Origin of the sequence: Pseudomonas sp. NPDC090233 (assembly GCF_044772285.1) — a bacterium.
In the GTDB taxonomy this organism is placed as follows: Bacteria; Pseudomonadota; Gammaproteobacteria; order Pseudomonadales; family Pseudomonadaceae; genus Aquipseudomonas.
Map to the genome: position 1 here is coordinate 112167 of NZ_JBIVYQ010000007.1, position 55939 is coordinate 168105.

Annotated in this window: 54 protein-coding genes, 1 other RNA gene and 1 pseudogene (2 of these 56 only partly in view); 34 read left to right on the plus strand and 22 right to left on the minus strand. The window is 61.6% G+C overall.

Annotated elements, in window-relative coordinates; genetic code table 11:
* The 6 genes from ACIQUF_RS20275 to yaaA form a co-directional block, all read right to left on the minus strand.
* Positions 1 to 649, minus strand: the 5' portion of a protein-coding gene (locus ACIQUF_RS20275) for an alginate export family protein (protein ID WP_403134742.1). It extends 830 nt beyond the left edge of the window; only the first 649 of its 1479 coding nucleotides appear in the window; the start codon lies at positions 647 to 649; its stop codon lies off the left edge, out of view.
* Positions 646 to 2073, minus strand: coding sequence for an alginate biosynthesis TPR repeat lipoprotein AlgK (gene algK, locus ACIQUF_RS20280; protein WP_403134744.1), 1428 nt, complete (start codon positions 2071 to 2073; stop codon positions 646 to 648). The genes ACIQUF_RS20275 and algK overlap by 4 nt, the downstream gene beginning before the upstream one ends.
* Before the next feature lie 12 nt (positions 2074 to 2085).
* Entirely contained in the window at positions 2086 to 3252 is a 1167-nt protein-coding gene (locus tag ACIQUF_RS20285) for a PilZ domain-containing protein (protein WP_403134746.1), read from the minus strand.
* 36 nt (positions 3253 to 3288) lie between these two features.
* Positions 3289 to 4770, minus strand: coding sequence for a glycosyltransferase family 2 protein (locus ACIQUF_RS20290; protein ID WP_403134748.1), 1482 nt, complete (start codon positions 4768 to 4770; stop codon positions 3289 to 3291).
* Positions 4771 to 4843: 73 nt separating this feature from the next.
* The gene (locus ACIQUF_RS20295) at positions 4844 to 6160 is read right to left on the minus strand and encodes a nucleotide sugar dehydrogenase (protein ID WP_403134750.1); all 1317 of its coding nucleotides are present in this window, start codon (positions 6158 to 6160) and stop codon (positions 4844 to 4846) included.
* A gap of 825 nt (positions 6161 to 6985) precedes the next feature.
* On the minus strand, positions 6986 to 7765 hold the full coding sequence (gene yaaA / locus ACIQUF_RS20300; protein WP_403134751.1) for a peroxide stress protein YaaA: 780 nt from the start codon (positions 7763 to 7765) through the stop codon (positions 6986 to 6988).
* A 136-nt stretch (positions 7766 to 7901) separates the two neighbouring features.
* Here yaaA and ACIQUF_RS20305 point away from each other — a divergent pair, with 136 nt between their 5' ends.
* The 5 genes from ACIQUF_RS20305 (at position 7902) to moaE (ending at position 11966) form a co-directional block, all read left to right on the plus strand.
* Complete coding sequence (locus tag ACIQUF_RS20305) at positions 7902 to 9029, plus strand: polysaccharide deacetylase family protein (protein ID WP_403134754.1); 1128 nt, start codon at positions 7902 to 7904, stop codon at positions 9027 to 9029.
* A 281-nt stretch (positions 9030 to 9310) separates the two neighbouring features.
* On the plus strand, positions 9311 to 10705 hold the full coding sequence (locus ACIQUF_RS20310; RefSeq protein WP_400799885.1) for a PhoH family protein: 1395 nt from the start codon (positions 9311 to 9313) through the stop codon (positions 10703 to 10705).
* A 96-nt stretch (positions 10706 to 10801) separates the two neighbouring features.
* Complete coding sequence (gene moaC / locus ACIQUF_RS20315; protein WP_403134757.1) at positions 10802 to 11272, plus strand: cyclic pyranopterin monophosphate synthase MoaC; 471 nt, start codon at positions 10802 to 10804, stop codon at positions 11270 to 11272.
* Positions 11272 to 11517, plus strand: a complete 246-nt coding sequence (gene moaD / locus ACIQUF_RS20320) for a molybdopterin converting factor subunit 1 (RefSeq protein ID WP_403134759.1) — start codon at positions 11272 to 11274, stop codon at positions 11515 to 11517. The genes moaC and moaD overlap by 1 nt, the downstream gene beginning before the upstream one ends.
* Positions 11518 to 11519: 2 nt before the next feature.
* Positions 11520 to 11966, plus strand: coding sequence for a molybdopterin synthase catalytic subunit MoaE (moaE, locus tag ACIQUF_RS20325; protein WP_403134762.1), 447 nt, complete (start codon positions 11520 to 11522; stop codon positions 11964 to 11966).
* 111 nt (positions 11967 to 12077) lie between these two features.
* Here the strand turns inward: moaE and rhlB are convergent, their stop codons facing one another.
* Together rhlB and ACIQUF_RS20335 are read right to left on the minus strand one after the other, a co-directional pair.
* Complete coding sequence (gene rhlB, locus ACIQUF_RS20330) at positions 12078 to 13538, minus strand: ATP-dependent RNA helicase RhlB (RefSeq protein ID WP_403134765.1); 1461 nt, start codon at positions 13536 to 13538, stop codon at positions 12078 to 12080.
* Positions 13539 to 13638: 100 nt separating this feature from the next.
* Positions 13639 to 14295, minus strand: coding sequence for an alpha/beta hydrolase (locus ACIQUF_RS20335; protein ID WP_403134768.1), 657 nt, complete (start codon positions 14293 to 14295; stop codon positions 13639 to 13641).
* Between the two features lie 331 nt (positions 14296 to 14626).
* Here ACIQUF_RS20335 and ACIQUF_RS20340 point away from each other — a divergent pair, with 331 nt between their 5' ends.
* The 4 genes from ACIQUF_RS20340 (at position 14627) to ACIQUF_RS20355 (ending at position 18783) form a co-directional block, all read left to right on the plus strand.
* Positions 14627 to 15655, plus strand: coding sequence for an amino acid ABC transporter substrate-binding protein (locus ACIQUF_RS20340; RefSeq protein WP_403134771.1), 1029 nt, complete (start codon positions 14627 to 14629; stop codon positions 15653 to 15655).
* 66 nt (positions 15656 to 15721) lie between these two features.
* Positions 15722 to 16900: an amino acid ABC transporter permease gene (locus ACIQUF_RS20345; protein WP_403134773.1), complete on the plus strand. Its 1179-nt coding sequence runs from the start codon at positions 15722 to 15724 to the stop codon at positions 16898 to 16900.
* A gap of 10 nt (positions 16901 to 16910) precedes the next feature.
* Positions 16911 to 18008: an amino acid ABC transporter permease gene (locus ACIQUF_RS20350; RefSeq protein WP_400799905.1), complete on the plus strand. Its 1098-nt coding sequence runs from the start codon at positions 16911 to 16913 to the stop codon at positions 18006 to 18008.
* 10 nt (positions 18009 to 18018) lie between these two features.
* Positions 18019 to 18783 carry an amino acid ABC transporter ATP-binding protein gene (locus tag ACIQUF_RS20355; protein ID WP_054899237.1) on the plus strand — a complete coding sequence of 255 codons (765 nt, stop codon included), beginning with the start codon at positions 18019 to 18021 and terminating at the stop codon, positions 18781 to 18783.
* A gap of 33 nt (positions 18784 to 18816) precedes the next feature.
* Here the strand turns inward: ACIQUF_RS20355 and algW are convergent, their stop codons facing one another.
* Entirely contained in the window at positions 18817 to 19980 is a 1164-nt protein-coding gene (gene algW / locus ACIQUF_RS20360) for a Do family serine endopeptidase AlgW (RefSeq protein ID WP_403134776.1), read from the minus strand.
* A 158-nt stretch (positions 19981 to 20138) separates the two neighbouring features.
* On the opposite strand from algW, the gene ACIQUF_RS20365 reads away from it, so the two are divergent.
* From ACIQUF_RS20365 to cysN, 3 genes are all read left to right on the plus strand, one after another.
* Complete coding sequence (locus tag ACIQUF_RS20365; protein WP_403134777.1) at positions 20139 to 20897, plus strand: Nif3-like dinuclear metal center hexameric protein; 759 nt, start codon at positions 20139 to 20141, stop codon at positions 20895 to 20897.
* Between the two features lie 247 nt (positions 20898 to 21144).
* Positions 21145 to 22062 (plus strand): sulfate adenylyltransferase subunit CysD, encoded by a 918-nt coding sequence (gene cysD, locus ACIQUF_RS20370; RefSeq protein ID WP_060508578.1) that lies wholly within the window; start codon positions 21145 to 21147, stop codon positions 22060 to 22062.
* A 15-nt stretch (positions 22063 to 22077) separates the two neighbouring features.
* The gene (gene cysN, locus ACIQUF_RS20375; protein ID WP_403134781.1) at positions 22078 to 23979 is read left to right on the plus strand and encodes a sulfate adenylyltransferase subunit CysN; all 1902 of its coding nucleotides are present in this window, start codon (positions 22078 to 22080) and stop codon (positions 23977 to 23979) included.
* 186 nt (positions 23980 to 24165) lie between these two features.
* Here the strand turns inward: cysN and ACIQUF_RS20380 are convergent, their stop codons facing one another.
* From ACIQUF_RS20380 to ACIQUF_RS20400, 5 genes and pseudogenes are all read right to left on the minus strand, one after another.
* Complete coding sequence (locus ACIQUF_RS20380) at positions 24166 to 24429, minus strand: bacteriocin immunity protein (RefSeq protein WP_403134782.1); 264 nt, start codon at positions 24427 to 24429, stop codon at positions 24166 to 24168.
* A pseudogene (locus tag ACIQUF_RS20385) lies at positions 24426 to 25097 on the minus strand (S-type pyocin domain-containing protein); the annotation flags it as partial. The gene ACIQUF_RS20380 and the pseudogene ACIQUF_RS20385, both read right to left, overlap by 4 nt.
* A gap of 50 nt (positions 25098 to 25147) precedes the next feature.
* Entirely contained in the window at positions 25148 to 25405 is a 258-nt protein-coding gene (locus ACIQUF_RS20390) for a bacteriocin immunity protein (RefSeq protein WP_403134784.1), read from the minus strand.
* Complete coding sequence (locus tag ACIQUF_RS20395; RefSeq protein ID WP_403134786.1) at positions 25402 to 27723, minus strand: S-type pyocin domain-containing protein; 2322 nt, start codon at positions 27721 to 27723, stop codon at positions 25402 to 25404. Before ACIQUF_RS20395 ends, ACIQUF_RS20390 begins: the two co-directional genes overlap by 4 nt.
* A gap of 111 nt (positions 27724 to 27834) precedes the next feature.
* Positions 27835 to 28314 carry an Lrp/AsnC family transcriptional regulator gene (locus tag ACIQUF_RS20400; RefSeq protein ID WP_403134789.1) on the minus strand — a complete coding sequence of 160 codons (480 nt, stop codon included), beginning with the start codon at positions 28312 to 28314 and terminating at the stop codon, positions 27835 to 27837.
* Positions 28315 to 28441: 127 nt separating this feature from the next.
* Between ACIQUF_RS20400 and ACIQUF_RS20405 the strand changes: the two genes are divergently transcribed.
* On the plus strand, positions 28442 to 29635 hold the full coding sequence (locus ACIQUF_RS20405; RefSeq protein ID WP_403134790.1) for a methionine gamma-lyase: 1194 nt from the start codon (positions 28442 to 28444) through the stop codon (positions 29633 to 29635).
* A gap of 48 nt (positions 29636 to 29683) precedes the next feature.
* Here ACIQUF_RS20405 and ACIQUF_RS20410 read toward each other — a convergent pair whose 3' ends face one another.
* Positions 29684 to 30121: a YhcB family protein gene (locus tag ACIQUF_RS20410; RefSeq protein WP_400799940.1), complete on the minus strand. Its 438-nt coding sequence runs from the start codon at positions 30119 to 30121 to the stop codon at positions 29684 to 29686.
* Positions 30122 to 30257: 136 nt separating this feature from the next.
* Between ACIQUF_RS20410 and ACIQUF_RS20415 the strand changes: the two genes are divergently transcribed.
* The 3 genes from ACIQUF_RS20415 (at position 30258) to zapE (ending at position 33527) form a co-directional block, all read left to right on the plus strand.
* Entirely contained in the window at positions 30258 to 30893 is a 636-nt protein-coding gene (locus tag ACIQUF_RS20415; RefSeq protein ID WP_403134792.1) for an alpha/beta hydrolase, read from the plus strand.
* Positions 30894 to 30918: 25 nt separating this feature from the next.
* Complete coding sequence (locus tag ACIQUF_RS20420; protein WP_403134794.1) at positions 30919 to 32262, plus strand: tryptophan--tRNA ligase; 1344 nt, start codon at positions 30919 to 30921, stop codon at positions 32260 to 32262.
* A gap of 170 nt (positions 32263 to 32432) precedes the next feature.
* A complete protein-coding gene (zapE, locus tag ACIQUF_RS20425; RefSeq protein WP_403134796.1) occupies positions 32433 to 33527 on the plus strand; it encodes a cell division protein ZapE in 1095 nt (364 codons plus the stop codon).
* 38 nt (positions 33528 to 33565) lie between these two features.
* Here the strand turns inward: zapE and ACIQUF_RS20430 are convergent, their stop codons facing one another.
* Together ACIQUF_RS20430 and ACIQUF_RS20435 are read right to left on the minus strand one after the other, a co-directional pair.
* Entirely contained in the window at positions 33566 to 34486 is a 921-nt protein-coding gene (locus tag ACIQUF_RS20430) for a GlxA family transcriptional regulator (RefSeq protein ID WP_403135316.1), read from the minus strand.
* 178 nt (positions 34487 to 34664) lie between these two features.
* Positions 34665 to 35705: an NADP(H)-dependent aldo-keto reductase gene (locus ACIQUF_RS20435; protein WP_403134797.1), complete on the minus strand. Its 1041-nt coding sequence runs from the start codon at positions 35703 to 35705 to the stop codon at positions 34665 to 34667.
* A 258-nt stretch (positions 35706 to 35963) separates the two neighbouring features.
* Between ACIQUF_RS20435 and rplM the strand changes: the two genes are divergently transcribed.
* From rplM to ACIQUF_RS20470, 7 genes are all read left to right on the plus strand, one after another.
* Positions 35964 to 36392: a 50S ribosomal protein L13 gene (gene rplM / locus ACIQUF_RS20440; protein ID WP_008097538.1), complete on the plus strand. Its 429-nt coding sequence runs from the start codon at positions 35964 to 35966 to the stop codon at positions 36390 to 36392.
* Positions 36393 to 36406: 14 nt separating this feature from the next.
* Entirely contained in the window at positions 36407 to 36799 is a 393-nt protein-coding gene (gene rpsI, locus ACIQUF_RS20445) for a 30S ribosomal protein S9 (protein ID WP_264311679.1), read from the plus strand.
* A gap of 263 nt (positions 36800 to 37062) precedes the next feature.
* Complete coding sequence (petA, locus tag ACIQUF_RS20450; RefSeq protein ID WP_403134798.1) at positions 37063 to 37656, plus strand: ubiquinol-cytochrome c reductase iron-sulfur subunit; 594 nt, start codon at positions 37063 to 37065, stop codon at positions 37654 to 37656.
* Positions 37656 to 38867 (plus strand): cytochrome bc complex cytochrome b subunit, encoded by a 1212-nt coding sequence (locus ACIQUF_RS20455; RefSeq protein WP_016395499.1) that lies wholly within the window; start codon positions 37656 to 37658, stop codon positions 38865 to 38867. The genes petA and ACIQUF_RS20455 overlap by 1 nt, the downstream gene beginning before the upstream one ends.
* Positions 38867 to 39646 carry a cytochrome c1 gene (locus tag ACIQUF_RS20460; RefSeq protein ID WP_403134799.1) on the plus strand — a complete coding sequence of 260 codons (780 nt, stop codon included), beginning with the start codon at positions 38867 to 38869 and terminating at the stop codon, positions 39644 to 39646. The genes ACIQUF_RS20455 and ACIQUF_RS20460 overlap by 1 nt, the downstream gene beginning before the upstream one ends.
* A gap of 119 nt (positions 39647 to 39765) precedes the next feature.
* A complete protein-coding gene (locus tag ACIQUF_RS20465) occupies positions 39766 to 40389 on the plus strand; it encodes a glutathione S-transferase N-terminal domain-containing protein (protein WP_403134802.1) in 624 nt (207 codons plus the stop codon).
* Positions 40390 to 40399: 10 nt separating this feature from the next.
* A complete protein-coding gene (locus ACIQUF_RS20470; RefSeq protein ID WP_403134803.1) occupies positions 40400 to 40831 on the plus strand; it encodes a ClpXP protease specificity-enhancing factor in 432 nt (143 codons plus the stop codon).
* Between the two features lie 48 nt (positions 40832 to 40879).
* Here the strand turns inward: ACIQUF_RS20470 and ACIQUF_RS20475 are convergent, their stop codons facing one another.
* The 5 genes from ACIQUF_RS20475 to ACIQUF_RS20495 all read right to left on the minus strand — a co-directional run bounded on the left by ACIQUF_RS20475 (position 40880) and on the right by ACIQUF_RS20495 (position 44579).
* On the minus strand, positions 40880 to 41098 hold the full coding sequence (locus tag ACIQUF_RS20475; protein WP_403134806.1) for a YgdI/YgdR family lipoprotein: 219 nt from the start codon (positions 41096 to 41098) through the stop codon (positions 40880 to 40882).
* Positions 41099 to 41135: 37 nt separating this feature from the next.
* The gene (locus ACIQUF_RS20480) at positions 41136 to 41714 is read right to left on the minus strand and encodes a BON domain-containing protein (protein ID WP_403134807.1); all 579 of its coding nucleotides are present in this window, start codon (positions 41712 to 41714) and stop codon (positions 41136 to 41138) included.
* Complete coding sequence (locus tag ACIQUF_RS20485) at positions 41711 to 42304, minus strand: phosphoheptose isomerase (protein WP_400799971.1); 594 nt, start codon at positions 42302 to 42304, stop codon at positions 41711 to 41713. Before ACIQUF_RS20485 ends, ACIQUF_RS20480 begins: the two co-directional genes overlap by 4 nt.
* Positions 42305 to 42390: 86 nt before the next feature.
* A complete protein-coding gene (locus tag ACIQUF_RS20490) occupies positions 42391 to 42762 on the minus strand; it encodes a YraN family protein (protein WP_403134810.1) in 372 nt (123 codons plus the stop codon).
* Positions 42762 to 44579 carry a penicillin-binding protein activator gene (locus ACIQUF_RS20495; RefSeq protein ID WP_403134812.1) on the minus strand — a complete coding sequence of 606 codons (1818 nt, stop codon included), beginning with the start codon at positions 44577 to 44579 and terminating at the stop codon, positions 42762 to 42764. Before ACIQUF_RS20495 ends, ACIQUF_RS20490 begins: the two co-directional genes overlap by 1 nt.
* A 187-nt stretch (positions 44580 to 44766) precedes the next feature.
* On the opposite strand from ACIQUF_RS20495, the gene rsmI reads away from it, so the two are divergent.
* The 11 genes from rsmI to ftsW all read left to right on the plus strand — a co-directional run.
* Complete coding sequence (gene rsmI, locus ACIQUF_RS20500; RefSeq protein WP_403134814.1) at positions 44767 to 45642, plus strand: 16S rRNA (cytidine(1402)-2'-O)-methyltransferase; 876 nt, start codon at positions 44767 to 44769, stop codon at positions 45640 to 45642.
* 56 nt (positions 45643 to 45698) lie between these two features.
* Positions 45699 to 46058: RNase P RNA component class A (gene rnpB / locus ACIQUF_RS20505), an RNA gene on the plus strand.
* Positions 46059 to 46366: 308 nt separating this feature from the next.
* The gene (mraZ, locus tag ACIQUF_RS20510; RefSeq protein ID WP_011535546.1) at positions 46367 to 46822 is read left to right on the plus strand and encodes a division/cell wall cluster transcriptional repressor MraZ; all 456 of its coding nucleotides are present in this window, start codon (positions 46367 to 46369) and stop codon (positions 46820 to 46822) included.
* On the plus strand, positions 46819 to 47766 hold the full coding sequence (rsmH, locus tag ACIQUF_RS20515; protein WP_403134816.1) for a 16S rRNA (cytosine(1402)-N(4))-methyltransferase RsmH: 948 nt from the start codon (positions 46819 to 46821) through the stop codon (positions 47764 to 47766). The genes mraZ and rsmH overlap by 4 nt, the downstream gene beginning before the upstream one ends.
* Complete coding sequence (ftsL, locus tag ACIQUF_RS20520) at positions 47763 to 48056, plus strand: cell division protein FtsL (protein ID WP_403134818.1); 294 nt, start codon at positions 47763 to 47765, stop codon at positions 48054 to 48056. The genes rsmH and ftsL overlap by 4 nt, the downstream gene beginning before the upstream one ends.
* Positions 48056 to 49789 (plus strand): peptidoglycan D,D-transpeptidase FtsI family protein, encoded by a 1734-nt coding sequence (locus ACIQUF_RS20525; protein WP_403135319.1) that lies wholly within the window; start codon positions 48056 to 48058, stop codon positions 49787 to 49789. The genes ftsL and ACIQUF_RS20525 overlap by 1 nt, the downstream gene beginning before the upstream one ends.
* On the plus strand, positions 49786 to 51276 hold the full coding sequence (locus tag ACIQUF_RS20530; protein ID WP_403134820.1) for a UDP-N-acetylmuramoyl-L-alanyl-D-glutamate--2,6-diaminopimelate ligase: 1491 nt from the start codon (positions 49786 to 49788) through the stop codon (positions 51274 to 51276). The genes ACIQUF_RS20525 and ACIQUF_RS20530 overlap by 4 nt, the downstream gene beginning before the upstream one ends.
* A complete protein-coding gene (gene murF, locus ACIQUF_RS20535) occupies positions 51269 to 52636 on the plus strand; it encodes a UDP-N-acetylmuramoyl-tripeptide--D-alanyl-D-alanine ligase (RefSeq protein ID WP_403134822.1) in 1368 nt (455 codons plus the stop codon). Before ACIQUF_RS20530 ends, murF begins: the two co-directional genes overlap by 8 nt.
* Positions 52636 to 53718 carry a phospho-N-acetylmuramoyl-pentapeptide-transferase gene (gene mraY / locus ACIQUF_RS20540; RefSeq protein WP_403134824.1) on the plus strand — a complete coding sequence of 361 codons (1083 nt, stop codon included), beginning with the start codon at positions 52636 to 52638 and terminating at the stop codon, positions 53716 to 53718. Before murF ends, mraY begins: the two co-directional genes overlap by 1 nt.
* A 6-nt stretch (positions 53719 to 53724) precedes the next feature.
* On the plus strand, positions 53725 to 55071 hold the full coding sequence (gene murD / locus ACIQUF_RS20545; RefSeq protein WP_403134827.1) for a UDP-N-acetylmuramoyl-L-alanine--D-glutamate ligase: 1347 nt from the start codon (positions 53725 to 53727) through the stop codon (positions 55069 to 55071).
* Positions 55071 to 55939, plus strand: partial view of a putative lipid II flippase FtsW gene (gene ftsW / locus ACIQUF_RS20550; RefSeq protein ID WP_403135322.1) — the 5' portion only. The gene runs 343 nt beyond the window's last position; 869 of the gene's 1212 nt are visible here — the first part of the coding sequence; the start codon lies at positions 55071 to 55073; its stop codon lies off the right edge, out of view. The genes murD and ftsW overlap by 1 nt, the downstream gene beginning before the upstream one ends.

Here is a 55939-nt window from a genome sequence, read left to right on the forward strand (position 1 = left end):
CACGCACGCCGACCCAGTGGCCGGGGGTCCATTGCGTGGCGACGTTGCCGTAGATATGCGTGCGGTCCTTGTCTTCCGGGGCCAGCTCGGTGAGGTCGGTGCGGTATTCGCTGAAACGCTGGGCCACGCCCAGGTCGGCCTTGAGCAGGGTGGTGTCGAAGGTCCAGTTCAGCGCCTCGATGTTGGTGTCGCGCCACATACCGTCGTCGCTGCGCAGACGCTGGCGGCCCAGGCGCAGTTGCTCGCCGGGGTACTGAGTGAGGCCGCTGTAGCCGACCCAGAACTCGCGCATGGCCAGGTAACTTTTGTCCGGTTTGCGGCTGTCGTCACCGGTATCGGTGGTGGTGCCGTCGTCGTTCTGGCGCAGGGTATCGGTTTCGATGGTGTCGGTGGCGGCGACCGCCTGGCCCATGGCGTAGGCGCTCCAGTTGCCGCGCTCGCCGTACACCCAAGGGCGCAGGTCGAGGCCCAGGCCGTTGACGTCACCGCCGGGGCGGGTGCCGAGGTCGCGGTCGTCTTCCGACTGGCCGGTGATCTTCACGTCCATGCCGAAGTTCTTCTGCGCGGTGATGTCGGCCAGGGTCGGGCACGACCACAGCAGGGCGAAGGTCAGGCCAATGCCGGCTTTCACGAAGGGGTTGAGCGTCATAGCATGTCCTCACCGTCTACAGCAGAATCCTGGTCTTGCAGGGCATCGATGGTCAGGCTGCGGCGGCCCACCTGGGCCATGTTGCCGCGCGCCTGTTTCTCCTGCGCCAGCAGGCTCTGGGCCTGGCTGCGCTGTTCGGGCGTGAGTTGTTGGTCGAGTTGCTGCACCAGTTCGGTCGATTGCGGCGTCGGGTAGACCTGCGACAGTTGGGCGAACACCCAGGCGTTGGTCGGCTCGGGGCGGATGCCGTGGCCTTCGCTGAACAGCTGGGCGAGGGCATAGTCGGCGCTGTTCTGGCCACCACGGGCGGCCGTGAGCAGGTGGTCGACAGCCTTCTGCGGCTCGACATCGCCCAGGTAGCCACGGCGGTACAGCTGGCCGAGGTAATAGTCGGCGCTGATCTCGCCGGCATCGGCGGCGGCTTGCAGGTGCAGCTCGGCTTTCTCGGCATCAGCCGGGAGGGCGTTGCCTTCATAGTAGAGGCGGCCCAACAGCAGGTCGGCGCGTGGCTGTTCGGCTTCGCGGCCCTTGTCGATGTAGGCCAGCAGCTGGTCGGTGTCGCCCAGCTCGGGGAAGTCGTAGACCAGTTGCGCCAGGCTGACCCAGGAAGCCGGGTTGGCCGGAGCGATGTGTTCGAGCAGGTCCTTGGCGGTTTTCTCGTCGGTCTGGCCCAGGTTGCGGTCGGCCAATACGCGGGCGACGCTGTCGACCCGCGTGGCGGGCACGGTGCCGCGGGCATAGCCGGCCTTGAGCTGTTGCAGCAGGGCGGCCTGCTGGTCGGCCTGGCCACGCTTCTGGTAGACGGTGGCCAGTTCCGCGTAGCACACGTCCATTGTGTCGAGGGCTTGCTTGCAGAGCCTCTCGACGTTGTCCAGGTTCTGGTCGTAGGTGCCTTGGGTGCGGTAGAGCAGGATCTGCGCCAGGCCCGCTTCCGGGTGGCCGGCGGCCTGCCACTGGTCGATCTGCTGCTGGGCGTTGACCTTGGGGAAGCTCTGCGGGTACAGCAGGTAGAGCATCGCCAGGGGAATCAGGGTTTTCTGCTCGCCCTGCGCGGCGGCGAGCTTGAGCAAGGTCTCGGCCTCTTCGCGCTCGGCCTGGGTGCTGTCGGGCTTGGCCACCAGCAGGCGGCCAAGGCGCACCTGGGCGCGCGGCGAAGTAGCGGCGGCGGCGCGGTAGGTTTCCTCGGCTTGCTTGAACTGGTCCGGGTCACCGGTGGCGACCTTGATATCGGCCAGGCCCACTTGCGCGTCGCTGTAGCCCATGTCGGCCAGGGCCTTGTAGTTGCGCTCGGCCAGCGCGGTGTCACCGCGCTTGAGGGCTTCGTTGGCCAGGCGCTGGTCGGGCAGGCCCGCACAGCCGGCCAGGGCGATCGCCACAGCCAGGGCACAGAGGCCCAGGCTTGCGCTTTTCTTATGGGGAATCATCGCAGGATCCTCTTACAGACCACGGGCCACGGCTTTGTCGATCAGCCAGTTGAGCGAAGGGCCACGGTCGCTGTTGACCGAGGCCGGACGCCCGGCGAGTTCTGCTGGCAGGCCGCTGTCGGGTTTGATCTGCACGCGGATGTCCGAGGCCAGGTTGTCGCTGTCGAGGCTGGCGCTGCTGACGATCTGGCCGGTGCGCACTTCATCTTCGCCAGCGACCTGGAAGTTGACCCGGGTACCTGGCTTGACCTCGTCGAACTGGCGGTAGCTGAAGCGCGCCTCGACCATCGGGTTGGTGGTGCGTGGGATCAGTTGGAAGATCGGCTGGCCCTTGGCGGCGTACTGGCCGTCGTCCACCAGCTGGCGGGCTACCACGCAATCGCAAGGACTGGTGAGGGTGCCGGACAGTTGCTTGCCGAACAGTTCCTCGACCTTGGCCGGCTCCAGTTGCGAGTCGTCCAGGTGGCCTTTGAGCATGTCCAGCATGCTGGTGCTGAAGCTCGCCAGTGGCGCGCCCTTGACCACCAGGCCACCGCTCTCGACCAGGCTGTTGACGGTGCCGTCGCGCGGCATGGTGACGTTGGTGGTCGGTACCGCGACCACGCCGGCTTCGGCGTGGCTGACGAAGTACATGCCGTACAGCGACTTGGCGACGAAGCCGAAGGCGGCCACGCCGACTACGAACACGCCGAGGGTCATCGTCACGGCCTTGAAGCGGCCGAAGGCGGACAGACCGGAGCCGCCGTCCTTCTGCTTGCGCGCTTTGGTGAAGTTGTCGCGCTGCAGGGTGCTGAGCACATCGCCAATGCTGATCAGTTCACCGGACAGGTGGCTGGTGATGATATGGCGCAGGGTGGCGATGTCGCGCGGTTCGAGGTTCTGGAACTGGGCACCGGTCCGGCCGCTGTCGGTCTGGTAGGAGCGCACCTGGAATTCGATGTCCATCGACAGGCCGAGGTTGTCGACCACGAACTGCAGGCGCCCGCGCAGCACGTCGCCCACCGACAGTGGCTGCTTGGTGAAGAAGCTCAGGCCACCGGCGGAGAGGTCCTCGACTTTGACATCGTGGGTCTGGCGCTGGGCATCCAGGAAGCGCAGCTTGGCTGGGATACGCACCCGGGCGTGTTGGCGCTGGGCTTCGGACTCATGCACGACATTGACGTTCACGGCGGTATTCATGGTGGTTTGTTCCTGTTAATCCGATCCGGGTTGGGCTCACACGACCATGAACAGCACAGCGACGAAGATGCTGGCTGCCGAGAAGGTCATGGTCCGCGAGGACCAGGTGTTGAACCATTGTTGAAAACTGGCGAGGTCACGCTTGAGGGCAGTGGGCTGGCGGGTCCAGGACTGCTTGTCGAGGCGGAAGAACACGTAGATCTTCATCAGCGCGCCAACGATCTGGTTGTAATAGAGGATCAGCGGGTAGGCCGGGCCTACGTTGTGGCCCGAGCACAGCAGCATGATGGTCAGGATCAGGCGGGTGATGCCGATCCACAGCAGGTACACCAGCAAAAAACCGATGCCGAACTTGAGGCTGGCGATCACCGCCACGGTCAGGCCCAGCAGGCTGGTCCACATCGACACGCGCTGGTCGAACAGCACGATGCTGGTGAACAGCCCCAGGCGGCCCAGGCCAAGGCCCAGCGCGCGGGAGTTCTGCCGCAGGTTGTTGCCGTACCAGCGGTACATCAGCTTGCGGCTGGCTTTGAGGAAGCTCTTTTCCGGCGGGTGCTCGACCGTGTTAATGGCGGCGTCCGGCACGTAGAAGGTGTCGTAGCCCAGGCGCATCAGGCTGAACCAGCTGGACTTGTCGTCACCGGTGAGGAATTTGAAGCGGCCCAGGCGCCAGTGCATCAACGAGTCGCTTTCGACGTCGGCGATGAACTCGGGGTTGGTCACGACGCTGGCGCGGAACATCGACATGCGCCCGGTCATGGTCAGCACGCGCTTGCTCAGTGCCATCGAGCACATGTTGATGTGGCGCTGGGCGAAGCGCAGCTTGTGCCACTCGCTCATGATGTAGCCGCCGCGCACTTCGCAGAACTCGTTGGTGGTCAGGCCACCGACGTTGGGGTACAGCTTGAACCACGGTACGGTCTTGCGCACCACGCCTTCGGCCAGCACGGTGTCGCCGTCGATCACTGCAACCACCGCGTTTTCGTCCGGCAGCATCCGCGAGATGGCGCGGAAGCCATAGGCCAGGCCGTCGCGCTTGCCGGTACCGGCGATGCGCACGATGTCCAGCTTGACGTGGGCCGGCGGGTTGTACTTGGCCCACAGGCTTTTCACCAGCAGTTCATCGGACATCTCCACCAGCGAGCAGACCACGGTGGTGGGGAAGCCGCAGTCGATCGCCTCGCGGATCACCGAGCTGTACACCTGGGCGGTGGTCAGCGCTTCGATACGGAAACTGGTGACCATCAGGTAGACGTGCGACGGGTCGGCTGCCTTGCCCATCTTCTGCACCTTGCGGCGCAGGTACGGGTAGACGCCGTAGAGGAAGATCATCCCGCGAATGAAATGGGTGGCGCCCATGGAATAGCGCCAGATGCCGACTGCGCCGACCAGGAAGATGAAGTGCTTCGACTGCGAGTCGAAGATATCGGCCGGCAGAGCCAGGGCGATCAACATGAGCAGGCTCATGTAGAGCAGCCAACCGGCGCACTGCAACAGCACTGTCTGGAGCCTTTGCATGTTCAGCATCCGTCGAGAATTCGGGAAAGGAGGGCGACGCAAGTGGGGAGGCTTGCGTCGCCCGGCCGAGGGCTTACCAGCAGATGCCTTCGGTACGGCTGGTGGTGCAGGTTGCCTTGCTCATGAAGCCGACCAGGTCGATCACCTGCTTGCCGGCCGGCGCTTGCTCGGCCAGCGCGCGGAACTGCTCGTCACGGTTGCCCAGGACGATGATGTCGGCGTTGTCGATGACCTTCTGGAAGTTGGCATTGAGCAGCGACGAGACATGCGGGATCTTCGACTCGATGTACTCTTTGTTCGCCCCGTGAACGCGGGCGTACTCGACGTTCTCGTCGTAAATGTCCAGCTGGTAGCCCTTGCCGATCAGGCGCTCGGCCAGTTCCACCAGCGGGCTTTCACGCAGGTCGTCGGTGCCGGCCTTGAAGCTCAGGCCGAGCAGGGCGACCTTGCGCTTGTCGTGGGCTTCGATCAGTTCGAAGGCGTTCTGCACCTGCGACTCGTTGCTGCGCATCAGCGAATCGAGCAGCGGCGCGCGCACGTCGAGGCTGGCAGCGCGGTAGGTGAGGGCGCGGACGTCCTTGGGCAGGCACGAGCCACCGAAGGCGAAGCCAGGGCGCATGTAGTACTGCGACAGGTTCAGCACCTTGTCCTGGCAGACCACGTCCATCACATCGCGGCCGTCGACGCCCACGGCCTTGGCGATGTTGCCGATTTCGTTGGCGAAGGTGACCTTGGTGGCGTGCCACACGTTGCAGGTGTACTTGATCATCTCGGCCACTTCGATCGGCTTGCGGATGACCGGGGCGTCGAGTTCTTCGTACAGGCTTTGCAGCACGTCGCCGCTGGCGCTGTCGAGTTCACCGATGACGGTCATCGGCGGGTGGTCGTAGTCCTTGATCGCAGTACTTTCACGCAGGAACTCAGGGTTGACCGCAACGCCGAAGTCGACGCCGGCTTTCTTGCCCGAGCAGTCTTCGAGGATTGGGATGACCACGTTCTTGACGGTGCCCGGCAGCACGGTGCTGCGCACCACGATGGTGTGGCGGCGGGTGGTGTCACGCAGGACGTAGCCGATTTCGCGGCACACGGCCTCGATGTATTCCAGGCCCAGGTCGCCGTTTTTCTTGCTCGGGGTACCGACGCAGATCATCGACACGTCGCTGGCGCGGATGGCCTCGGCGAAGTCGGTGGTGCCGCGCAGGCGGCCATTGGCGATGCCTTGCTGCAGCAATGCTTCCAGGCCAGGTTCGACGATGGGCGACTTGCCCTGATTGATCAGGTCGATCTTGGTGCTGGACACGTCCACACCAATCACGTCATGGCCTCGCGCCGTCAGGCAGCCTGCACAGACCGCACCCACATAACCCAAACCAAAGATGCTGATACGCATCGCTATCACCTCATGTGTTTATCACGTCGGCTCTTCCGGGAAGAGCCGGACTGGGTTGATTAACAACAGTTTCAAGGCGCACGGATCCCTGGCGAATGCACACTTCACCGAGCGCAGGCATGAATAAGTCCGGAGCGCACAAAGTTATGCACTCAAAGTTGGCAGTAAATGGCCAGTAATTAAAAGGCGTGCCCTGAAATGCAGCCGTCTTTATTGCAAGGCGCTACTTTACGCGTTGCAGTGCTTGTTTTTTCAAGTGGATAAATCCTTTGAAATCAACCACTAGGACGAATTGTATGGGGCGCGTCTCTCCTGCGGTGACAGGGCATTCCGGGACACCGGTAAAGCCTGTCTTACTTCTCCATGGCGGGTAGCGGATACCTGCCGTTGTCATCTGTAAGTCATCTCTCACACCGATGGAGCGTGAAATTCGTTACGGCACTATGAGCGATAGGTCGTAGGAGAAGTTCCTGGGTCGGTTCTGCGTCGATGAAAGATTTCTAAATAATTCTTCAGGGGTAAATACTTTCAAATTGATGGCACGCGGGTGTTTCACCCTTGGATATAAAGGGCGAAAACGTTACGAGATATTTTTGTGCCAGCATGCAAAAAATTTTTTCAAAATTCGTCAAAAAAGTACGAACGGTCTTATGACGGTTGGCGATAACGCTAGGTGTGGTGGTTTTTTGGCGCCAAGAATATGGCTTCGTGAGGGCTGAAGAGTGCACCGTGGGAGCGGCTTTAGCCGCGAAGAATGCGACGGGGTGGATGGCACCGGCTGCGCCGGTGTTCGCGGCTGAAGCCGCTCCCACCGGGCATACAGCGTCACTCGGCGGGGTGATCGCGCAGGAACACCAGGTGATCAGCCTTCGACTGCTCTGCACTGTAGTAATAGCCCTGCACATCGAACTGCTTGAGCTGCTCGGGATCGTTGACCTGCTCCTGAATCACGAAACGGCTCATCATCCCGCGGGCCTTCTTGGCATAGAAGCTGATGATCTTGTACTGGCCGTTTTTCCAATCCTTGAAGTCGACGTTGATCACCCGGCCCTTCAGCGCGCTGCGTTTCACTGCGCTGAAATACTCGTTGCTGGCCAGGTTCAGCAGCAGATCGTCGCCCTGATCGGCCAGCGCCTGGTTCAGCCATTCGCTGATGCGCGTGCCCCAGAAGGCATACAGGTCCTTGCCGCGGGCATTGGCCAGCTTAGTGCCCATTTCCAGGCGATAGGGCTGCATCAGGTCGAGCGGGCGCAGCAGGCCGTACAGACCGGAGAGCATGCGCAGGTGCTGTTGGGCATAGGTGAAATCGGCCTCGCCGAGGGTCTCTGCATCCAGGCCGGTGTACACGTCGCCCTTGAAGGCCAGCAGCGCCTGCTTGGCGTTGGCCGGGGTGAAGTCCGGGGTCCAGCTGCCGAAGCGCGCGGCGTTAAGGCCGGCGAGTTTGTCCGACAGGTGCATCAGCTCGCTGATCTGCGCAGGCGATAGCTCGCGCAGCTGCAGGATCAGTTCCTGGGAGTCATCGAGGTACTGGGGCAGGGTGAAGCGCTCGGTCACCGGCGGGGTGTCGTAGTCGAGGGTCTTGGCGGGGGAAATCACCGTCAGCATCGGGTCGGCTCCTGGAATCGTAGGCGGCAATTCTACGGACTGGGGGAGGGATCGCCAAACTATGGCGACAATAGACACAGACCATGAGCCAGGCAGGCGCTATAGTGCGCGTTTCGCTGTCACGGAGAGACCGATCGTGCGCATTGCCGCTGCCTTGCTGGCCTCAATGTTGAGCCTCGCCGCCCAGGCTGCCCCCCTTCCTCCCGCCAGCCTCGACCGCAGCCTGTGGCCCGAGCAACTGGACAGCCCGGCGCTGTTCGATGTCGCCTCGCGGGCGGAGATCTTGTCGTTCGCCCAGGTGTTGCACGAAAGCGAGTTGCTCGATGATGGCGCGCTGGCTGCGCGGCTGGGCTTGCGGCAGATCAACCTGCAGAAAGTGCGCGCAGTGCGAGCGCGCCTTTGGCAGCGTCTGTGGCAGGGGTACCAGCAGGCGCAGCGCAGTTGCGAGCAGGACGCGTCGTTCTGTTATCTGGTCGAGTCTATGGCGGATTTGCGCACCAAGGCGGCGACGTTCGCCGCCGATGTCGGCACTTTTTACACCGGCTGGATCGAACCCAGCCATCAGTTTCATGTGCGCTATTTGGACGAACAGCTGCGTAAGGCAGCCTTGTTGCCGCAAACCAGCAGCGAAGTGGAGCGCCTCTCCAACCGTGAGCGCAACGGCGATGAGCTGAACGACCGCGTATTCCTCTTGACCTTCGTCGGCGGCCCCGGCCCCGAGGGTGGCACCACGGATGCGCTGACCGCTTACCTGCGCAAGCAAAAGCTGCAGGGCACTTTCTTCGTATTGGGCAACCGCTTGCAGCAGCGCCGCGATGCTGGCGCCGCAAATGCGTTGGGCCAGCTTTATAAAGGGCAATGCGTGGGGATCCAGGGCTGGGAATACCGCTCGCATGCCCAGTGGAATGGCTGGCAGGACTCGCTCAAGCGCAGCCAGGCGCGGGTCCAGGCCGACCTCCCGGATCAGTACGTACCGCTGTTCCGCCCGCCTTATGGGCAGCGTCGAGCCGATGGCGAGGCGTTCATGGCCAGCCAGCAGTTGCGCGTGTCGCTGTGGGATATCGATGCCCAGGATGACGGGCCATTGACCGCCGAGGCCTCGGCGCAACGTGTCGTGACCTTGATGCTGCTGTGGCGCAAAGGGGTGATCCAGTTCCATGACAGCCTGCCCAAGGCACAGCCGGCGGTGGAATGGTTACTGCACAATACCGCGCAGAGCGGCATCGGTTGGGCAGATTGCCGCGAATATGGACATCAGGAATAACGGGTCTGACTTCTGACTGTAGACCCGTCTGGTGCTACCGCCAAGCCCTGTTCGTCATTCGGAAAAATAAACTTCACCAACACGTAAAAATGCTTTTTTTAGTCATCGTTTTTGCGGTATGAAGAAACCAGACAGCCGATTCCTGCAGCACAGGTGGCGTCATCCAAGCCCACCTTGCCAGGTTCACTTCCCGCCCGTAGCAACGCGGATACGGGGAGCACGGCAGTCACTCTGCGGCGCAGCAGACCGCGCCGTGTGGCTTCGACATAAGGTGACCGAGTATGGATGACCAAGGACGCAACCCTTCCTCCACAAAGCCAATCCTCTATGTGCTCGATACCAACGTCCTGATTCACGACCCCAACGCATTACTCAACTTCGAGGAGCACCACGTCGCCATTCCCATGACGGTGCTGGAGGAACTCGACAAGCTCAAGACCGGTAAACAGACCATCGCCGCCGAATGTCGCCAGGCCATCCGCCTGATCGACCAGACCCTCGGTGACGCTTCGCCCAGCGATGTCGAGCAGGGCGTGCCGATCCAGCGCAACAAAAGTGGGCCCAAGGGCTTCCTGTCCATCCTGATGACCCCGCGCAACGAGCCGAACAAGCTGCTGCCGGAAAACCTCAACGACAACATCATCATCAACCAGCTGCTGGAAGTGCGGGCCCGGCGCACCGACTTCGACGTAGTGCTGGTCACCAAAGACATCAACATGCGCCTGAAGGCGCGCGCCTGTGGGATTGCCGCCGAGGATTACAGCACCGACCAGCTGGTGGATGACGTGTCGCTGTTGTCCAAGGGCTATCACTCGGTCACAGGCTCGTTCTGGGACCGTGTCAGCAAGGTCGACACCCGCCAGGAGCGGGGCCGCACCTGGCATCGGGTGCAGATGATCGACAACCTGCCGGCGGTGCACATCAACGAGTTCATCATCGATGAACAAGGCTTCGTCGGCTGGGTAAAAGGCATCCGTAACGACGAGCTGCTATTGCTCGACCTGCACCAGGAACCGCTGTTGCACCAGGAAGCCTGGGGCCTCAAACCACGGGACATCCACCAGAGCCTGGCGCTGTTCGCCTTGCTCGACCCGGATATCCACCTGGTCAACCTGACCGGCGCCGCCGGTTCCGGCAAGACCATCCTCGCCCTGGCCGCTGCCATCGAGCAGACCATGGTCAGCAAGCGTTACCGGCGCATCATCGCCACACGCAGCGTGCAGGGGCTGGACCAGGAGATCGGCTTCCTGCCGGGCACCGAAGCGGAGAAGATGGAGCCGTGGCTGGGTGCCATCACCGACAACCTCGAAGCCCTGCACATGGATGACGAAAGCACCCATGGCAGCGTCGAGTACATCCTCGAACGAGTCCCGTTGCAGTTCAAATCGCTGAACTACATCCGTGGCCGCAGCTTCCAGCAGAGCCTGATCCTCATCGACGAGTGCCAGAACCTCACGCCGCACCAGATGAAAACCATCATCACCCGTGCCGGCTCCGGTTCCAAGGTGGTCTGCCTGGGCAACCTGGCGCAGATCGACACCCCCTACCTGTCCGCGACCAGCTCCGGTCTGACCTACCTGACCGAACGCTTCAAGGACTTCCCCCACGGCGTGCACATCACCTTGCAGGGCGTTCCGCGTTCGGTGCTGGCCGAGTACGCCGAGTCGCATCTGTAACCCTCACCCACCGGGCGGTACGCCGCCCGGTTTTTTCCACTGCGCAAACCTGACCCACAGGTTTACACTCTGTGTTCCCTTCACAGGAGCAGAGCAGTGCTGACACATCTTGATTCCCAGGGGCGCGCCAACATGGTCGACGTCACCGAAAAGGCCGTGACCGAGCGCGAGGCCGTGGCCGAGGCGCGGGTGCGCATGTTGCCGCAGACCCTGCAGATGATCGTCGACGGTGAGCACCCCAAGGGCGATGTGTTCGCCGTGGCGCGCATCGCCGGCATTCAGGCGGCGAAAAAGACCAGTGATCTGATTCCGCTGTGCCACCCGCTGATGCTGACCAGCGTCAAGGTCGAACTGAGCGCCGAGGGGCAGGATGTGGTGCATATCGTCGCCCGCTGCAAGCTGGCCGGGCAGACCGGTGTGGAGATGGAGGCCCTGACTGCTGCCAGCGTCGCCGCGCTGACCATCTACGACATGTGCAAGGCCGTGGACAAGGGCATGGTGATCGAGCAGGTGCGCCTGTTGGAGAAGCTGGGTGGTAAGAGTGGCCACTACAAGGTGGATGCGTGATGAATGTGAAAGTGATGTATTTCGCCCGTTATCGCGAGTTGCTCGGTGTGGACGCCGAGCGCCTGGAAGGGGATTTCGAGGTGGTCGACGATGTGCGCCAGGCCCTGGTGGCCAAGGGCGGGCAATATGAAGTGCTGGCCGAGCAGAACCTGATGTGCGCGCGCAATGAAGAGCTGTGCAAGCTCGATGAACCGCTGGAGGCGGGCGATGAGGTGGCGTTCTTTCCACCGGTCACCGGAGGCTGAACATGGCCGTGCGAGTGCAGGAAACAGCGTTCGACCCGGGCGCTGAAGTCAATGCCATGCACGCCGCCAATGTTGGCGTGGGTGCGGTGGTTGGGTTTGTTGGTTATGTGCGCGATTTCAATGATGGTCGGGATGTGGCGGGGATGTTCCTGGAACATTACCCGGGCATGACCGAGAAGGCTCTGGCCAAGATCGTGGTCGAGGCCGAGCAGCGTTGGCCGTTGCTTAAGGTCGAGGTGCTGCATCGAATCGGTGCGCTGGAACCGGGTGAGCCGATCGTGTTCGTCGGCGTGGCCAGTGCGCATCGGCAGGCGGCGTTCGATGCCTGCAACTTCATCATGGATTATCTGAAGACCCGGGCGCCGTTCTGGAAGAAGGAGAATACCCAGGAAGGGGCGCGTTGGGTGGAAGGGAAGCAGAGTGACCAGGATGCGGCGGGGCGCTGGTAGGTCTGGAGTGAATGGCCGGGGCTTTGCCCCGGTTCGCGGATGAATCCGCTTCTACAGGGTTCAGCGCGGTCCCTGTAGGAGCGGATTCATCCGCGAAAAAGGCAACACCGATCAATGATGCTTGCGCGGCACCGGCTTGAGCAGCTCGTCCGGCGGCATCTCGCACTTGATCTTGCGCCCCAGCAACTCTTCGATCCCTGGCAGCTGATACGAGTCATCTTCCCCGGCAAAGCTGATCGACACCCCCTCAGCCCCCGCACGCCCGGTACGGCCGATCCGGTGCACGTAATCATCCGGGTCTTCCGGCAGGGTGAAGTTGATCACATGGCTGATGCCATCGATATGGATGCCACGCCCTGCCACGTCGGTGGCCACCAGCACGGTGACGCGCCCTTCGCGGAAGTTCTCCAGGGTACGAATGCGCTTGTGTTGCGGCACGTCGCCCGACAGCTGGGCGGCATTGATGCCATCGCGCACCAGTTTCTCCTCGATGCGCCTCACTTCGTCCTTGCGGTTGGCGAACACCATCACCCGTTCCCACTTGTTCTGGGTCACCAGGTTGTACAGCAGCTTGTACTTGTCGCTGCCGGCCACGGCATAAACATGCTGCTCGACGGTTTCGCTGGCGACGTTCTCCGGCTCGATCTCGACGATCGCCGGGTTGGTGGTCCACTGCTTGGCCAGGTTCATCACGTCGTCGGTGAAGGTGGCGGAGAACAGCAGGGTCTGGCGTTCGCTCTTCGGCGGGGTCTGGCGGATGATCTGCCGGACCTGGGGGATGAAGCCCATGTCGAGCATGCGGTCGGCTTCGTCCAGCACCATCACCTCGACCATGTCCAGGTGCACGTCGCCGCGCTGGTTGAAGTCCAGCAGGCGGCCTGGGGTGGCCACCAGGATGTCGCAGTGGCGCGCTTCCAGGGACTTGAGTTGCTTGTCGAAGTCCATGCCGCCGACGAAGGTCATCACGTTCAGGCCGCTGTATTTGGTCAGGGCGGCGGCGTCCTTGGCGATCTGCACCACCAGCTCGCGGGTCGGCGCGATGATCAGTGCGCGCGGCTCGCCCATGTAGCGTTCCTTGGGCGGCGGCGTCTGCTGCAGCTGGGAGATGATCGAAATCAGGAACGCGGCGGTCTTGCCAGTGCCGGTCTGGGCGCGGCCGATGGCGTCCTGGCCACGCAGGGTGTAACCCAGCACCTGAGCCTGGATCGGCGTGCAGTACGGGAAGCCCAGGTCGTGGATGGCGTGCATCAGCTCGTTGGACAGCTTGAAGTCGTGGAAGCGGGTCTTGCCTTCCTGCGGCTCGACCACGAAGTCTTCCGGTTTCCACAGGCTGGCCTGGGGTTTTGGTTTGCGCTCGCGACGCGGTTTGTCCTTGGCCGGCTGCTCGACAGCAGGCGCTGCCTCAGGCGCTTGGGCTTTGGCGGGGGATTTGGCGCGCGGCTGGCGGGGCTGGCGCTCGGGCTGAGCCACGGGGGCCGCGGCGGGCGCGGGCGGCGTGGCGCTGGCAGCAGGAGCGGCGGCCTGGGGCGCGGCGTCTCCTTTGCCGAAGATTTTTTTGAGTGCCTTGAGCACGATCGTCTCATCAACTGATTAAGGAATGTACGCCGGGCAGTGTAATGCAAGAACCGGGCGCGGCGTAGCGGAATAGGCCCACGACTACAAGTGAGCCTGCTTATTGCAGTTGTTTGCTCAGCCAGTCGTGGATCTCGCTCAGCTCTTCGACCGCCACTTCGTGTTCCATGGGGTACTCGTGCCATTGCGCGGCCACGCCCCAGGTATTCAGGTACTCGAACGCGGTGCGGCCCATGGACGGAATCACCACCGGGTCGTGTACGCCGTGCAGGCACAGGGCTGGGGTGCGCTGTTGGCAGGCGCTGAGCTGGTGCGCGTCATTGAAGGTGGGGGCGTAGGTGGACAATGCGATGACGCCGCCCAGCGCTTCTTGCCACTTTATATAAGCCGTGTGCAGCACCACCGCGCCTCCCTGGGAGAAACCGGCGAGGAAGATCCGCGACAGGTTGATGCCCTTGGCTTGTTCTGCCTTGATCAACGCAATGATCTGCTCGGCAGACTCCTCCAGCTGCGCCTCGTCGATGGCACGGGCCGGGGTCATCGCCTTGATGTCGTACCAGCTGGGCATGGCATAACCGCCATTTATGGTGACTGGCCGAGTCGGCGCTTGTGGCATGACGAACCGTGTACTGAGCAGGCGTTCCTGCATGAATTCGGCAACCGGTAGGAAGTCGTAACGGTCGGCACCCAGGCCGTGCAACCAGATCACACAGGCGTCTGCGGTTTTCTGAGGTTCGAGAATCAGCGGGTTGGTCATGACTGCTCCGAAAGTGTGCGGATCTTGTAAAGGCATGCGCAAAAAGAAGGCGCCGGAAATGATTGTCAGAAAAAGAATGTCGCAACGATACAACTTTCCCTACTTGACGTGGGCTTAATCGCTTTAGCCGTCGACTGTGGTACGCCGTTTGCTATGAATCATTCGATGCAGGGGTCAGGCCGGCACGGTAACACCCTTTGCAAGCGAAGGCTGTCGTAGAACAGCCCATTGCGCCAATTGACCCAATAACAAGCCAACAAGGGTCGGATGCGCCTCATAAGGGTGCGGTGCAATTCCGGCTCGTACAACAAGAGCGATTTGGAGGTTGTGAATGAAGATGTTGAAAACCACCCTGGCAGTCCTCACCGCTGCCGCCGCGCTGGGCGCCGTGAGCACCGCCCAGGCCGGCGCCACCCTCGATGCGGTCAAGAAGAAGGGCTTCGTCCAGTGTGGCGTGAGCGACGGTCTTCCAGGCTTCTCGGTACCTGATGCGCAGGGCAAGATCGTCGGTATCGATGCCGACGTGTGCCGCGCCGTGGCCGCCGCCGTGTTCGGCGACGCCACCAAGGTCAAGTTCAGCCAGCTCAACGCCAAGGAACGCTTCACCGCGCTGCAGTCCGGCGAAGTCGACGTGCTGTCGCGCAACACCACCTGGACCAGCTCGCGCGATGCTGGCATGGGCCTGGTGTTCGCCGGTGTCACCTACTATGACGGCGTGGGCTTCCTGGTCAACAAGAAGCTCGGTGTTTCCAGCGCCAAGGAGCTCGACGGCGCGACCATCTGCATCCAGGCCGGTACCACCACCGAGCTGAACGTCTCCGACTACTTCCGCGCCAATGGCCTGAAGTACACCCCGATCACCTTCGACACCTCCGACGAAAGCGCCAAGTCGCTGGAATCGGGCCGTTGCGACGTGCTGACCTCGGACAAGTCGCAGCTGTTCGCCCAGCGCTCCAAGCTGGCTGCACCGACCGAATACGTGGTGCTGCCGGAAACCATCTCCAAGGAGCCGCTGGGCCCGGTAGTGCGCAAAGGCGACGAGGAGTGGTTCAGCATCGTCAAGTGGACCCTGTTCGCCATGCTCAATGCCGAAGAGGCAGGCATCACCTCGAAGACGGTCGAGGCCGAAGCCAAGTCCACCAAGAACCCGGACAACGCCCGCCTGCTCGGCGCTGACGGTGAGTACGGCAAAGACCTCAAACTGCCTAAGGACTGGGTAGTGCAGATCGTCAAGCAAGTGGGCAACTATGGCGAAGTGTTCGAGAAGAACCTCGGCCAAAGCACTGACTTGAAGATCGACCGTGGCATGAACGCCCTGTGGAACAACGGCGGCATCCAGTACGCGCCACCTGTGCGCTGATGGTTGCACCCTGCGGCGGCATTCCGCCGCCGCAGGCTGTTCGAACCCTACTGTCCGGGGCACTTCATGCAAAATCGAATCGGCGCGCAAAAGGGGCTATCCCTGAACGATCCGCGTGTGCGCGCGTGGCTGTTCCAGGTTCTCACGATCATCTTCGTGGTGGGCCTGGGCTGGTACCTGTTCCACAACACGCAAACCAACCTGCAACACCGGGGGATCACCTCCGGTTTCGACTTTCTCGACCGCAGTGCCGGCTTCGGCATCGCCCAGCATCTGATTCCTTATGTGGAGTCCGACAGCTACGCGCGAGTGTTCGTCATCGGCCTGCTCAACACGCTGCTGGTGACCTTCATCGGCGTCATCCTGGCGACCATCCTGGGCTTCATCATCGGGGTGGCGCGGCTGTCTCCGAACTGGATGATCAACAAGTTGGCGACGGTGTATGTGGAGACCTTCCGCAACATTCCGCCGCTGCTGCAGATCCTGTTCTGGTACTTCGCGGTGTTCCTGACCCTGCCGGGGCCACGGGGCAGCATCAACATCGACGACATGTTCTTCATCAGCAACCGAGGCCTGAACATGCCCGGCGCCTCGATGGCCGAGGGCTTCTGGCCGTTCGTCGTTGCCGTGCTGCTGGCGATCGTGGCGATCGTGGTGATGGTGCGATACGCCAACAAACGCTTCAACGAGACCGGCGAGCCGTTCCACAAGTTCTGGGTGGGCCTGGCGCTGTTCATTGCCATTCCCGGCCTCTGCGCGTTGCTGTTCGGCAGCCCGGTGCACTGGGAAGTGCCGCAACTGAAGGGCTTCAACTTCGTCGGTGGCTGGGTGCTGATCCCTGAACTGCTGGCGCTGACCCTGGCGTTGACTATCTATACCGCGGCGTTCATCGCCGAGATCGTGCGCTCGGGCATTCGCTCGGTCAGCCACGGCCAGACCGAAGCGGCCCGTTCGCTCGGCCTGCGCGAAGGCCCGACCCTGCGCAAGGTGATCATCCCCCAGGCACTGCGGGTGATCATCCCGCCGCTGACCAGCCAGTACCTGAACCTGGCGAAGAACTCGTCGCTGGCGGCCGGTATCGGCTACCCGGAGATGGTCTCGCTGTTCGCCGGTACCGTGCTGAACCAAACCGGCCAGGCCATCGAGGTGATTGCCATCACCATGAGTGTCTATCTCGCCATCAGCATCAGCATTTCGCTGCTGATGAACTGGTACAACAAGCGCATTGCGCTGATCGAGCGGTGAGGATACGCCCGTGAATGCTCATGTTTTCAAACCTGACATGCCGCCACCGGTGAAAACCGTCGGCGTGCTCGCCTGGATGCGTGCCAACCTGTTCTCCAGCTGGCTCAACACCCTGCTGACCTTGTTCGCCGTGTACCTGGTGTGGCTGATCGTGCCGCCGCTGCTGCAGTGGGCGTTGATCGACGCCAATTGGGTCGGCACCACCCGCGCCGATTGCACGAAAGAGGGCGCCTGCTGGGTGTTCATCCAGCAGCGCTTCGGCCAGTTCATGTATGGCTACTACCCAGCTGAACTGCGCTGGCGCGTGGATCTTACCGTGTGGCTTGCCGTGCTTGGCGCAGCGCCGCTGTTCATCAAGCGTTTCCCGCGCAAGGCCGTTTATGGCCTGGGCTTCCTGGTGCTGTACCCGATCCTCGCCTACACGCTGCTGCATGGCGGCTACCTGGGCCTGGAAAGCGTGCCGACCAGCCAGTGGGGCGGGCTGATGCTGACCCTGGTGATCGCCACCGTGGGCATCGTCGGCGCCTTGCCGCTGGGCATCCTGCTGGCCCTCGGGCGGCGTTCGCGGATGCCGGCGGTGAAGGTGGTCTGCGTGACCTTCATCGAGTTCTGGCGGGGCGTGCCGTTGATCACCGTGCTGTTCATGTCGTCGGTGATGCTGCCGCTGTTCCTGCCCGAAGGCATGAGCTTCGACAAGCTGCTGCGGGCGATGATCGGCGTGATCCTGTTCCAGTCGGCGTACATCGCCGAAGTGGTGCGCGGCGGCTTGCAGGCCATTCCCAAGGGCCAGTACGAAGCGGCCGCGGCCATGGGCCTGGGCTACTGGCGTTCGATGGGCCTGGTGATCCTGCCGCAAGCCCTGAAGCTGGTGATTCCCGGCATCGTCAACACCTTCATTGCCCTGTTCAAGGACACCAGCCTGGTGATCATCATCGGCCTGTTCGACCTGCTCAACAGCGTCAAGCAAGCCGCCGCCGACCCGGCCTGGCTGGGCATGGCCACCGAGGGCTACGTGTTCGCCGCCCTGGTGTTCTGGATCTTCTGTTTCGGTATGTCCCGCTACTCCATGCACCTGGAGCGCAAGCTGGACACTGGCCACAAGCGTTAGGAGTTTCTAAATGAGTGAAGCGATCAAGCAGCCTGCCGGCCCCGAAGGCATCATCCAGATGCAGGGCGTGAACAAGTGGTACGGCCAGTTCCATGTGCTCAAGGACATCAACCTGAACGTGCGTCAGGGCGAGCGTATCGTGTTGTGTGGGCCGTCCGGCTCGGGCAAGTCGACCACCATCCGCTGCCTCAACCGCCTTGAAGAGCACCAGCAGGGGCGCATCGTGGTCGATGGCGTGGAGCTGACCAACGACCTCAAGCAGATCGAGGCGATCCGCCGTGAAGTGGGCATGGTGTTCCAGCACTTCAACCTGTTCCCGCACCTGACCATCCTGGAAAACTGCACCCTGGCGCCCATGTGGGTACGCAAGATGCCGCGGCGCAAGGCCGAGGAAATCGCCATGCACTACCTGGAGCGGGTACGCATTCCGGAGCAGGCGCACAAGTTCCCGGGGCAGTTGTCCGGTGGCCAGCAGCAGCGCGTGGCGATTGCTCGGGCGCTGTGCATGAAGCCGAAGATCATGCTGTTCGATGAGCCGACTTCGGCGCTGGACCCGGAAATGGTCAAGGAAGTGCTCGACACCATGGTCGGCCTGGCCGAAGACGGCATGACCATGCTCTGCGTGACCCACGAGATGGGCTTCGCCCGCACCGTGGCGAACCGGGTGATCTTCATGGACAAGGGGGAGATCGTCGAGCAGGCGGCGCCGGATGACTTCTTCGACCGGCCGCGCAGTGACCGGACCAAGTTGTTCCTCAGCCAGATCCTGCATTGATGCAACTGGGGCCGCGAAAGCGGCCCCATTTTTTTACTTCTCTTCTTCCTGAGCGGGTGCCGGCGCCGGTGGCGGCCTCAGTCCCACTTCGGCGATCAGCTTCAACTGCTGCCCATTGCGCACCACTTCGATGGTGATTTTCTCGTTAGGCTTGATCCGCGCCACTTGGTTCATCGACTTGCGCCCGTCACCGGCCGGCTCGCCATTGATGCTGAGGATCACATCACCCAGCTGCAACCCGGCCTTCGCCGCCGGGCCGTCGCGGAAGATGCCCGCCACCACGATACCGGGGCGCCCCTTCATGCCGAACGACTCGGCCAGCTCCTGGCTCAGCGGCTGCACTTCGATGCCCAGCCAGCCACGGATCACCTGGCCGTGTTCGACGATCGACTTCATCACTTCCAGGGCCAGCTTGACCGGGATGGCGAAGCCGATGCCCTGCGAACCACCGGATTTCGAGAAGATCGCCGTGTTGATGCCCACCAGGTTGCCGTTGGCATCGACCAGCGCGCCGCCGGAGTTGCCGGGGTTGATCGCAGCGTCGGTCTGGATGAAGTCTTCGTAGTTGTTCAGGCCCAGCTGATTGCGGCCGGTGGCGCTTATGATGCCCATGGTGACGGTCTGGCCGACGCCGAAGGGGTTGCCGATGGCCAGGGTGACGTCACCGATGTGAATGTTGTCGGAGCGGCCGATGGTGATCGCCGGCAGGCTCTTGAGGTCGATCTTCAGTACCGCCAGGTCGGTCTCCGGGTCGCTGCCGATCACCCGGGCCAGGGTTTCGCGGCCATCCTTCAGCGCCACGACGATCTGGTCGGCGCCGCTGGTGACGTGGTTGTTGGTCAGCAGGTAGCCCTCGGGGCTCATGATCACCGCCGAGCCCAGGCTCGACTCCCAGCGCTTCTGCTTGGGCAGGTTGTCGCCGAAGAAGCGGCGGAACTGCGGGTCTTCGAACAGCGGATGAGCGCTCTTGTTCACCACTTTGGTGGTGTACAGGTTGACCACCGCCGGTGCGGCGAGGGTCACGGCGTCGGCATAGGACACCGGGCCTTGCATGATCTGCGTGGTCTGTGGCGCCTGTTGCAGGTTGACGTCCTGGCTGGGCAGGCCGACCCATTGCGGGAAGCGCTGGATGATCAGTACGGCGATCAGAATGCCGGTAAGCAGGGGCCAGCCAAAGTAACGCAAAGCCTTGAACATGAACGAATCCTGGGAGTGGGCGAGGGCCATGGTGGCGCGGCGGGGCGCAAGCGCGCGCGATCATACACCGGTTTCCCCAACGCCGGCGACGGCCCATAATGGCCGCCAGTATACGGGCGTTGTTCCCGTTGAACGTGCAGATTTCGAGGAGATTTTCCATGGCCGTTGCCCTCAACACTCTGGTCGAGGAAGCCGAACGCTACCTGGGCAGTGCGAAAATCCAGGATTACTGCCCCAATGGCCTGCAGGTCGAAGGCCGGCCGCAGGTCAGCCGTATCGTCAGCGGCGTTACTGCAAGCCAGGCGCTGCTGGACGCGGCGATCGAGGCCGAGGCCGACCTGGTGCTGGTGCACCACGGCTATTTCTGGAAGGGCGAAAACCCGTGCATCACCGGGATCAAGCAGCGTCGCTTGAAGACGCTGCTCAAGCACGACATCAGCCTGCTGGCGTTCCACCTGCCTTTGGATGTGCATCCGGAAGTGGGCAACAACGTGCAATTGGCGCGGCAGCTGGATATCACCGTGGAAGGGCCGTTGGACCCGGAGAACCCCAAGGTTGTCGGGCTGGTCGGTTCGCTGGCTGAGCCCATGACCGCGCGTGACTTTGCTCGCCGCGTGCAGGAAGTGATGGGGCGCGAGCCGCTGCTGGTCGAAGGTGACGAGATGATCCGTCGGGTCGGCTGGTGCACCGGCGGCGGGCAGGGCTACATCGATACCGCGATTGCGGCCGGGGTCGATCTGTTCATCAGTGGCGAAGCGTCCGAGCAGACCTATCACAGCGCCCGCGAAAACGGTGTCAGCTTCATTGCCGCCGGGCACCATGCCACCGAGCGCTACGGCGTGCAGGCGCTGGGGGATTACCTGGCGCGGCGGTTTGCCCTGGAGCACCTGTTCATCGATTGCCCGAACCCGATCTGATACCCGTGGGAGCGGCTTTAGCCGCGAAACAGGCGACGCGGTGGATGGCACCGGCCTTGCCGGTGTTCGCGGCTGAAGCCGCTCCCACATTGGCCCTCACCGCGGCCCTTGCAGCCCAAACCCCCAGTCATATCGTTAGACCTTTTCGATCTAGCCCGCCGCCTAAATAGAATCAGCCGCTGTGATAAAGTGGCTCGCTCGAACACGGCCCGCAGGCCGTCCATAAGATCGTTTTTCGTGAGTAGCCATGGTCGACAAACTGACGCACTTGAAACAGCTGGAGGCGGAAAGCATCCACATCATCCGCGAGGTGGCCGCCGAGTTCGACAACCCGGTGATGCTGTACTCGATCGGCAAGGATTCCGCCGTGATGCTGCACCTGGCGCGCAAGGCCTTCTTCCCGGGCAAGCTGCCGTTCCCGGTGATGCACGTCGACACCCAGTGGAAATTCCAGGAGATGTACAGCTTCCGCGACAAGATGGTCGAGGAAATGGGCCTGGAGCTGATCACCCACGTCAACCCAGAGGGTGTGGCGCAGGGCATCAACCCCTTCACCCATGGCAGCTCCAAGCACACCGACATCATGAAGACCCAGGGCCTCAAGCAGGCGCTGGACAAGCATGGTTTCGACGCCGCCTTCGGTGGCGCGCGCCGCGACGAAGAGAAGTCGCGGGCCAAGGAACGTGTCTACTCGTTCCGCGACAGCAAGCACCGCTGGGACCCGAAAAACCAGCGTCCCGAGCTGTGGAACGTGTACAACGGCAAGGTCAACAAGGGCGAGTCGATCCGCGTGTTCCCGCTGTCGAACTGGACCGAGCTGGACATCTGGCAGTACATCTACCTCGAAGGCATCCCGATCGTGCCGCTGTATTTCGCCGCCGAGCGTGAAGTCATCGAGAAGAACGGCACCCTGATCATGATCGACGACGATCGCATCCTCGAGCACCTGTCCGAGGAAGAGAAAGCGCGCATCGTCAAGAAGAAGGTGCGTTTCCGTACCCTCGGCTGCTACCCGCTGACGGGCGCTGTCGAGTCGGAAGCCGAGACCCTGACGGACATCATTCAGGAAATGCTCCTGACCCGAACGTCCGAACGCCAGGGCCGTGTCATCGACCACGATGGCGCCGGTTCCATGGAAGACAAGAAACGCCAAGGCTACTTCTAATTTCAGGGTTACTCCATGTCGCACCAATCTGATCTGATCAGCGAGGACATCCTCGCCTACCTGGCCCAGCACGAGCGCAAGGAACTGCTGCGTTTCCTGACCTGCGGCAACGTCGACGATGGCAAGAGCACCCTGATCGGGCGCCTGCTGCACGACTCCAAGATGATCTACGAGGACCACCTCGAAGCCATCACCCGTGATTCGAAGAAGTCCGGCACCACGGGCGAAGAAGTCGATCTGGCGCTGCTGGTCGACGGCCTGCAGGCCGAGCGCGAGCAGGGCATCACCATCGATGTCGCCTACCGCTACTTCTCCACCGCCAAGCGCAAGTTCATCATCGCCGACACGCCGGGCCACGAGCAGTACACCCGCAACATGGCCACCGGTGCGTCGACCTGCGACCTGGCGATCATTCTGGTCGATGCCCGCTATGGCGTGCAGACCCAGACCCGACGCCACAGCTACATCGCCTCGTTGCTGGGCATCAAGCACATCGTCGTCGCGGTCAACAAGATGGACCTCAAGGGCTTCGATGAAGGCGTCTTCGAGGCGATCAAGGCCGACTACCTGAAGTTCGCCGAAGCCATCAACCTGACCCCGAGCAGCCTGCACTTCGTGCCGATGTCGGCGCTCAAGGGCGACAACGTGGTCAACCACAGCGAGCAATCGCCTTGGTACACCGGCCCGACGCTGATGGAAATCCTCGAAACCGTCGAAGTGTCGGCTGACCGCAATGTCACCGACCTGCGTTTCCCGGTGCAGTACGTCAACCGCCCGAACCTGAACTTCCGCGGCTTTGCCGGCACCCTCGCCAGCGGCGTGGTGCACAAGGGCGACGAAATCGTCGTGCTGCCTTCGGGCAAGAGCAGCCGGGTCAAATCCATCGTCACCTATGAAGGTGAGCTGGAAAACGCCGGCCCAGGCCAGGCCGTGACCCTGACCATGGAAGACGAAATTGACATCTCCCGTGGCGACTTGCTGGTGCATGCCGACAACGTCCCGCCGGTCACCGACCAGTTCGACGCCATGCTGGTGTGGATGGCCGAAGAGCCGATGCTCCCAGGCAAGAAATACGACATCAAGCGCGCCACCAGCTATGTGCCGGGCTCGATTGCCAGCATCACCCACAAGGTCGATGTGAACACCCTTGAACAGAACGCCGCCAGCGCGCTGCAGCTGAATGAGATTGGTCGCGTCAAGGTAGCGCTGGACAGCGCCATCGCCCTGGACGGTTACGACAGCAACCGCACCACCGGCGCGTTCATCGTCATTGACCGCCTGACCAACGGCACCGTCGGCGCCGGCATGATCATCGCCCCGCCCGTTCTGCCACACGGCACCAGCGGTCAGCATGGCAAGCAGGCCCACGTGGCCACCGAAGAACGCGCCCTGCGTTTCGGCCAGCAGCCAGCCACCGTGCTGTTCAGCGGCTTGTCCGGCGCGGGCAAAAGCACCCTGGCCTACGCCGTCGAGCGCAAGCTGTTCGACATGGGCCGTGCGGTGTACGTGCTCGATGGCCAGAACCTGCGCCACGACCTGAACAAGGGCCTGCCGCAAGACCGCGCCGGCCGCACCGAGAACTGGCGCCGCGCCGCCCATGTGGCGCGCCAGTTCAACGAGGCCGGTCTGCTGACCCTGGCCGCGTTCGTTGCCCCGGATGCTGAAGGCCGCGAGCAGGCCAAGGCGTTGATCGGCAAAGAGCGCCTGGTCACCGTTTATGTGCAGGCCTCGCCGTTGGCTTGCCGTGAGCGTGATCCACAGGGCCTGTATGCTGCCGGTGGCGACAACATCCCGGGTGAGAGCTTCCCGTACGATGTGCCGCTGGATGCGGACCTGGTGATCGATACCCAGAACACGAGTGTTGAAGACGGTGTGAAGCAGGTGCTGGATGTGCTGCGTCAGCGTGGTGCGATCTAAGTATTGTTGCTTGTAATAAACCCCGCTTCGGCGGGGTTTTTTATGGGGGATTTACGCACCACCACACAACTTGAGACGGACACTAGGTGGTCATCACCCTCCGTGCTGAATTGGGTGTGAGGACTTTTCTATGGGGGTGTAGGAATATTCCTGTACGAGTAAAAGTACCCCGCCGAAGCGGGGGGCTCAGGTAGCTTTGAATCCGGGCTTTTTATTGACAGCGCGCCATTCTTTCACAATTCGTAAAATTTCTTCAGGAGTGTCCAGTCCGTCAGCTTCAGGCCAGTAAATAAGATCGGATCCACTTGGGTGTTCAGAAATTTCTCTGAAGTCCAAGATCCGCGAATCTAGCTCTTTCTCGCTTACATCATCTGTCGGGTCGGTGATGGATAGAATGAATTCTAGGAATTCGGCTTCGGTGAAGTCGGAAAATTTCTTTCTATCTTTCATTTTGGTGCCCCGTAATGGATTCGATTGTGAGCCTCTGGCGTTACCACTTTTAAATTGTCTACATCGTATACGGCTCCGCCTTCCGAGATTGGAATGACATGATGAAGTATAAAGGCAGCATTGCCTTTGTAATGGTCGATGTCGCGTGCCTTAGGTGCATAGCCCTTGCTCATGAGCTTGTTATTTGTGGTGTTGAATTGCTTAGAGAGCTCTGGTGTATTGGCGACGATTTTCCAGAACTCACTTCTGAACGCATCAAAGTCTCGAAACTCCCTTCCTCTCAGCAGATCTGCAATTGCAGCAGGGATTGCGGCACCCTCTTTCCGGGTCTCCTCCGAAAGCCAGACACCGTCGACCGTTGATCCTTGACCAGTGACAGCTCCCGGCTCATAGCGTGGACTCTTGAAAACTACCAGAATAGGCGGCAATCCCGAGTCGATCGGGAAGGTGATGATCAGCCGTTCCTGATCTAGCAAGTCCAGCGCAGGATAACGTTCCGTCTCGGTGCTGACCGGGTTCAGGCTGCTGCCCGTATAAACCACCGTGCCCGGCGGCACTGGCGGCAGGCTGGTGGAGTTCCCGTCTTCACCACCTGGCGCGCTGACCGATGTCCAGGTGAGGATGCGCTGTGGGTTGTCGAGCGCCAGGCTGTAAACCTGCCGTTCTGCACCGAGGTGTTGAAAATACATACCCTGCTGAGGCAGGGTATGTATTTTACCTAAGATCTAAAACCGTCCTTGCCGTTGGCTGATCGCCAGGTTTTAACAATTTCTAGGATTTTTTCAGGTTTTCCATCCTCTGGTGATGTTGGTCGATAGAGTAGGTTGGTTCCTGATGGGTGCTCTGTGATGCTAATGAAGTGTGTAAGTAGTGGGAATAGGACTTCGTCTGGCTCGTCATCATTTGCTCTGTCGATTTCATACAGAAACTCTAAGAACTCTTGTTCTGAATAGTCGCTTAATTTTAATTTGGTCATTCGTTTCTTTCTCCGTAGTGAATTTTGTTGTGAGCGAATGGTGTGACGATTCTTAAGTTGTCCATGTCGTAGACGCCGCCTCCCTCGCTTATTGGGACTACGTGATGTAGGTTGAGTGCATATTGATTCATGTAATTATCTCCGAAGTCTACCAGAGGAGCGTTACCATTCCTCTTCATGCGACGAAGGCTTCTTTCGTCGAACTGCTTGGAAAGATCAGGGTCATTCGCCACTGATTTCCAGAATTTTTGTCGAAAAGCATCAAAGCTTCTAAAGTCGTTGCCTCTAAGAGCATCGGCGATATGGGCAGGTATCGGCGCGCCCTCTCCACGCGCATGCTCTCCAAGCCAGAGTCCTGTCAGTTCAACTCCTGCCCCCACCGCAGTCCCCGGCTCATATCGTGGACTCTTGAACACCACCAGAATAGGCGGCAATCCCGCATCGATCGGGAAGATGATGATCAGCCGTTCCTGATCCAGCAGGTCTAGCGCGGGATGGCGTTGCGTTTCGTTGCTGACGGGATTCAGGCTGCTACCGGTATAAACAATAGTGCCCGGCGGCACTGACGGCAGGCTGGCGGAACTCTCGTCTTCACCGCCTGGCGCGCTGACCGGTGTCCAGGTGAGGATGCGCTGTGGGTTGTCGAGCGTCAGGTTGTAAACCTGCCGTTCTGCATCGAAGGTCGCCGCCCTGACGGCTACCGGTTTGCCGCCGGGCATCACGTACAGGCCGATGTCGCTTTCCTCTTCAGTGCCTGCCAAGAGATACGGCACGTCAACGCTGGCTGAGGAAAGGGCAAGGCTGACCAGGTCAGGCCCGCCAGGCGGAGAAAGGCTGGAAAGGGGCGCGCTGATGAGGTAGCGCCTTTCGGCGTTGCCCAAAGGTGATGGCCATGCCGCCGAGAGCATGCCTACAGCCAGTGGGGTAGCCGTTGCCGCCGCAGCTGTGGCGAGCCGCGCTACGGCTGCACCGATCGCCTCCAGAAGGGCGGTCGCAGCGGTTTCGGCGATTGCGAAGGTCGCTGCGCCAATCGGAATGATGATCGGCACGGAGGCGGCAGTATGGGTGTCGTTGATGTAGCTGATGCTTTGGCGTGCTGCTTCCTGCCTTTGGCGTTCCGCCTCGGCAGCGAGTCGCTCTGCCTCGGCGGCTTGTCGCGCAGCTTCCTCTGCCGCCAGTCTTTCAGCTTCTGCCTGCTGACGGGCTGCCGCTAGCTGACTGGCATGCTGGGCAAGCAATCGCTCCACTTCGTTGGCGCGGTGAACCAGATTCTGTGTGCCGCTCGAATAAAGGCCGAGAAACCTGATCGACTCGCTCAGTGCCAGAGCATGGTGATACTCCTTCCAGCGTGCTCCGGCTCGTCTCAGGTTTTGCTCGTCCACAAGATGCAAAAGTGCTTCGAGCTGAGGTTTCGACAGGGGGCCGTTGATCTGCGGGTTCTGTTGCGCGAATGACGGAGTTTGAGCTTGTTTGGCTTGTGCCATGGATGCAGCGGTTGCCAAATAAGCATTGAGCGTCTGGGCGAGCGTCCATGAAGGGTCGACAGCGGTTTGCTGACTCAATTCATGTTGCAGAACATTGGGTAGGCAATCGAAATGAATCTGCCGTTCGGCATTGATTTGCGTGGTTCTACGTTCGGCGGCCTTTATCAGGTCGACTGGCGGGTGGCCAAGTTCTGCTCCATCCACTTGCGCGGCCACGGTCGCGAGGCCATCAGCCAGTGTTTGGTGCTTTTGTGATTCGATGTGTAATTTATAGGCGCCCTCCCATGATCTATGAAGCCGTGAGCCAAACTCCCGTCCCATCGCTTCACCCGTTTCGGTAAATACTCCAGGCTCCAGCAGTCTGCTCATCATCGAGTCGGCGCGCTTATAAAATGCGGGGGCGCCATAGTAGGCATTGGCGTCTGGCACGATTTGCAGATAGCCATCGCGAATCTGAGTAATGCGCGAGGTTAGAATCTGCTGTCGTGCTATTGCTTGGGAGAGTGGGTCAGGAAGACTACTTGCTTCAGTTATAATTTGTTGTTTCAAGGCTCCCACAGTTTCTGCAAGCTGAGCCAATTGCGGAGCGTATTGCTCTGCATAATCGTTCTCGATGATTTGATATTCTTCGCCCAGCACTCTTCGCGTGGAAATGACCCTTGAAATATCAGACCTGCTGGGGCTTGTTCCTCTTGGGGTTCCTTGGCCGAGCCCCCAACCGCCGCTACCAGGCCCGCCACCTCCCGAACCTATGTAATTAATGACATCAGCTGTTGGAGCCTTCGCGCTGATAAATAGAGCTTCATCCAGATAGTACGTTATTCCCTGTTCCATGTAGGTTCTCCTGATCGCTACACGGCAAGCGTGCTTCAGGAATTTTTTCTTGTATGTCAGGCGCGGCACGTCAATCGGTAGGAGCGTTCCTAAGGACTTGAAAGATCTGATTCAGATATGAGTTTCTGAAACGGGGATAACGCGTTTTTCCTTAACTGCCTTGTAGGAAAAACTCGAGTAAATCTCCTTCACCCCCGGCAACCGCTGCAGCACTTCCCGGGTAAATTCCCCAAACGACTCCAGGTCCCGCGCCAGTATCTCCAGCAAAAAGTCATACCTTCCGGAGATGTTGTGGCAGGCCACAATCTCTGGAATCTCCATCAGCCGCTTCTCGAATGCCAACGCGACGTCCTTGGTATGCGAATCCATCATGATGCTGACGAACGCCGTCACTCCAAACCCCAGCGTCTTGGGCGAAAGGATCGCCTGGTAACCGGTGATGTAGCCGTTGTCTTCCAGCAGCTTGACCCGCCGCCAGCAGGGCGAGGTGGTCAGTGCCACCTTGTCTGCGAGTTCGGACACGGTAAGGCGGGCGTTGTCCTGCAGGGCGGCGAGCAAGGCGCGGTCGGTGCGGTCGAGGCTTGAAGGCATGGGTTGCCCTCCTGTCGTTATATTTATTGTTTTCTTTCCAAAACAGCCGCAAAAGCGTGGGATATTTTGGAAAAATTCAGGTGGCTCGGTGGCATAAGCTTATAGCAAACCACCAGAGGCTGTTGCCATGCGCGACTCCCATAACAACACCGGTTTTTCCACCCGCGCCATCCATCACGGCTACGACCCGCTTTCCCACGGCGGTGCCTTGGTGCCACCGGTTTACCAGACCTCGACCTATGCCTTCCCCAGCGTGGAATACGGCGCGGCGTGCTTTGCCGGGGAGGAGGGCGGGCATTTCTACAGTCGCATCTCCAACCCGACCCTGGCCTTGCTGGAGCAGCGCATGGCGTCACTGGAAGGTGGGGAGGCGGGCCTGGCGCTGGCGTCGGGCATGGGCGCCATCACCTCGACGCTATGGACCTTGCTGCGACCCGGTGACGAGCTCATTGTCGGGCGCACGGTATATGGCTGCACCTTCGCCTACATGCACCACGGGATCGGCGAATTCGGGGTGACGGTCCGTCATGTCGACCTTAACGACACCAAGGCGCTGAAGGCTGCGATCACCCACAAGACCCGGATGATCTACTTCGAAACCCCGGCCAACCCGAACATGCAATTGGTCGATATCGCTGCAGTGGCCGAGGCGGCGCGGGGGCATGACCTGCATATCGTGGTCGACAACACCTATTGCACGCCTTACCTGCAACGGCCCCTGGAGCTGGGCGCCGACCTGGTGGTGCATTCGGCGACCAAGTACCTAAGTGGCCACGGTGACATCACGGCCGGGCTGGTGATCGGCCGCAAGGCGCTTATCGATCGGATTCGCCTGGAAGGGCTCAAGGACATGACTGGCGCGGTGTTGTCGCCGCACGATGCCTCGCTGTTGATGCGGGGTATCAAGACGCTCGGGTTGCGCATGGATCGTCACTGCGCCAATGCCCAGCAGGTTGCCGAGTTTCTCGCCACTCAGCCGCAGGTGGAGCTGATCCAGTATCCGGGGCTGCCATCCTTTACCCAGTACGAACTGGCGCAACGGCAGATGCGTTTGCCGGGCGGAATGATTGCCTTCGAGCTCAAGGGCGGCATCGAGGCGGGGCGGCGCTTCATGAATGCGCTGCAGTTGTTTGCCCGGGCGGTGAGCCTGGGCGATGCCGAGTCGCTGGCGCAACATCCGGCGAGCATGACCCATTCGAGCTATACGCCGCAGGAGCGAGCGCATCATGGTATTTCGGAGGGATTGGTGCGCCTGTCAGTCGGCCTGGAGGATGTCGAGGATCTGATTGCCGATGTGGAGCAGGCGTTGGAGAGCGTGTAATTCGGGCAAGAAAAAGGCCTCTCGCGAGGCCTTGTTCATTTTTGCAGATCAGCGCTTGAGGCCGTAGCTCTCATCGAGCATGCCCGGCGAGTTCGGCGTCTTCGGCGCATAGTCACGGGGGACTTCAGCGGTGTCGCGCGGCGGGGTCAGGCGGTCGCGTGGGCCCTGGGCCGCTTCGGAATGCAGCGCAGCCAGCAGGCGCTGGCGGGTGACGTCGTCGAGGGCCAGGCTGTTGGCGCCTTCTGCCAGGTGATCCTGCACGTCCTGGTAGCTCTGGGTCAGTTTCTTGACCAGCATGGCGGTGCTGTTGAAGTGGGTGACCACTTCGTTCTGGTAGCTGTCGAAGCGCTTCTGGATGTCATCCAGTTGGCGCTGTGTATTGCTGGGCGCCGCATTGGGCAGCAGGCGGGCCACGATGAAACCGACCGCCACACCGATGACCAGGGCCAGGGTTGGCAACAACCAAACAAGGAGCGAGAGTTCCACGAGTCCTTCCTCTATAAACGGCTTTGCTTTACGTTAACGGCTCAGACCTGCGCTGTATACCGCGAGCGATCGCAAATCAGAACAGAATTCCTCACCTAGACGAATCGACCCCCTTCGAGGTCACGGAGTTAGTGCCTTGCTTGTCCGCGAAACCCCCTTGTTCATCGATGGCCCCGCAGGCCAGCTGGAAGCCTTGTACCTGGACGTGGCCGCCCCCCGCGGCGCGGTGCTGATCTGCCACCCTAACCCGGTCCAGGGCGGCACCATGCTCAACAAGGTGGTCTCGACCCTGCAGCGCACCGCCCGTGACGCGGGTTACGTGACGCTTCGCTTCAATTATCGCGGCGTCGGCCAGAGCGCAGGCAGCCATGACATGGGCGCGGGTGAAGTGGCCGATGCCGAGGCCGTCGCGGCCTGGCTGCGTGAAAAACACCCGCAACTGCCGCTGGTGCTGATGGGCTTCTCGTTCGGTGGTTTTGTCGCCACCAGCCTGGCAGGGCGCTTGGAAAGCGCGGGTGTCGAGCTGCAACAGCTGTTCATGATCGCCCCGGCGGTGATGCGCCTGACGGCGGAATTCCCTCTGCCCCAACGTTGCCCGATCACCGTGGTGCAGCCCGACGCCGACGAAGTCGTCGCGCCGCAGCTGGTTTACGAATGGTCCGACGCCCTGTCGCGCCCCCATGAGCTGCTGAAAGTGGCAGAATGCGGACACTTCTTCCATGGCAAGCTGACCGATCTGAAGGATCTGCTGCTGCCGCGCCTTTCGAATTGAGCCAAGCCTGAATAAGCGAACACCCATGACCACGCGCATTCTCACCGGTATCACCACCACCGGCACCCCGCACCTGGGCAACTACGCCGGCGCCATCCGCCCGGCCATCGTCGCCAGCCAGCAGCCCGGTGTCGATTCGTTCTACTTCCTGGCCGACTACCACGCCCTGATCAAGTGCGACGACCCGCTGCGCATCCAGCGTTCGCGCCTGGAAATCGCCGCCACCTGGCTGGCCGGTGGCCTCGATCCGGACAAGGTCACCTTCTACCGCCAGTCCGATATTCCCGAGATCCCCGAGCTCACCTGGCTGCTGACCTGCGTCGCGGCCAAGGGCCTGCTCAACCGCGCTCACGCCTACAAGGCCTCGGTGGACAAGAACCTGGAAACCGGCGAAGACCCGGATGCCGGCGTGACCATGGGCTTGTACAGCTACCCGGTGCTGATGGCCGCGGACATCCTGATGTTCAACGCCAACAAGGTGCCGGTTGGCCGCGACCAGATCCAGCACGTGGAAATGGCGCGTGACATCGGCCAGCGTTTCAACCACCTGTTCGGCCAGGGCAACGACTTCTTCGCCCTGCCCGAAGCGGTCATCGAGGAAAGCGTGGCGACCTTGCCGGGTCTGGACGGTCGCAAGATGTCCAAGAGCTACGACAACACCATCCCGCTGTTCACCAGCGCCAAGGATATGAAAGACGCCATCTCGCGCATCGTCACCGACTCGCGCGCGCCCGGCGAAGCCAAGGACCCGGACAACTCGCACCTGTTCACCCTGTTCCAGGCCTTCTCGTCGCCGGCGCAGTGCGCCGAGTTCCGCGAAGAGCTGCTGCAGGGGCTGGGTTGGGGCGAGGCCAAGCAGCGCCTGTTCCAACTGCTGGACGGCCAGCTGGCCGAGAAGCGCGAGCATTATCACCAACTGATTTCGCGCCCGGCGGACCTCGAAGACATTCTCCTGGCCGGCGCCGCCAAGGCCCGCAAAATCGCCACGCCGTTCCTCGAGCAACTGCGCGAGGCCGTTGGCCTGCGCTCGTTCCGCAGCAGCGTGCAGGCCAGCACCGAAGTGAAGAAAAAGGCCGCCAAGAGCGCGCGTTTCGTCAGCTTCCGTGATGAAGACGGCAGCTTCCGCTTCCGCCTGCTGGCTGCCGACGGGGAGCAACTGCTGCTGTCGCGCAGCTTCGCCGATGGCAAGAGCGCTGGCGCGGTGAGCAAGCAATTGCAGCAAGGTGGCGAGGCCGATGTGCGTGTCGAGGGGCTGGGCTTCAGCCTGTGGCTTGACGGCGAGCAAGTTGCCGAGGGGCCGCAGTTCGATAGCGCCGAAGCGCGAGATACGGCCATCGAAGGCTTGCGTGTAGCGCTCCAGCCTCTGTAGGAGCGGATTTATCCGCGAAGCAGGCGCTGCGGTGCATGGCACGGGCTTCGCCCGTGTTCGCGGCTGAAGCCGCTCCCACAGCTGAGACACTTTGACGCAAGTCTGATTGCCATAATGCGGGCCTGTCGCTACAGTGACGGCCCGTTTTTTGTTGCCTCGCTAACGAAATCATGACGCCCCTAGAACGATATCAAGCAGATCTGAAACGTCCCGACTTCTTCCATGACGCGGCGCAGGAGACTGCGGTGCGTCACCTGCAGCGCCTGTACGACGACCTGGTGCAGGCGCAGAACAACAAGCCGGGCATGTTCGGCAAGTTGTTCGGCAAGAAGGAGCAGACGCCGGTCAAGGGCCTGTACTTCTGGGGCGGGGTAGGCCGCGGCAAGACCTACCTGGTCGATACGTTCTACGAGGCGCTGCCGTTCAAGCAGAAGATGCGTACGCACTTCCACCGCTTCATGAAGCGTGTGCACGAGGAAATGAAAACCCTCAAGGGCGAGAAGAACCCGCTGACGATCATCGCCAAGCGCTTCAGCGAAGAAGCCAGGGTGATCTGCTTCGACGAATTCTTCGTTTCCGACATCACCGATGCCATGATTCTCGGCACGCTGATGGAAGAATTGTTCAAGAACGGCGTCTCGCTGGTGGCGACCTCCAACATCGTCCCCGACGGCCTGTACAAGGACGGCTTGCAGCGCGCGCGCTTCCTGCCGGCCATCGCCATGATCAAGCAGTACACCGACGTGGTGAACGTCGACAGCGGCGTCGACTACCGCCTGCGTCACCTGGAGCAGGCCGAACTGTTCCACTTCCCGCTGAACGAAGCCGCCGAGCAGAGCATGCGGGCCAGCTTCAAGGCGCTGACCCCCGAGTGCACCCAGGCCGTCGACAATGACGTGCTGATGATCGAGAACCGCCCGATCAAGGCCCTGCGTACCTGTGACGACGTCGCCTGGTTCGACTTCCGTGACCTGTGTGACGGGCCGCGCAGCCAGAACGACTACATCGAGCTGGGCAAGATCTTCCATGCCGTGCTGCTGAGCAACGTCGAGCAGATGAGCGTCACCACCGACGACATCGCCCGCCGCTTCATCAACATGGTGGATGAGTTCTACGACCGAAACGTCAAGCTGATCATTTCGGCCGAGGTGGAGCTAAAGGACTTGTATACCGGCGGGCGGCTGGCCTTCGAGTTTCAGCGTACGCTGAGCCGATTGCTGGAAATGCAGTCGCACGAATTCTTGTCGCGCGCACACAAGCCGTAATCCATCGAAACCGGGGCCGCTTTGCGGCCCCGGTCATTTCAGGCTTCCTGCATGAACTGCTGGCGATATTGGTTCGGCGACAACTCCGTGTGCTGGCGGAACAACCGCGCAAAGAAACTCGCATCGTCATAGCCGACCTCATAGCTGATGGTCTTGATGCTCTTGCGCGTGCTCGACAGCAACCCTTTGGCCGTCTCGATCCGTAGCCGCTGCAGGTAATGCAGCGGCTTGTCGCCGGTCGCGCCCTGGAACCGACGCATGAAGTTACGGATGCTCATGCCGTGGTTGCGGGCCACGTCCTCGAAGCGGAACTTGTCGGCGAAGTGCTCTTCCAGCCAGTGCTGGATCTGCAGGATGATCAGGTCCTGGTGCAGCTTCTGCCCGCCAAAGCCCATGCGCCCCGGGGTGTAGTTGCGCTGCACTTCGTAGAGGATGTCGCGGGCCACGGCACGGGCCACGTTGGCACCGCAGAAGCGCTCGATCAGGTAGATGTACAGGTCGCAGGCCGAGGTGGTGCCGCCAGCGCAGTAAAGGTTGTCGGCATCGGTCAGGTGCTTGTCCTGGTTCAGCCGGATTTTCGGAAAACGCTCGGCGAACGTGGTGAAGAAGCGCCAGTAGGTGGTCGCCTCCTTGCCGTCGAGCAGGCCCGATTCGGCCAGCCAGAACACGCCGCTGGCTTCGGCGCAGAGCACGGCACCACGGGCATGCTGTTCGCGCAGCCACGGCAGCACCTGTGGGTAACGTTGCAGCAAGTTGTCGAAGTCTTCCCAGAAAGACGGGAGGATGATCACATCGGCATTGTCCAGGCCGCCATCGACCGGCAACTGCACGTTGCTGAAGCTGTCCACCGGCTGGCCATCCGGGCTCACCAGGCTGATCTCGAACATGGGCTGCAAACCCAGGCCCAGCTGCTTGCTGTAGCGCAAGCTGGCGAGGTGGAAAAAGTCCTTGGCCTGCATCAAGGTCGAAGCAAACACCTTGTCAATGGCCAGGATGCTGACGCGCCGCAACGACGCGGAGGGTTGGGTAAACATCATTGTCATTGTTCTTATAGGGTAGAGTGGTCAATCACCGGCTGGATCGTCTTATTTTTTGGCGATTGTGTCTACCCCGCAGAATTGGGCTGCCCTTTTCGGCTCAAGGCGCCGGGTTTGGTTGCTCCTGATGGATTGCTTCGATGGCCGCCAGCAGCTCATCGCTCAGGTTCAACTCCAGGCTTTTGAGGTTGCTCTCCAGCTGCACCAGGTCGGTTGCGCCAATGATGTTGCTGGTTACGAACGGCTGGCGGGTAACGAAGGCCAGGGCCATCTGCGCGGGGTCCAGGCCGTGGTCCAGGGCCAGCTGCACATAACGGCTGCAGGCCGCCACGGTCTGTGGGTTCGAGTAGCGGGCGAATCTGCTGAACAGGGTCAGGCGGCCTTTTTCCGGGCGTGCGCCGTTTTCATACTTGCCCGAGAGCATGCCGAAGGCCAGCGGTGAATAGGCCAGCAGGCCGCACTGCTCGCGAATGGCGACTTCCGCCAGGCCCACTTCGAAGCTGCGGTTGAGCAGGTTGTAGGGGTTCTGGATCGACACCGCGCGCGGCCAGCCGCGGCTTTCCGCCAGCTGCAGGAACTTCATGGTGCCCCAGGGCGTTTCGTTGGACAGGCCGATGTGACGGATCTTGCCAGCCCGCACCTGTTCGTCGAGCACCTCCAGAGTTTCTTCCAGCGGGGTGAAATGGTCTTGTGGCAAATGCTGATAGCCCAGCTTGCCGAAGAAGTTGGTGCTGCGTTCCGGCCAGTGCAACTGGTACAGGTCGATGCGGTCGGTTTGCAAACGCTTGAGGCTCTCCTCCAGCGCCGCGACGATGTGCTGCCGGTTGTGCTTGAGCTGGCCGTCGCGAATATGGCTGATGCCGTTGCCGGGGCCGGCGACCTTGCTGGCCAGGATCCAGTCGTCACGGTCGCCGTTGGTGGCGAACCAGTTGCCGATGATGCGCTCGGTCGCCGCGTAGGTCTCGGGGCGCGGCGGCACCGGGTACATTTCGGCGGTGTCGATGAAGTTGACCCCGCTGGCCTTGGCTTTGGCGATCTGTGCGAAGGCCTCGTCCTGGGTGTTCTGCTCGCCCCAGGTCATGGTGCCCAGGCACAGGGCGCTGACGTCGAGGTCGGTACGGCCGAGCTTGCGGTATTCCATCGGGAAAACACTCCTTGGCAAAAGAAGCCCATAAAAGCAGGTTGAAATTTTTCGCGCAATCTGGATAATTCGGCACCTCTCCGTGTGGCGGAAGTGATGCACCACCACGCAGGAAGAACCCCGTCGAACATTGGCGTGCCCGACCCGAGCCCCCAAAAGCGTCAGTGTTCGGCTGCGCGCTTGCCCTTGGCAAGCTGTGCACTATCCAGTAAGATTCGCCGTCTATTTTTCGCTGGGCGGCCTCTGAGGCTTTAGAGAATGAAAACTTTTACTGCTAAACCGGAAACAGTAAAGCGCGAGTGGTTCGTAGTCGACGCCGCTGGCCAGACCCTGGGTCGTCTGGCTACCGAAATCGCTAGCCGTCTGCGTGGCAAACACAAACCAGAATACACCCCTCACGTTGACACCGGCGACTACATCGTCGTCATCAACGCCGAGCAGATCCGTGTAACTGGCGCCAAGTCTTCCGACAAAATGTACTACTCCCACTCCGGCTTCCCAGGCGGCATCAAGGAAATCAACTTCGAGAAGTTGATCGCCAAAGCCCCTGAGCGTGTTATCGAAACCGCGGTCAAAGGCATGCTGCCTAAGAACCCGCTGGGTCGCGACATGTACCGTAAGCTGAAAGTGTACGCGGGTGCTGCTCACCCACACACTGCTCAGCAGCCTCAAGAACTGAAGATCTAACGGGATAGTTCATTATGTCGGCGACTCAAAATTACGGCACTGGCCGTCGCAAGACCGCAACCGCTCGCGTTTTCCTGCGTCCGGGTACTGGTAACATCTCCATCAACAACCGTTCTCTGGACGTGTTCTTCGGTCGCGAAACCGCTCGCATGGTTGTTCGCCAGCCACTCGAGCTGACCGAAACCACCGAGAAGTTCGACATCTACGTCACCGTTGCCGGTGGTGGTGTCAGCGGTCAAGCCGGTGCGATCCGTCACGGTATCACCCGCGCTCTGATGGAATACGACGAAACCCTGCGTGGCGCTCTGCGTCGTGCTGGCTACGTCACCCGCGACGCTCGTGAAGTCGAGCGTAAGAAAGTGGGTCTGCGTAAAGCGCGTAAGCGTCCTCAGTACTCCAAGCGTTAATACCGCTTCGGCAGTCGAAAAAAGCCCGGTTCCTTGGAACCGGGCTTTTTTTATGTCTTGAACTAACCTGTCAGCATGTCCGTGGTAACCCGCGGTATAGACGCAGATCAAGCAAAGCGAGGGTTGTGGCCCATTGCCAGGCTAATCACCTTGTCACTGTGTGGATTTGTTTCTTACCATGACGGCCAAATTTTGGTGCCACAGACATTACCTAAGTACAGGCCTGATGCAACAGGCCAAGCAAGCTGATGGGAGAGGACTGAATGAGCAATGACGGCGTCAACGCAGGCCGGCGCCGCTTCCTCGTAGCCGCGACATCCGTGGTCGGGGCGGCGGGGGCAGTGGGGGCTGCGGTACCGTTCGTGGGGTCATGGTTTCCCAGTGCCAAGGCGAAGGCTGCCGGTGCACCGGTGAAGGTCAATATTGCCAAGGTCGAGCCTGGGCAACAGATGGTCGCGGAATGGCGCGGCCAGCCCGTATTCATCGTGCGGCGAACGCAAGAGATTCTCGGCAATCTCAAGAAGCTTACGCCAGAGCTGTCCGACCCTGAGTCTAAGGCCTCGGTGCAGCCAACGTACGTCGACCCGGAGGTTCGCTCGATCAAGCCGGAACTGCTCATTCTTGTCGGCCTGTGCACGCACCTGGGCTGCTCGCCGACCTTCCGCCCGGAAGTCGCGCCCGCTGATCTCGGGCCGAAGTGGGTGGGTGGCTATTTCTGCCCGTGCCACGGCTCGCACTACGACCTGGCTGGCCGTGTGTACAAGTCGCAACCCGCACCTCTCAACCTGCCAGTGCCGCCGCACTCTTACGAGTCGGATGACATCGTCGTCATCGGCGTCGACCAGGAGAAAGCATGATGAGCAAGTTCATGGACTGGATTGACGCTCGCTTCCCCGCCACCAAGATGTGGGAAGACCACCTGAGCAAGTATTACGCGCCCAAGAACTTCAACTTCCTGTATTTCTTCGGCTCGCTGGCCCTGCTGGTGCTGGTCAACCAGATCGTCACCGGCGTCTGGCTGACCATGAGCTTCACGCCCTCGGCGGAAGAGGCCTTTGCCTCGGTCGAGTACATCATGCGTGACGTGGAGTACGGCTGGATCCTGCGCTACCTGCACTCCACTGGTGCTTCGGCGTTCTTCATCGTGGTCTACCTGCACATGTTCCGTGGCCTGCTCTACGGCTCCTACCAGAAGCCACGTGAGCTGGTATGGCTGTTCGGCATGCTGATCTACCTGGCGCTGATGGCCGAGGCCTTCATGGGCTACCTGCTGCCGTGGGGGCAGATGTCGTACTGGGGCGCCCAGGTGATCATCTCGCTGTTCGGTGCCATCCCGGTAATCGGCGGCGACCTCACCCAGTGGATCCGTGGTGACTACCTGATCTCGGGCATTACCCTCAACCGCTTCTTCGCCCTGCACGTGGTGGCCTTGCCGATCGTGATTCTCGGCCTGGTGGTGCTGCACATCCTGGCCCTGCACGAAGTGGGTTCGAACAACCCGGATGGGGTCGATATCAAGAAGAAAAAGGACGAGAACGGCATCCCGCTCGACGGCATTCCGTTCCACCCGTACTACACCGTCAAGGACATTGTCGGGGTGGTGGTGTTCCTCTTCGTGTTCTGCGCCGTGGTGTTCTTCTTCCCGGAAATGGGCGGCTACTTCCTGGAAAAACCCAACTTCGAACAGGCCAACGCCTTCAAGACGCCTGAGCATATCGCCCCGGTCTGGTACTTCACGCCGTTCTACGCGATCTTGCGTGCCGTGCCTGACAAGCTGATGGGGGTAATCGCCATGGGCGCCGCCATCGCCGTGCTGTTCGTGTTGCCCTGGCTCGACCGCAGCCCGGTGCGCTCCATGCGCTACAAGGGTTGGATCAGCAAGGTCTTCCTGCTGGTGTTCTGCATTGCCTTCGTCATCCTCGGCATCCTCGGGGTGCTGGCGCCGACGCCGGGGCGCACCTTGCTGTCGCAGGTGTGCACGGTGTTGTACTTCGCCTACTTCCTGCTGATGCCGTTCTACACAAGGCTTGAGAAGACCAAACCGGTTCCGGAAAGGGTGACTGGCTGATGAAAAAATTGATTGCAGTATTTTTGCTGGCAGTGATGCCTGCCTTTTCCTTCGCTGCCGAACATGGCCTTGAGCTGGACAAGGTCGATATCGATCTGACTGACAAGGCTGCCATGCAGGACGGTGCGCGCACGTTTGCCAACTATTGCATGGGTTGCCACAGCGCCAAGTTCCAGCGTTACGAGCGGGTTGCCGACGACCTGGGTATCCCCCATGAGCTGATGCTCGAGAAGCTGGTGTTCACCGGTGCCAAGATCGGTGACCACATGAATATCGGCATGAAGCCCAGTGACGCCAAGACCTGGTTCGGTGCCGCGCCACCTGACCTGACCCTGGTGGCCCGGGTGCGCGGCACCGACTGGCTGTACAGCTACCTGCGCAGCTTCTACGAGGACCCTTCGCGTCCTTATGGGGTGAACAACAAAGTGTTCCCCAACGTCGGCATGCCCAATGTGCTGGTAGGCCTGCAGGGCAACCAGGTGGTGGGTTGCAAGCAGGTGCAGATGGTGGTCGATGGCAAGAAACAATTCGACCCATTGACGGGGAGCCCATTGACCCATGAAGCGTGTGACCAGCTGACCATCACGCCGAATTCCGGTACCCTGACCACCGAGCAGTTCGACGAGAAGGTCAAGAACCTGGTGACCTTCCTGGCCTATTCGGCCAACCCGGTCAAACTGGAAAGCCAGCGCATCGGTACCTACGTGTTGCTGTACCTGGCTTTCTTCTTCGTGTTCGCCTACTTGCTCAAGCGCGAATACTGGAAGGACGTGCACTGATCACGCAGTAGTTTCTGGTAGTTGAACGCGCCCTGGGCGCTCCCTCGTGCAAGCGGGGGAGCCTCCAGGGCGCGTTTGCATTTGCAGTTTCACAAGCATCCCATGCGAGGAGGCGCTACATGGGCGTGACCAACCGGTTAGCCTGCTATTCCGATCCCGCTGACCCTTATTCTCACCGGGTGCGCCTGGTGCTTGCCGAGAAGGGCGTCAGCGTGCAGATCATCGACGTCGACCCTGGGCGTCTGCCGCCCAAGCTGGTTGAGGTGAACCCTTACGGCAGCGTGCCGACCCTGGTCGATCGCGACCTGACGTTGTATGAATCGACGGTGGTGATGGAATACCTCGAGGAGCGTTACCCGCACCCGCCGCTGATGCCGGTTTATCCGGTGGCGCGGGGTAACAGCCGCTTGTTGATACACCGCATCCAGCGTGACTGGTGTGCGTTGGCCGATACCGTGCTCGACCCGCGCAGCAGCGATGCCGCTCGTGCCGAGGCACGCAAGGCGCTGCGCGAGAGCCTGACCGGCGTCTCGCCACTGTTCAACGAGTTCGCCTGCTTCATGAGCGATGAGCAAAGCCTGGTCGATTGTTGTCTATTGCCCATACTCTGGCGTTTGCCGGTTATGGGTATCGAATTGCCGCGGCAAGCCAAGCCGCTGCTGGATTACATGGAGCGACAGTTTGCCCGCGAGCCATTTTTGGCGAGCCTGTCCTCCGTTGAGCGTGAAATGCGCAAGCTTTAAGGAGCCGTTGATGAACTCCAGTCGCCCCTATCTGGTTCGAGCACTGTACGAGTGGATCGTCGACAACGATTGCACCCCTCATATGCTGGTCAATGCCGAGTTCCCGGCTGTCCAGGTGCCGCAAGGTTTCGCCAGTGACGGCCAGATCGTCCTGAACATTTCCCCGAGTGCCGTGCGCAGCCTGCACATGGATAACGATGCGGTGAGCTTCGAAGGTCGCTTCGGCGGCGTTGCTCATTCGCTGTTCGTGCCGGTGGGTGCCATTCTCGGCATCTACGCCCGTGAGAACGGCCAAGGCATGGTCTTCGAGCTGGAGCCGCCAGTGATGGAGGGTGAAGAGCTGGACGACGAAGGTGTCGAGCCTGATGACGATGGTCCGCCGCAAGGCGGTGGCCAGCCGCCACGTCCGAGTGGTCGGCCGAGCCTGAAGGTGGTCAAGTAACAAAAAAGGCGATCCAAGAGGATCGCCTTTTTCATTGCTGGCTTGGAATTACAAGTCGCTGATGCTGCGCACCTGGTCCTTGTTGATGCGGGTGCGTTTGCCGTCGAGTTGCTCGAACTCGTAGAAGCCTGAGCTCTTCTCGTAGTGCGGGGCGTCGATGGCCTGGATCTCGCGGCCGTCGTTGAGGGTGATCAGGCTAGGTGTGGAGCAGCCGGCCAGGGCGGCGAAGGTGCCGATCAGCAGGGCGGGCAGCAGAAGCTTTTTCATGCGGTGTTTCCTGACTATTTGAAATGATGAAACGTAATCAGTCGATGTATTCGAACAGCTTGACGATCTTCTGCACGCCAGACACGCCCTGAACTACCGCAGTGGCGGCGTTGGCCTCTTGCTGGGTCACCAGGCCGAGCAGGTAGACGATGCCGTTTTCGGTGATCACCTTGATGCGCGAGCTGGGCACGGCATTGTCGGTCAGCATCTGGGTCTTGATCTTGGTGGTCAGCCAGGCGTCGTTGTTGCGCGCCAGGATGGACGAGGGCTGCATCACCTGCAGCTCGTTGTGCACTTTCTTGACCCGCTGTACCTGGCCGGCGGTTTGTTCGGCCAGGCTCTTGAGGTCGGCGCGCGGCGTTTGCCCAGCGAGCAGAACGATGCCGTTGTAGCTGCTGACGACAATGTGCGAGTTCTTGTCCAGGTCAGGGTTGGCCTTGGAAATGTTGACCGCCGCCTTGGTTTCGATCAGCGAGTCATCGATCTTGCTGCCGATGGTGCGGGTACCGCGATCATCCTCGATCGGCGAATTACGGGTCGAGGTCAGTACCGAGCTGCAGCCGGTGACGCTCAGGCACAGGGTCAGGGCCATCAGGCCGAGGCGCATAGGGATCATTCTTCACTCCCGAACAGTTGGCTGTCGATCAGATCGCACAGGCAGTGGATCGCCAGCAGGTGGACTTCTTGAATACGTGCAGTGACCGTTGCAGGCACGCGGATTTCCACGTCCTCTGGCAGCAGCAGTGAAGCCATGCCGCCGCCGTCACGTCCGGTCAAGGCTACGACAATCATTTCGCGATCATGTGCGGCCTGGATCGCTTGAATTACGTTGGCCGAGTTACCGCTGGTCGAAATCGCCAGCAGAACATCGCCGGGCTGGCCCAGGGCGCGAATCTGCTTGGAGAAGACTTCGTTGTAGCTGTAGTCGTTGGCGATCGAGGTCAGCGTCGAGCTGTCGGTGGTCAGCGCGATGGCCGGCAGGCTCGGGCGCTCCCGCTCGAAGCGGTTGAGCAGCTCGGAAGAGAAGTGCTGGGCATCGCCGGCCGAGCCGCCGTTGCCGCAGGCGAGCATCTTGCCCTCGTTGAGCAGTGCATTGACCATGACCAGGCTGGCCTGCTCGATGTGCGGTGCCAGGATGTCCATTGCCTGTTGCTTGGTATCGATGCTGGCCTGGAACAGCCGGCGAATTCGGGATTGCATGTCCATCTGGTGACCTTAAGTGGGGCGGTGGCAGGCGCGAGGCGCAACAGCGACCAGCCCGCGAAACATAGAGCAAAAAATTGGGAGTGGATTCAGCATTCGAAGGCGTTTTTCAGCCATTGAAGCGGCCGGCCTGCATGGTGGCTACCCTGCAAGGCGACAACGTCGAAGCGGCAAGGGTGGTTGGCCCAGCGAGACTCCTTCTGCAGGAAAAGACTGGCGGCAAGCACCAGTCGTTTCTGCTTGCGCCCGTCGATACTGCCGAGGGCGCCACCGAAGCCCGCGTGCAACCGATAGCGGACTTCGACGAATACTACTGTATCGGCGTCGAGCATGACCAGATCAAGCTCGCCGCCTTTGCATCGCCAGTTACGCGTCAGCAGTTGCAGACCTTGCCCCTGAAGGTATTCAAGGGCCTGGTTTTCTGCGGCCTGGCCGGCGCTGGTCGGCGATGCGTCCGGCATCAGCGGCTGGTGTCCGGCAGGCGTTTGACCTGGCCGCCGGAGAACTCGGCCCATGGCAACTGGCGCTCGATGCGCTGGCTGGCGCTCATGCTCAGGCTGCCGGAGAGGCCTTGAATGCGGTTGTCTGGCAGTGCTTTCAGCTGGCCCAGGCGTGGCGCCAGGCTGTACGCATCAACGCCCATGGCATAAAGGCGGCCGAGGCTACCGGCAGCTTGTGGCCATTGCTGTACCACCTGCTGGCGCAGGCTGTTGGTGGTGTCCAGCAGCCACGGGGTTTCGCAGAAGCGAATGCCGTTCATGTCGTTGTACTGGTTGACGTCACCGCTGGCGCTGTACAGGTTCGAGGTGGCGTAGACCGGTACGTCACCGGCGTACTGGAAGTTCAGGGTCGGCTTGATCTGCTGTGCCTGCTGTGGGGTCGAGGCAAGGAAGATGAAATCGATGTCCTGGCGGCGCGATGGCTGTGCGGCAATGCTGCCACCGACCGTGCTCTGCACGCTCTGGGCGCGGCCTTCGCTTTGGCGCAGCTGGAACAGGTTGGCGATCTGCTGGGCGAGGGCGACCGGCTGGGCGATGCGCTCGGCGGCGATGATGGTGCCACCGTTGCCTTCCCAGTCCTGACGGAAGGCGGCGAGCACGCGGTCCCCCCACTCGCCGCTCGGTACCAGGGCCACGGCGCGGACCATGCCATCGGCGCGGGCGCGGCGCGAAACTTCGCGGGCTTCGTCTTCTGCGGCGAGGCCGAACTGGAACAGTTGTGGGGGAGCCTTCTGGCCCGCGTCGGCGTAGTTCAGGGCGAGGGTGGTGATAGGCAGCTGCGCGTTGGCGGCGAGTTTTTTCACCATGGCTTTTTCCAGCGGGCCGACCACCAGTTGCACGCCATCGGCCTGGGCTTGGCGGTAGAAGTCGTCGAGCGAGCCGATGCGCGAGCTGTCGTAAACCTGCACGGCTGGCGCTTGCTGGCCGGCCTGCTGAGCCTGGAAGTGCGCGGCCATGAAGCCGTCACGCAGGGCGCGTGCGACGCCGGCCAGTGGGCCTTCCTGGGGTAGCAGAAGGCCGATCTTGGTCAGCGGCTGGCTGGCCAGTTCCTTGAGTTTGGTCAAGGCCAGGGGCAGTTGTTTGGCTGCCGGGTGATCGGGGTGCTGCTTGCGCCAGGTGTCGATGGCCGCCTGCTGTTGCTCCAGGGTGCCGGCGCTTTTTACGGCCAGGGCGAGGCTAGTCCAGCCGGTCAGGGTTTCGTTGCTGGCGGGCTGCTGCAGTTGCTCGGCAGGCAGCGAGGCGACCAGCGCCCAGATCGCGTCATTATTGCTGCTGGCGGCCTGGCCGCTGAGCAGGGGGCCCAGCAGCACGCGCTGTTGTGCGGCAGGCATGGTCTGGCCATCGGCCTCAAGGGCGGCAGCATGGACGCTGTAAGTACGCACCTGTTGTTCTGCCGGCAGCTCGGCAATGTGCTGCAGGCTGGGGTGCGACAGGGCGCTGAGGGCTGCCTTGGGCTGGTTGCGGCTCATGGCCAGTTCTGCGCTGAGCGTGGCGGCGAAGATCTGCTGGGCGGGCTTGAGCGTATCCATCGGGACTTGCTCGAGAATGCGTGCGGCGCGCGGATAGTCCTTCTGCTTGTAGGCCAGGTCGGCAGCGCTCAGGCGCAACAGGGCCGCGTCTTCTGCGGACTTGCTGGTCGCCGCTTTTTCGAGCAGTTGCTCGATGCTGGCGTCCGGGGTGCGTGGCAGTTCGCCCAGGCTGGATGAGGGCGAGCTGGCACAGGCTGCCAGCAGGGCAGCGAGGCAGAGGGCTGTGAACAGCCGCAGGCAAGCGATCATGTAAAGGTCCTGTTACCGATCAAGTTGGCCGGCGATTGTACCGAAGGGTTGGCCGGGGCGCGATCTTGCTGATTGCAGAACCTTCACTATAGGTGGCTGAGCGGTCGGTGCGGGTGAAGTTCTTTGCGCCCTATTACCGGCGCTCGGGCTACAATGGCGCCTTTGATCCGAAAGGCAGGTGTGCGCAGTGACTGATGTGGCAGGGGCTTCGAAATCCACCGTGGGGACGCTGTACGTGGTCGCGACCCCCATCGGCAACCTCGACGACATGAGTGCCAGGGCATTGAAGGTGCTGGCCGACGTCGCCTTGATCGCTGCCGAGGACACCCGGCATTCGATCCGCCTGCTGCAGCATTTCGGCATCGACACGCCGCTGGCGGCTTGCCATGAGCACAACGAGCGCGATGAGGGCGGGCGCTTCATCACCAAGCTGCTGGCCGGTGAGGACGTGGCGCTGGTATCCGATGCCGGTACTCCGTTGATTTCCGACCCAGGCTACCACCTGGTGCGCCAAGCGCGAGCCGCAGGGGTAAATGTTGTGCCGGTGCCTGGCGCCTGTGCGCTGATCGCTGCACTCTCGGCGGCCGGCCTGCCGTCCGACCGCTTCATCTTCGAAGGCTTCCTGCCGGCCAAGACGGCTGGTCGTCGTGCTCGCCTGGAACAGGTGAAGGAAGAGCCGCGCACGTTGATCTTCTACGAGGCGCCTCACCGTATTCTTGAGTGCCTGGAAGACATGACCTTGGTATTCGGTGCCGATCGCCCGGCGCTGCTGGCGCGCGAGCTGACCAAAACCTTCGAGACCCTCAAAGGCTTGCCGCTTGGTGAGCTGCATGCCTTCGTGGCGGGCGACAGCAACCAGCAGCGCGGCGAATGCGTGTTGTTGGTCGGTGGCTGGAGCGCGCCGGAGGGTGAGGAGGCGATCAGCGCCGAGGCGCAGCGCGTGCTCGACCTGCTGTTAGCCGAGTTGCCGCTCAAGCGTGCGGCGGCGTTGGCGGCTGAAATTACCGGTGTGCGCAAGAATCTGTTGTATCAGGTGGCCCTGGAAAAGCAGAAAGCCCAGTGAGGTAATTTGCGGTATCGCTTGTTCTTGAGCGCGCGTGCCGTTAACCTTGGCGGCGGAGAGTCGATCGGACAGTCGCTGCCGTCTTTTGTTCCGCAAAAGGCGGGGGAGGAAAGTCCGGGCTCCATAGGGCAGAGTGCCAGGTAACGCCTGGGAGGCGCGAGCCTACGGAAAGTGCCACAGAAAATAACCGCCTAAGCACTTCGGTGCCGGTAAGGGTGAAAAGGTGCGGTAAGAGCGCACCGCACGGCTGGCAACAGTTCGTGGCTAGGTAAACCCCACTTGGAGCAAGACCAAATAGGGTTCCATCAGGCGTGGCCCGCGTCGGAACCGGGTAGGTTGCTAGAGGCGTCCAGTGATGGCCGTCGTAGAGGAATGACTGTCCTCGACAAAACCCGGCTTACAGATCGACTCTCCACCTCCCTCCCTCCTGCTTGATCGATAGCAGATCGCATCTGGTAATACCGAAAAAATCTTACTCTTAATAAATTACTTTAACTTCGAACGGCATTCGTTTGAGTGGGTTTGATTTTTCACGTTTTTTTCATCCCTGGTAATCCTTCCCTCCCTCCTATATCACGCTAAATCTCGGTCCTGTAAGGGTTTTCCTTATGAACGTGCCTTGACGGTGCAGCAGGCGGATTCCTATAGTGTGCGCAAGTGGCAGAAAGTGGGATGAAGTGGGTTTTCTGGCACAAAAAAGCTAACATTGTGGGGAATCGCAGCCGTGTTCCGCGGAGCCAACGCCGTCAGCCTCGATGCAAAGGGCCGTCTCGCCATGCCGAGCCGGTACCGTGACGAGCTCGATTCGCGTTGCAATGGTCAGTTGATCGTGACCATCGACGCCGTTGACCCCTGCTTGTGTGTTTATCCCCTCGATGAGTGGGAACAGATTGAAGCCAAGTTGCGCGCCTTGCCGTCGTTGCGTGAGGAAAACCGCCGCCTGCAGCGTTTGCTGATCGGCAATGCGGTTGACCTGGAGCTCGATGGCAGTGGGCGTTTCCTGGTACCGCCCCGCCTGCGTGAGTACGCCAAGCTGGACAAGAAGGCGATGCTGGTGGGGCAGCTGAACAAATTCCAGCTGTGGGATGAGGATGCCTGGAACGCAGTTTCGGCAGCCGACCTTGCAGCTATCCAACAACCGGGCGCCATGCCCGACGATTTGCGTGACCTGATCCTGTGACCATAGATAGCGGCTTCAACCACATTACCGTCCTGCTCGACGAAGCTGTCGAGGCATTGGCCCTGCGCCCCGACGGTTGCTATCTCGACGGCACTTTCGGCCGCGGCGGGCACAGCCGTCTGATCCTCAGCAAGCTTGGGCCGCAAGGGCGGCTGCTGGGGTTCGACAAAGATCCTCAAGCGATTGCCACCGGGCAAGCGCTAGCGGCCGAAGACGGCCGCTTTGTCATTGTACAGCGCAGCTTTGCCGAGCTGGGTGCCGAGGTGGCCGAGCGCGGTCTGGACGGCAAGGTCAGCGGCATTCTGCTCGACCTGGGCGTTTCCTCGCCGCAGCTGGATGACCCGGAGCGCGGCTTCAGCTTCCTCAACGACGGCCCGCTGGACATGCGCATGAACCCTGACCAGGGCATCAGCGCCGCCGAATTCATCGCCACTGCACCTGTGGAAGAAATCGCCCGCGTGTTCAAGGAATACGGCGAAGAGCGTTTTGCCGGGCGCATGGCGCGTGCCGTGGTCGAGCGCCGCGAGAAGCAACCCTTCACCCGCACCGCGGACCTGGCCGAAGTGCTCAAAGTGGCCAACCCCGCGTGGGAGAAGGGCAAGAACCCAGCTACCCGTGCCTTCCAGGGCCTGCGCATCCACGTCAACAACGAACTGGGCGACCTGGAAGCCGGCCTTGAAGCCGCGCTCGATGCCCTGGAAGTTGGCGGCCGCCTGGCGGTTATCAGCTTCCACTCGCTCGAAGACCGCATCGTCAAGCTGTTCATGCGCAAGCTGGTCAAGGGTGAAGCCGATAACCTGCCGCGCAACCTGCCGGTTCAGCACAAAGTCTTCGAGCCCAAGATCAAGCTCATCGGCAAGGCGCAGTTTGCCTCCGACGCCGAACTCAAGGCCAACCCTCGGTCGCGCAGCGCCGTGATGCGGGTGGCGGAGAAGCTTCGGTGAGCCGGCTATTCGCCAAACCTTTACCAGGCGGAAGCTTCCTGATGCTTCTGCTGTTTGTCGGCGTGCTCATTTCGGCCATCGCTGTGTCGTACAGCGCCCACTGGAACCGTCAGTTGCTCAACACCCTTTACGGCGAGTTGAATGAGCGCGACAAGGCCCAGGCCGAGTGGGGTCGCCTGATTCTCGAGCAAAGCACCTGGACCGCCGCCAGCCGTATCGAGAGCCTGGCCTCCGAACAGCTGAAAATGCGTGTGCCCGCGGCTGACGAAGTGCGGATGGTGGCGCCATGATGAAGCTCGAAGGCGCACTCTACCCTTGGCGCTTCCGCGTGGTGATCGGCTTGCTGGCGATCATGGTCGGTGCCATCTGCTGGCGCATCATCGACCTGCAGGTGGTCGACCGTGATTTCCTCAAAGGCCAGGGCGATGCCCGAAGCCTGCGGCACATCCCTATCCCGGCACACCGTGGTCTGATCACCGATCGCAACGGTGAGCCACTGGCTGTCAGTACCCCGGTCACCACCTTGTGGGCCAACCCCAAGGAAATGCAGGCGTCCAAGGACCGCTGGCCGCAACTGGCGGCGGCGCTTGGGCAGAACCCCCAGCAACTGACCGATCGCCTGACCCAGCAGGCCGGCAAGGAGTTCATCTACCTGGTCCGTGGCCTGACCCCGGAGCAGGGCCAGCACGTGCTCGACCTGAAGGTGCCGGGTGTTTATGGCCTGGAAGAATTCCGCCGCTTCTACCCGGCCGGTGACGTCACCGCCCACATGGTCGGCTTCACCGACCTCGACGACCATGGACGTGAAGGGGTGGAGCTGGCCTACGACGAGTGGCTGGCCGGCGTGCCCGGCAAGCGGCAAGTGATCAAGGACCGGCGCGGCCGGTTGATCAAGGACATCCAGGTCACCAAAAACGCCAAGGCCGGCAAGACCTTGGCGTTGTCCATCGACCTGCGCCTGCAATACCTGGCCACCCGCGAACTGCGCAACGCGATTGCCGAGCAGGACGCCAAGGCCGGTAGCCTGGTGATCATGGACGTCAAGACCGGTGAGGTCCTGGCCATGGTCAACCAGCCGACCTACAACCCGAACAACCGCCGCAGCATGTTCCCGGCTGCCATGCGTAACCGGGCGATCATCGACGTATTCGAGCCAGGCTCCACGGTCAAGCCGATTTCCATGAGCGCTGCACTGCAGAGCGGACGCTGGAAGCCGACCGACAAGGTCGAGGTGTATCCAGGCAGCCTGCAGATTGGCCGCTACACCATCAAGGACGTGTCGCGCAGCGAAGGCCCGATCCTCGACCTGACCGGCATCCTGATCAACTCCAGTAACGTCGGCATGAGCAAGATCGCCTTCGACATCGGCGGCGAGGCTATCTACCGGGTCATGTCCCAGGTCGGCCTCGGCCAGTACACCGGCCTCGGCTTCCCGGGCGAGCGCGTCGGCAACCTGCCTAACCACCGTGAGTGGCGCAAGGCTGAAACCGCGACCCTGTCTTACGGCTATGGCGTGTCGGTGACCGCCCTGCAGCTGGTGCACGCCTACGCAGCACTGGCCAACGACGGCAAGATGGTGCCGCTGTCGATCCTCAAGGTCGACAAAGCGCCCGAGGCCGTTCAGGCCATTCCGAAGGAAACCGCCGAAACCGTGCAGGGCATGCTGCAGCAGGTGATCGAAGCGCCGCGCGGCGTGTTCCGTGCCCAGGTGCCGTTCTATCACGTGGGTGGCAAGTCGGGTACTGCGCGTAAGGCCACTGTCGGCTCCAAGGGTTACACCGAAAACGCCTACCGCTCGCTGTTTGCCGGCTTCGGCCCGATGAGCGACCCGCGTTACGCCGTGGTCGTGGTCATCGACGAGCCGAGCAAAGGTGGCTATTTCGGCGGCCTGGTATCGGCGCCGGTGTTCAGCAAGGTCATGTCCGGCACCCTGCGGTTGATGAACGTGCCGCCGGACAACCTGCCACCGCCGACCGAACAGCAGCAAGTCAATGCAGTACCCGCCAAGGGAGGGCGTGGATGATGACAATGCCACTGAGCAAGCTTTTCGCCCACGCCAGCCGCGATCCATTGATCCGTGAGCTGACCCTGGACAGCCGCGCCGTGCGCCCGGGTGACCTGTTCCTGGCCGTGCCGGGTGCCAAGGTCGACGGCCGTGACCATATCGCCGATGCTCTGGCCCGTGGCGCAGCCGCCGTTGCCTATGAAGAGCAGGGCGCCAGCGTGCTGCCGATCACTGACGTCCCTCTGATTCCTGTGAAGAGCCTGGTCGGCCAGCTTTCGCAGATTGCCGGACGCTTCTACGGCGAGCCGAGTCGCCAGTTGAACCTGGTAGGCGTTACCGGTACGAATGGCAAGACCAGTGTCACTCAGCTGGTGGCGCAGGCGCTCGACGCGCTTGACCAGCGTTGTGGCCTGATTGGCACCTTGGGTACCGGTTTCTATGGTGAGCTGCAGAGCGGTCGCCTGACCACGCCTGACCCGATCTCGGTGCAGTCGACCCTCTACGATCTGAAGAAGCTCGGCGCCAAGGCCGTGGCGATGGAGGTTTCCTCGCATGCCCTGGAGCAGGGCCGTGTCGCCGCCCTGGAATTCGATATCGCGGTAATGACCAACCTGTCCCGTGATCACCTCGATTACCACGGCAACATGGAAGCCTACGAGGCTGCCAAGGCGAAGCTGTTCGCCTGGCCGAGCTTGCGCTGCCAGGTCGTCAACCTTGACGATGGGTTTGGTCGTCGCCTGGCCGAAGACTTCGCCCGCCGCCCGAGTGTCGATCACATCGAGACTCGGCTGCTCAGCTATAGCCTGGAAAACTCGGACGCTTCGCTGTTCTGCCGCGAAGCGCATTTCGATGATGATGGCGTGCGCGCCATTCTGGTCACCGCCCAAGGTGAGCGCACCTTGCGCAGCCAGCTGCTGGGTCGTTTCAACCTGAGCAACATGCTTGCTGCCGTGGCAACGCTGCTGGCGCTGGATTATTCGCTGGACGAAATTCTCAAGGTCACCCCGCAGTTGCAGGGGCCGATCGGCCGCATGCAGCGCCTGGGGGGCGGCAAGAAACCGCTGGTTGTGGTCGACTACGCTCACACGCCTGACGCCCTGGAAAAAGTCCTCGAAGCCCTGCGTCCGCATGCCCATGGCAAGCTGCTGTGCCTGTTCGGCTGTGGCGGCGACCGCGATCGCGGCAAGCGCCCGCTGATGGCCCAGGTGGCCGAACGCCTGGCTGACCGGGTATTGGTCACCGATGACAACCCCCGTACTGAAGATCCGCAAGGCATCTTCGCCGATATCCGCCCGGGTTTCGCCAAACCCGAGAGTGTCGAATTCGTCGCCGGCCGTGGCGAGGCCATTGCGCATTTGATCGCTTCTGCTGCTGCCGATGACGTCATCGTCCTGGCCGGCAAGGGGCACGAGGATTACCAGGAGATCAATGGCGAACGCCATGATTTCTCCGACCTGGTCGAAGCCGAGAAGGCACTTGCAGCCTGGGAGGCTCCACATGCTTAAGCCCATGACACTCAGCCAGCTGACCACGGCACTGAGTGCTCGCCAGGTTGGCGCCGACGCCAGCTTCACCGGTGTCAGCATCGACAGCCGTAGCGTTGCTGCCGGGCAGTTGTTCGTTGCCTTGACCGGCCCGCGTTTCGACGGCCACGACTACCTGGCCGATGTGAAGGCCAAAGGCGCCGTGGCAGCATTGGTCGAGCGTGAGGTCGCCGATGTCGACCTGCCGCAGTTGCTGGTCAAGGATTGCCGCGTTGCGCTCGGCCAACTGGGTGCGTTGAATCGCGCTGCTTTCGACAAGCCGGTGGTGGCCATCACTGGCTCCAGCGGCAAGACCACGGTCAAGGAAATGCTCGCCAGCATCCTGCGCACCCGCGGTCTGGTGCACGCCACCCGAGGCAACCTCAACAATGACCTTGGTGCGCCGCTGACTCTGCTGGAAATCGCCCCGGAGCACAGCGCCGCCGTGATCGAGCTGGGTGCATCGCGCATCGGTGAGATTCGTTACACCGTCGGCCTGACTCAGCCGCAGGTGGTCATCATCAATAACGCCGGTACTGCCCACGTAGGCGAGTTCGGCGGCCCGGAAAAAATCGTCGAAGCCAAGGGCGAAATCCTCGAAGGCCTGGGTGAGGGCGGTACGGCCATCCTCAACCTGGACGACAAGGCTTTTGCCATCTGGAAAGCGCGTGCCGGTGAACACAAAGTCATCAGTTTTGCGCGCAGCAATCCGCAGGCCGACTTCTACGCCACCGGTATCGGTCGCGATGCACGAGGCTGCCCATCATTCACCCTGCATGGCGCTAGCGAATCGGTGGCTGTGCAGCTCAACGTACTCGGTGAACACAACGTCAGCAACGCCCTGGCCGCCGCCGCCGCCGCACACGCCGTTGGTCTGAGCCTGAGCGGCATCGCTGCCGGCCTGAATGCCGTGCAACCGGTCAAGGGCCGCACCGTGGCGCAGATAGCGGCAAACGGGGTGCGGGTGATCGATGACAGTTACAACGCAAATCCCACCTCGATGTGCGCGGCCATTGATATACTCGCCGGCTTTTCCGGGCGCACCGTTCTGGTGCTTGGGGATATCGGCGAGCTGGGCCAGTGGGCGGAGGAAGGCCACCGTCAGGTGGGCGATTACGCACGCGGCAAGGTCGACGCCCTGTACGCGGTAGGTTCCAACATGACATATGCGGTCCAGGCGTTCGGCGCCAATGGCCGTCATTTCGCGACTCAAGCTGAGCTGATCGAGGCCGTTGGCGCCGAGACGGACAGCAACACCACTATCTTGATCAAGGGCTCGCGCAGCGCTGCGATGGAAAACGTCGTGGCTGCACTGTGCGGTGCCAGCGGGGAGAAACATTAATGCTGCTGCTGTTGGCTGAGTATCTGCAACAGTTCCATAAAGGCTTCGCGGTCTTCCAGTACCTGTCCCTGCGCGGGATTCTCGGTGTACTGACCGCGTTGTCGCTGGCGCTGTGGCTGGGCCCGTGGATGATCCGTACCCTGCAGATCCGCCAGATCGGTCAGGCCGTCCGTAACGACGGCCCACAATCGCACTTGTCCAAATCCGGCACCCCCACCATGGGCGGCGCCCTGATCCTGTCCGCCATCGGCGTCAGCACCTTGCTGTGGGCCGACCTGTCCAACCGTTACGTGTGGACGGTACTGATCGTCACCTTGCTGTTCGGTGCCATCGGCTGGGTCGACGACTACCGCAAGGTGATCGAAAAGAACTCGCGTGGCCTGCCGAGCCGCTGGAAGTATTTCTGGCAGTCGGTATTCGGCCTGGGCGCTGCGATCTTCCTCTACAAAACTGCGCCGACCTCGGTCGAAACCACCCTGATCGTGCCGTTCCTCAAGGACGTCACCATTCCGCTGGGTATCGGTTTCGTCGTGCTCACCTACTTCGTCATCGTAGGTTCCAGCAACGCGGTCAACCTGACCGACGGCCTCGATGGCCTGGCGATCATGCCAACGGTCATGGTCGGCGGCGCGCTGGGCATCTTCTGCTACCTGTCGGGTAACGTGAAGTTCGCCGAATACCTGCTGATCCCTTATGTGCCGGGTTCGGGCGAGCTGATCGTGTTCTGCGGCGCGCTGATTGGCGCGGGCCTGGGCTTCCTGTGGTTCAACACCTATCCGGCCCAGGTATTCATGGGTGACGTCGGCGCGCTGGCGCTGGGTGCTGCTTTGGGCACCATCGCCGTGATCGTGCGCCAGGAAATCGTCCTGTTCATCATGGGCGGCATTTTCGTGATGGAAACCCTGTCGGTGGTGATCCAGGTCGCCTCCTTCAAGTTGACCGGCAAGCGCGTGTTCCGCATGGCGCCGATCCACCACCACTTTGAACTCAAGGGCTGGCCTGAGCCACGGGTGATCGTCCGCTTCTGGATCATCACCGTGATTCTGGTGCTGATTGGCCTTGCAACCCTGAAACTGAGGTAGACGAGCGTGTCACTGATCGCTTCCGACCAATTCCGCATCGTTGTCGGCCTCGGCAAGAGCGGCATGTCCCTGGTTCGCTTCCTGGCGAACCGGGGCATTGCCTTTGCGGTCGCCGACACCCGTGAGCAACCGCCGGAACTGGACACACTGCGCCGTGATTACCCGCAGGTGGAAGTGCGCTGTGGTGAACTGGACGTGGACTTCCTGTGCCGCGCCAACGAGCTGTACGTGAGCCCCGGCCTGGCCTTGGCCACGCCGGCTCTGCAGCAGGCGGCGGCGCGCGGCGTTAAGCTGTCTGGCGATATCGAACTGTTCGCCCGCCAAGCCAAGGCTCCGATCATCGCCATCAGCGGCTCCAACGCGAAAAGCACCGTGACTACGTTGGTCGGCGAGATGGCCGCCAAGGCCGGCAAGCGTGTGGCGGTGGGTGGCAATCTGGGCACGCCGGCCCTGGACCTGCTCAGCGACGATGTCGAGCTGTACGTCATGGAGCTGTCGAGCTTCCAACTGGAAACCACCGACCAGCTCAATGCCGAAGTGGCCACCGTGTTGAACATCAGCGAAGACCACATGGACCGCTACAGCGGCCTGCCGGCCTATCACCTGGCCAAGCACCGGATCTTCCGTGGCGCCCAGCAGGTGGTGGTCAACCGCCAGGATGCCTTGAGCCGGCCACTGCCGGTCGAAGGTCGTCCATGCTGGACCTTCGGCCTCAACCAGCCGGACTTCAAGGGCTTCGGCCTGCGTGAAGTCGATGGAGAGAAATACCTGGCCTTCGAGTTCCAGACGCTGATGCCAGCGCGCGAACTCAAGGTGCGTGGTGCTCACAACCAGAGCAACGCCCTGGCAGCATTGGCCCTGGGCCATGCCGCCGGCTTGCCGTTCGAGCCGATGCTCGAAGCCTTGCGTGAATTCGGTGGCCTTGCCCACCGTTGCCAGTGGGTGCGCGAGCGCAACGGCGTGAACTGGTACGACGATTCCAAGGCCACCAACGTCGGCGCGGCCCTGGCTGCCATCGAAGGCCTGGGTGCGGATATCGAAGGCAAGCTGGTGCTGATCGCCGGCGGCGACGGCAAAGGTGCCGACTTCGCCGCCCTGCGTGAACCGGTCGCGCGCTTCTGCCGCGCCGTGGTGCTGCTCGGCCGTGATGCCGAACGCCTGGCCGAAACCTTGGGCGATGCCGTGCCGCTGGTGCGGGTCAAGACCCTCGACGAAGCCGTGCAACAGTGTGCCGAACTGGCCCAACCTGGCGACGCCGTGCTGCTGTCTCCAGCCTGCGCCAGCCTGGACATGTTCAAGAACTTTGAAGAGCGCGGGCGTCTGTTCGCCCAGGCGGCGGGGGGGCTGGCATGATCTTCGGCGTCCTCAAGCCATATCCATCGCCGCTGATCAGCGGCCGTGGCATCGACCTCGACTTCGCCTTCCTGGCCGGTTGCCTGGCGCTGCTGGGCCTGGGCCTGGTGATGATCACTTCGGCATCGTCGGAAGTGGCCGCCGTGCAGTCCGGCAACCCGCTCTACCACATGTTCCGCCACTTGGTGTACGTGGCCATCGGCCTGGTCGCCTGCGGTGCGACCATGCTGGTGCCGATCGCCACCTGGCAGCGCATGGGCTTCATGATGCTGATTGGCGCCTTCGGCCTGCTGGTGCTGGTGCTGGTGCCGGGGATTGGCCGTGAGGTGAACGGCTCCATGCGCTGGATCGGCTTCAGCTTCTTCAACGTTCAGCCTTCGGAAATCGCCAAGGTCTTCGTCGTCATCTACCTGGCCGGCTACCTGGTACGCCGGCAGACCGAAGTACGTGAAACCTGGATGGGCTTCTTCAAACCGTTCATCGTGCTGCTGCCCATGGCCGCCTTGCTCCTGATGGAGCCGGACTTCGGCGCCACGGTGGTCATGATGGGCGCGGCGGCGGCCATGCTGTTCCTTGGCGGAGTAGGCTTGTTCCGCTTCAGCCTGATGGTGGTGTTGGCGGTTCTGGCGGTGTTCGTGCTGGTGCAGGCTCAGCCTTATCGAATGGCGCGCCTGATCACCTTTACCGACCCCTGGTCCGACCAGTTCGGTTCCGGCTACCAGCTGACCCAGGCACTGATCGCTTTCGGCCGTGGCGAGTGGCTGGGCGTGGGCCTGGGCAACAGTGTGCAGAAGCAGTTCTACTTGCCCGAAGCGCACACCGACTTCGTGTTCTCGGTGCTTGCAGAAGAGCTGGGCGTGGTCGGTTC

Coding starts and splice junctions, on each gene's coding strand:
- zapE (WP_403134796.1), top strand. CDS start 32,433: ATGACGCCCCTAGAACGATATCAAGCAGATCTGAAACGTCCCGACTTC.
- ACIQUF_RS20405 (WP_403134790.1), top strand. CDS start 28,442: ATGCGCGACTCCCATAACAACACCGGTTTTTCCACCCGCGCCATCCAT.
- ACIQUF_RS20285 (WP_403134746.1), bottom strand. CDS start 3,252: ATGAATACCGCCGTGAACGTCAATGTCGTGCATGAGTCCGAAGCCCAG.
- ACIQUF_RS20480 (WP_403134807.1), bottom strand. CDS start 41,714: ATGATCCCTATGCGCCTCGGCCTGATGGCCCTGACCCTGTGCCTGAGC.
- petA (WP_403134798.1), top strand. CDS start 37,063: ATGAGCAATGACGGCGTCAACGCAGGCCGGCGCCGCTTCCTCGTAGCC.
- ACIQUF_RS20435 (WP_403134797.1), bottom strand. CDS start 35,705: ATGGAATACCGCAAGCTCGGCCGTACCGACCTCGACGTCAGCGCCCTG.
- algK (WP_403134744.1), bottom strand. CDS start 2,073: ATGATTCCCCATAAGAAAAGCGCAAGCCTGGGCCTCTGTGCCCTGGCT.
- ACIQUF_RS20525 (WP_403135319.1), top strand. CDS start 48,056: ATGAAGCTCGAAGGCGCACTCTACCCTTGGCGCTTCCGCGTGGTGATC.
- ACIQUF_RS20455 (WP_016395499.1), top strand. CDS start 37,656: ATGAGCAAGTTCATGGACTGGATTGACGCTCGCTTCCCCGCCACCAAG.
- ACIQUF_RS20355 (WP_054899237.1), top strand. CDS start 18,019: ATGAGTGAAGCGATCAAGCAGCCTGCCGGCCCCGAAGGCATCATCCAG.
- ACIQUF_RS20475 (WP_403134806.1), bottom strand. CDS start 41,098: ATGAAAAAGCTTCTGCTGCCCGCCCTGCTGATCGGCACCTTCGCCGCC.
- ACIQUF_RS20290 (WP_403134748.1), bottom strand. CDS start 4,770: ATGCAAAGGCTCCAGACAGTGCTGTTGCAGTGCGCCGGTTGGCTGCTC.
- ACIQUF_RS20470 (WP_403134803.1), top strand. CDS start 40,400: ATGAACTCCAGTCGCCCCTATCTGGTTCGAGCACTGTACGAGTGGATC.
- rplM (WP_008097538.1), top strand. CDS start 35,964: ATGAAAACTTTTACTGCTAAACCGGAAACAGTAAAGCGCGAGTGGTTC.
- ACIQUF_RS20380 (WP_403134782.1), bottom strand. CDS start 24,429: ATGAAAGATAGAAAGAAATTTTCCGACTTCACCGAAGCCGAATTCCTA.
- ACIQUF_RS20420 (WP_403134794.1), top strand. CDS start 30,919: ATGACCACGCGCATTCTCACCGGTATCACCACCACCGGCACCCCGCAC.
- ACIQUF_RS20335 (WP_403134768.1), bottom strand. CDS start 14,295: ATGACCAACCCGCTGATTCTCGAACCTCAGAAAACCGCAGACGCCTGT.
- mraY (WP_403134824.1), top strand. CDS start 52,636: ATGCTGCTGCTGTTGGCTGAGTATCTGCAACAGTTCCATAAAGGCTTC.
- ACIQUF_RS20340 (WP_403134771.1), top strand. CDS start 14,627: ATGAAGATGTTGAAAACCACCCTGGCAGTCCTCACCGCTGCCGCCGCG.
- rpsI (WP_264311679.1), top strand. CDS start 36,407: ATGTCGGCGACTCAAAATTACGGCACTGGCCGTCGCAAGACCGCAACC.
- moaE (WP_403134762.1), top strand. CDS start 11,520: ATGGCCGTGCGAGTGCAGGAAACAGCGTTCGACCCGGGCGCTGAAGTC.
- ACIQUF_RS20390 (WP_403134784.1), bottom strand. CDS start 25,405: ATGACCAAATTAAAATTAAGCGACTATTCAGAACAAGAGTTCTTAGAG.
- ACIQUF_RS20465 (WP_403134802.1), top strand. CDS start 39,766: ATGGGCGTGACCAACCGGTTAGCCTGCTATTCCGATCCCGCTGACCCT.
- ACIQUF_RS20530 (WP_403134820.1), top strand. CDS start 49,786: ATGATGACAATGCCACTGAGCAAGCTTTTCGCCCACGCCAGCCGCGAT.
- ACIQUF_RS20400 (WP_403134789.1), bottom strand. CDS start 28,314: ATGCCTTCAAGCCTCGACCGCACCGACCGCGCCTTGCTCGCCGCCCTG.
- ACIQUF_RS20395 (WP_403134786.1), bottom strand. CDS start 27,723: ATGGAACAGGGAATAACGTACTATCTGGATGAAGCTCTATTTATCAGC.
- murF (WP_403134822.1), top strand. CDS start 51,269: ATGCTTAAGCCCATGACACTCAGCCAGCTGACCACGGCACTGAGTGCT.
- ACIQUF_RS20490 (WP_403134810.1), bottom strand. CDS start 42,762: ATGCCGGACGCATCGCCGACCAGCGCCGGCCAGGCCGCAGAAAACCAG.
- ACIQUF_RS20295 (WP_403134750.1), bottom strand. CDS start 6,160: ATGCGTATCAGCATCTTTGGTTTGGGTTATGTGGGTGCGGTCTGTGCA.
- yaaA (WP_403134751.1), bottom strand. CDS start 7,765: ATGCTGACGGTGATTTCCCCCGCCAAGACCCTCGACTACGACACCCCG.
- cysN (WP_403134781.1), top strand. CDS start 22,078: ATGTCGCACCAATCTGATCTGATCAGCGAGGACATCCTCGCCTACCTG.
- ACIQUF_RS20345 (WP_403134773.1), top strand. CDS start 15,722: ATGCAAAATCGAATCGGCGCGCAAAAGGGGCTATCCCTGAACGATCCG.
- algW (WP_403134776.1), bottom strand. CDS start 19,980: ATGTTCAAGGCTTTGCGTTACTTTGGCTGGCCCCTGCTTACCGGCATT.
- ACIQUF_RS20485 (WP_400799971.1), bottom strand. CDS start 42,304: ATGGACATGCAATCCCGAATTCGCCGGCTGTTCCAGGCCAGCATCGAT.
- ACIQUF_RS20430 (WP_403135316.1), bottom strand. CDS start 34,486: ATGCAGGCCAAGGACTTTTTCCACCTCGCCAGCTTGCGCTACAGCAAG.
- cysD (WP_060508578.1), top strand. CDS start 21,145: ATGGTCGACAAACTGACGCACTTGAAACAGCTGGAGGCGGAAAGCATC.
- ACIQUF_RS20365 (WP_403134777.1), top strand. CDS start 20,139: ATGGCCGTTGCCCTCAACACTCTGGTCGAGGAAGCCGAACGCTACCTG.
- ACIQUF_RS20495 (WP_403134812.1), bottom strand. CDS start 44,579: ATGATCGCTTGCCTGCGGCTGTTCACAGCCCTCTGCCTCGCTGCCCTG.
- ACIQUF_RS20460 (WP_403134799.1), top strand. CDS start 38,867: ATGAAAAAATTGATTGCAGTATTTTTGCTGGCAGTGATGCCTGCCTTT.
- ACIQUF_RS20310 (WP_400799885.1), top strand. CDS start 9,311: ATGGATGACCAAGGACGCAACCCTTCCTCCACAAAGCCAATCCTCTAT.
- moaD (WP_403134759.1), top strand. CDS start 11,272: ATGAATGTGAAAGTGATGTATTTCGCCCGTTATCGCGAGTTGCTCGGT.